The following is a 57,671-nucleotide window of genomic DNA, read 5'->3' on the forward strand; positions in this document are numbered from 1 at the left end:
GCGCTTGTAATGGAGACTGCCTTATGTAGAAAGCTGAAAGAGATTGGAAGTGCTTTCTCTTACGCAGAAATACTTGAAGACTTGACAGAGATAAGGGCAGTTGAGTTAACGGTAGAAGGCAAACGCTTTCTTGCAAGGACTGAAATGATGGGCAATGCTTACGACGCTTTCAAAGCACTCAAAATAAGACCCCCGGATCTACTCAAAGAGATTGCATAACAGACCACTGTGGTGGTACGTCTGTTTTTCTTTTCATTTTTCCCCTTGTTTAGCTGTTTTTAGATTATGCGCTGTTAAAGTTGAGTCATAGCAATAATGTTTCCGATTTACTATGCCTTCACTATGAGCACATTCAACGAGAAGGAAGCCTACTCATTCCCTCCTAAGTTCATCCCAAGCATTCACGCATTCGATAACTATTCGACGGCCTGGAAGACCGTCAACATGGGAAGATTGATCTTCAACAGCGCATTCATTTCGATTACCGTGGCATTTGCAAAGATATTTCTTTCGATGCTCGCTGCCTTTGCTTTCACGTATTTTGGGAACTTCAAAGGGAAGTATTTCTTCTTTGCGATAATTCTGATTACTCACATGCTTCCGCTACCGATAAGAATTGTACCGACTTATGAGCTGATGAGAACTTTTGGCTGGATTAATTCATATAGAGCTCTCACGATACCGTTTTTTGCCAGCGCGACTGGAACTCTGCTTTTCAGACAGCTATTCATGACTGTTCCACCTTCGCTTTCCGACGCTGCAAGGATCGATGGAGCCGGACCCATGAGATTTCTGTTCAGTGTGTTGATCCCGCTTTCAAAGACTAATGTCGGGGCGTTGTTTCTGATTGAATTCACATATATGTGGAACGAGTACCTGTGGCCTATGATAGTTACCAACAGCAATAACATGCGTGTTGTACAGATAGGAATAAAGATGCTTCTTGCAAGTGAAGCTCAAGCGGCCGAATGGAATATCATTATGGCCGGAGCCATAATCGCCATGATTCCTCCGTTGATCATGCTGCTGCTTTTCCAGAGAACTATCATGGAAGGGTTCAGTCTGAAAGAAGAGAAGTAGACCGTCAGATAAGTCTTCTATCTGTTTATGTTGTGGCATTCTCTATGGCTTTCAAAATAACCTTGCTGCTGTAAGTGGCGCCCGAGATTACAGACCTCGACAGATTGGTTCTCTATTTAGGAGGCGAAGATTGCCTCTGCCAATTTTCCTCTGCCGTGATTGTGTCTCACTATTTCAGTCGATTTGATTTCGTGTCCGGAGACCACGACGATTACTGTCGCCCTATATCCCTGCCGCGAAATTTCCATCATAGTCTCCATCGGTTAATTGAGAGAGATTTAGCGGTGCGAACTCAAGTGTGTCGAGCTTCTTCAGTCCCTCTTCAAGCCCTGGAAAGATAAGCACCATAACGATTACGTTCAGTGCTGCAACTGCAATCACTATCGATATCAGTACTCTGGTAAGGTACTTCAGTTTCATCGTCTTTGCTCCCGAAGAAGATGAATTTCAGTAACTTGTTGTGCGGCTGTATTATAGCAAAGCTGGCTAAGCCTCAAAGTTTTTGACAAACTTATCGATGTTGCTTGAAGCAATGTGGGGCTGAGGTTTGCCTTTCGAAGCTGTTTTCAGCATCATTCTTGAAAGAAAACCGAGTCTTTCTAGATTGAACTCGCCACCAAAAAAACCTTTTGTCTTGCAATTGTCAAGAAACTCCTTAGGGAAGTTCTGAGAGAGGTACTCTCCAAAGTTCTCTTCTCCCGAACCCATGCAGAGAAATACTCCGAGTTTCTTCGACTTAAGGTCTTCAAGGTTCCTTCTAACAAATTCCGTTATCTCCTTGTTTGCCTTGCCGATTCTGATCGATGCCCCAACGATCACGGCATCGAATTCTTTGAGTTTCGGAGATGGGTCTTTCTTGATGTTGATTATCTCTGGTTCCTCAGAGAGTTTCTTTGAGATTTCGCTTGCACACTTTTCCACAGTTCCGCTCCAAGTCGAGTAGATTATCGCGGTCTTCATAAGAGACGCCTCCTAAAGGTGAGGATTGGTACTTCATTGTTTAACAAATACAGTTTACATGATAAGAGACTGCGAAGCCTTAGCAGATGAATAGTTTGAGTTATCTCCGTTGCCTGTAGCGTATTTAGTGTACAAGTCATCGATCGGACTTGAAGAATTCGGGCATTGTGTTATAATTCTATGCGTTGAATTCCCGCTTTGCCGCAGAAGGCAAGGCCACAGACCAAGGGAGGAGGAAGTTAATGAGCAGGATCTACGAAACTATGTTCATAGTCTCGCCGAAGCTAGATGAAGAGAATCGGAATGCGATGGCTGAAAAGGTTAGAGACTATATTGTTGAACGAGTCGGAGGAACAATCGAGAAGTTCGACAGATGGGGTGTCAGGAAACTAGCTTACAGGGTTACAAAAGGCTTCAGCGAAGGCGACTACACGGTTATTCAGTTCAAGGCTGACCCCGAATCGGTTGATATCCTCGAGAGATTCTTTGGTATCACCCCTGAAGTTTTCAGATGGCAGACATTCAGGAGAGAAGATCTTGAAAAGGCGGAGAAAAAAGCTTTGCTGAAAAAAGACGAAGCGGCAGAACAGCCGGTGGTTGAAGAAAGCGTTCAGAATGCTGAGTCAGAAGAAACACCGGTTGAAGATACAGCAACTGAAGAAGCGGTCGCCGTTGAAGTAGAAACTACTGAAGAAGAAAAGCAGACGGAGGAGTAAGAAATGTCGATTAGCTACAATCATGTTGTCTTGATAGGTAGACTAACTCGCGATCCGGAGATCAAGTTCGCTGCCAGTGGCACTCAAATTGCAACGTTCACTCTTGCAGTTGACAGAAATGTCGCGTCATCCAATAACGACAGTACCGACTTCATAAGGATTGTGACCTTTGGAAAAACAGCGGAGTTCGTTGGCAACTATTTAACGAAAGGCAGACTTATACTTGTAGAGGGCTCTCTCAGAATTAACAAGTGGAAGACGCAGGACGGTGAATCGAGGTCAATGGCCGAGGTTGCCGCCTCCAACATACGATTCATGGAGACAAAGGCACAGGCTCAACAGAGTTCTGGAGGTTTTGAGAGATCGACTCAGGATAATGATTTGGTTGAGAGCACTGGAAACGATGACATTACTTTCTTTGGAAGCGACACGGGTGACTCCGGAAGCGACGATATCCCATTTTGAGGCAGGTGGAAGATTATGGTAAAAGATAATAGGCGAAGAGGAAGAAGCAGAAGAAAGTGCAGACTCTGCGGTACAAAGACAAAGTACATTGACTATAAGAACACTTCTTTGTTGCGCGACTATGTTACCGAAAAGGGCAAGATTATCCCAAAGAGGATTACAGGTAACTGCGCGAAACACCAGAGGATGGTGAAGGAAGCGATTCAGAGGGCGAGATTCATGGCGCTGCTTCCTTACACAAAAGAGTGATAGAGTCAGTCAGGGAGGCGAATAGCCTCCCTTTTTTAAAAGGAGGTTTCTTATGAAGGTGATTCTTCTGAAAGACGTAAACAACGTTGGAAAAGCCGGTGAAGTGAAGAACGTATCTGATGGTTACGGTAGAAACTTCCTTATTCCAAAGGGGTTTGCAGTTGAAGCCAATCAGAAAGAGATGGCAAAGCTCAAGCACATTCAGAAACAGCAGGAAGAAAAGGAAGAAAGAATAAAGAAGGCCAGTGAAGATCTGTTGCACGAGCTCCAGAAACACCACTTCGTGATAAAGGCTAAGTCCGGATCTAGCGGCAAGCTATTTGGAGCAGTCACCTCCGGAGATATTTCCAGCCACATCAAGAGTTTGCTTGGTCTTGTGGTCGATAAGAAGAACATAGAGCTAGAGGAACATATCAAACAGACTGGTGAATACAAGATAGATGTTAAGCTTCCGGGAAATGTTAAAGGAAAGATTGCATTGAAAGTGGAAGGGCTGGAGGAAGACTGATTTGGAGTTTCAGATTTTCTCGAAGGCTCTCTACTCAACATGGATTCTATATCGACCCGAAAGGATACTCTTCGATGTGGGAGAGGGTATATCCACTGTTCTTGGCAACAGCGTCTATGCGATAAAAGATATCTTCCTTACCCACGGTCATGTCGATCACATTTCCGGACTCTGGGGCCTGATAAATACCCGAAACACGGCAATGGGCGACCGGAACAAGCCTTTGAGAATTAGTTTCCCCTCGGGCAATCGAGCTATCGAAGCTTACCTCGATTTTATCATTGGAATGAATCCTCGATTAAGATATAACATGATAGTCAACCCGATAAACGTCGGAGATGAAGTGTATCTTAGAACTGCAGGCAGCTTCAGGAGACATGTTACTCCCTTCAGAGTGAAACATACAATCGGCGAGATCAGCTACGGTTACCATATCTATGAAGAGAGAAAGAAGCTAAAAGAGGAATACGCCGGTCTCTCATCAAAGGAGATTGCCGGTGTAGTCAGTGAGAAAGGTAGAGAAGAGATTACTGACACTTATCTTAAGAAGATCGTGACCATCAGTGGAGACACATTCGCACTTCCTCCCGAGGTTATTGCCGATTCGGAGACGTTGCTCCATGAGTGCACTTTTCTGGTCGGGAAGGATAGAAGGAATCAGAATCATTCCAGCATTGAGGAAGTAATCGACAGTGTGAGAAATAGCAAGGGTATAAAGAGATTGATATTGTATCATATATCGGGACGGTACACATCCAAGATGAAAAAATGGCATAATATAATTAAGAAGGAACTTGACGGTTCCGAACTTGAGGTGTTTCTTGTTCACCCGGAACATGTTTTTGAACTGTAAGGTTGTTCTGAGTACTCCGGGAGGAGGTAAAGAATGGGCTACATAGGCTGGATGATTTTCGGCGTTGTCTTACTCGTGGCAGAGATAATTACTCCTACGTTCTTCTTTCTGTGGTTTTCTATTGGTTCCTTTCTCGCAGGTCTGGCATCAATGTTTTCTTTCGGTTTCGGCTGGCAGGTACTTGTCTTTGCAGTAAGCAGCTCTTTGTTGGTGCTTCTAACAAGACCGATTGCCAGAAGGCTTTCAAAAGGTGATTCGCCGAGGAAGATGTACATAGACGGAATGGTGGGCTCTTTGGGACGTGTGATGGTCGAGATTAACCCGGTGCTGGAAAAAGGCAGGGTCAGGATAGAAGGAGAAGACTGGAGAGCCAACTCGATTAACGGTGAAGTAATACCGGTGGATACCGTGGTGAAAGTGGTGAGACTGGAAGGTACTCTGGTCTATGTCGAGAGAGTAAACGATAACACTCAGTGAATGATAGAAAGGGGGATCAGAAATGGTTTTTTGGTTGATACTTGCAGCAGTAATATTCATCATTGCAGCTTCAGGAATAAAGATTATCCGTCCGTTCGAGAAGGGACTGGTAGAGAGACTCGGAAAGTACAGAAGAGATGCAGAACCGGGTCTTCAGTTCATAATTCCGTTTATTGAAAGGATGGTAAAGGTCGATCTCAGAGAGACAGTTATCGACGTGCCACCTCAAGAGGTCATAACAAAGGATAACGTTGTCGTCACCGTTGACGCTATCATATACTTCCAGATAACCGATGCATTCAGGGTCGTATACAACGTCGCTAATTTCGAGATCGCAGCCATAAAGCTGGCTCAGACAAACCTAAGGAACGTTATCGGTGAGATGGAGCTGGACCAGACACTTACCTCAAGAGAGCGAATAAACGTTACTCTGAGAGAGGTACTTGACGAAGCCACGGACAAGTGGGGAGTCAAGGTCACTAGAGTTGAGATCAAGAAGATCGATCCACCTCAGGACATAATGGATGCCATGTCCAAGCAGATGAAGGCTGAGAGAACCAAGAGAGCCGTCATTCTGGAGGCCGAAGGTTATAAGCAGTCGGAGATAACGAAAGCCGAAGGCGATAAGATGTCCGCGATACTTCAGGCCGAAGGTCAGAGCGAATCAATAAAGAGAGTCGCAGAAGCCAACAAGTTCAAGCTGATAGCAGAGGCCGAGGGTCAGGCTAACGCTATAGTTAACGTCTTCAAGGCCATTCATGAGGGTGATCCGACGAAAGACGTTATTGCTATCAGATACCTGGAGTCCCTTAAGCAGATTGCAGATGGTAAGGCAAACAAGGTCTTCTTGCCTTATGAGAGCAGTGCAATGCTTAGCTCGATAGGTGCAATGGCGGAGATCTTCAGAGAAGGGAAAGACAGTTCAGACGGCAATGAGAAGGTAAGCAAGAAGTGATCTGATTGTTAGTCAGTGATATTGTTCACATTTTTCTGAGTTTCTTAATTATTACTGTGTTGGCCACCGTCCTTTCGGTGGCCTCAGTTTTTGCCTTTCAGCGTCAAATAAGAAAACCGACTTTCTTTCTTCTGTTTATGAACATTGCCTTTGCAAATGGATTCATCTTTCTAAGTACTATGCTATTCACGGATAATTACAGACTTCACAATCTAGTCCTCTTCCTGATCGCCTATCTCTATGTATATGGATCGTTAGGCAGACACATGTCGAGATACGATGACACATTTCGTATGTTGTTTCTTTCCATGGGGTATACGCGTCAGGAGTTCTTCAAGAAATACCTCATCGTACAGGGAAAATGGAAGTTGGCCGACTGCATCCTTACCTTTTCTGCGATCGCAACTGTCATAAGGTTCTTATCTGACCACCTAAAGTATTTCTATCCCGACGAATGGCTGCAGATAATGCTTCTATTCACAGTCATCTGCCTGACCGTTGGCGTAAGCAGATGGTTTGGCGACAGTTCTGTAAACAAGCTGTCAAAGGAAGAGTAACATACAGATGATATCATACCCCTATAGGGTATGCATAATACGGAATTCCAAGGAGGTATAGTTATGGCAAAGTTATTTCCGGACAATACAATAAAACAGGTTAAAGAGGTCTTTGGCAGCATGGAAGGTCCTGTAAAGGCACTTCTCTTCAAGAGTGACAAGAACTGCGATTACTGTTCCACTGCCGAACAGATGTTGAAAGAACTCTCGGAAATTGAAGGAAAGATAACCTTCGAAGTTCATAATCTTGAATCGGAAATGGCCGATAAGTATCGCATTGATCTAGCTCCTAGTATAGTTCTGCTCAATCCGGACGGAGATGACAAGGGAGTAAGGTTCCTCGGCATACCGGCCGGTCATGAGTTCGGCACGCTTTTGCAGGACATTGTCTCTTTTTCTAAGGGAGCACTTCCAGAGCTTTCTGAGGACTCGATCAAGAAGATTGAAGCGATAAGTTCGCCTGTAGACATAAAGGTCTTTGTGACCACTACTTGCCCGTACTGTCCCAGGGCCGTTATCACGGCTCACAATATTGCTATGGCAAACAAGAATATTACTGCATACATGGTTGAAGCGAATGAGTTCACGGAACTGTCAAAGAAGTACGGTGTCTCTTCTGTACCACAGATTGTGATTAACGACAAGGTGACTTTCGTTGGAGCTTATCCGGAAGGTCAGTACGTAGATCAGGTATTGAAGGCCGTATAAGGAGGAGCAGAATGTCATTCTTCGAACTTGGCAGCGCAAAGAAATCCGTTTTGAGAGACTCTTATGATGTAGTTATTATTGGAGGAGGTCCTAGCGGAATCACTGCGGGAATTTATGCCGTTCAGGCAGGACTGAGTCCTTTGATCATCGAGAAGGCGCTGGATGGCGGGCAGATGAACAATACCCGGGCAGTTGAGAACTGGACGGGTTTCACCAGTATCAGCGGAATGGAACTGAGTGAGAAGATGGCTGAACACGCGAGAGCTTTTGACGTGCCTTTCACATATAGTGAGGTTGTCGATCTAGAAATTGATGAAGAGGAGAAAGCGGTTGTCCTTGACAATGGAAAGAAGATAATGTCGAAGGTCATTATACTCGCCACAGGATCGAATCCGAGAAAGCTCGGCGTGAAAGGCGAAGAAGAATTCAAGGGAAGAGGAATAAGCTATTGCGCAACTTGTGACGGACACTTCTTTTCCGATAAACACATCGCTGTAATTGGCGGAGGGAACAGTGCTCTCGATGAATCGCTTTATCTGAGCAAAATGGTTAGCAAGATAACAGTGATTCAGAATCTCCCGAAGCTAACTGCCGACAAACTTCTGCAGAAAAAGCTGAACGACACAGGTAAGGTTGAGTATGTTTTCAGTTCAGTAGTAGATTCAGTTGAAGGCGATTCTCAGCTGAGAAGGTTGAACATCAGGAGTGTCGACACTGGCGAAATAACTCCGCTTGAGGTGGATGGAGTATTTGTTTTCATTGGGCTAATTCCGAACTCTCAGTTCTTGAAAGGAAAGGTGGAGCTCAACGAGTTCGGTTATGTCAAGACAAACGATTTCATGGAGACAAACAAGAAGGCCGTCTACGCAATTGGTGATGTAAGAGAAAAAGAGGTTAGACAGATAGTTACGGCAGCGGCCGATGGATCAATAGCGATTTACCACGCGGCAAGAAACTATTTCTACGATTGACTAGACTCCATAGTATAGAAAAAGAGCGCAGGACGCTCTTTTTCTATTTTATTCTTGCCTCGGGAACTGGAAGAATCTCGATTGTCCCCTTCTCCATGTCTATTTCCACCCACTGACCTACGGGAAGTACAACCTTTGGGAAGTCCCCGTGGTAACTTGGCAAACCGATCCAGACAGGAATCTCTTTGTCCAGAAAATAGTCGTGTATCACCCTCTTTATGTCGTCTAGATCGCCGTTCTTGATCTCCGTGAATCCCGCAAAAACAACACCTCTGAGTGACGAAAAGTCATCTAGATGTGCAATATTCCAAATCATTCTCTCAAGTGATTCTTTTGTCTCGCTTACATCCTCAAGCACCAGGATAGCGTCCTTCAGCGAGCCCAGATATTCAGTCCCCTGAAGGGTCTGAAACAAAGAAAGATTTGCCGGTATAAGCCTTCCGGCCATCTTGCCTTCAATTACTGGAATGGACTGGTAATTGAAACGAATAGTCCTCTCTCCGTTGAATATCGCTGCGATGTTTTGGACTGACTGGGTGTCCGATCCAAGCTCGACCGCAACCATAGGTCCGTGGAACGTCGTTAGACCTGTCTTGAAATAGATCGAAAGAAGCAGTGCGGTGATATCGCTGTAGCCAACCAGGGGCTTCGGGTTTGAAGCGATCAAGCCCCAATCGAGCCAGTCCAGAAGGTTATACGAGCCATAACCTCCTCTGGCAGTGATAATCGCATCATATTCTGGATTTGCGAAGGCTTCGTTCAGCTCATTAGCCTTTTCTCTAGACGAAAGCGATACCTGGCAGCTTCTTCCAACTACAACACGGTATCCAACACTTCTCAAAGCGTTAACGCCGCTCTCAAGCTTTGCTCTTTCGGGAAAGCTTGCAGGAGCGGTGACGAAAATCGTTTTGATCTCTCTCGAAATCAATACAGGCGAAGTCAAAAGAATACCAGTACATACCATGATTGTCAACCATACCCTTCTCATGAAATCCTCCAGCTTGATGTGTCTACTATAGTTTGCCATTCATGAGCTCCAAAATCAACATGCAAGAGGCAACTCCCGAAAAAAAAACATGCCGTTGACGAATGAGATCGAGATAAGACGAGAAAGTGCGTCGCCGAGCCGTTCGCTGCGCTCACGAAAAGACGAGAAGCGAAAATAGGGACTGACGAGCTCCTGACGTCTGTACTGTTTTTCGCGTCCTCTCGCCCTCTCTTTCTCTCTCTCTTCCTCCTCTTCCTCTCTCCTCTTCCCGCTCTTCCAACCTCTTCCCTCTGGCCTCTTACGTCTTTTTTTGCGAGAGATCACGGAAGAAACCCTCATTGCAGGAAAGTGCTATACAATTGCCGAAAGGTCTGTCAAGAACTCGGTTACATCGTCTGATTTCGACTCGAAGAATTCTTTCGGACAAGAATCGGCAGTTATCTCGCCGTCCTTCAAAAAGATTACGCGATTTGCTATATGCTTTGCAAATTCGGTCTCATGGGTGACGATTATCATCGTCCTCCCTTCTGAGGAGAGCCTTCTGATTACTCTCATTACTTCGCCTACAAGAGACGGGTCTAGGGCCGATGTGGGTTCATCTAGGAGAACAATGTCGGGATTCATGACGAGCGCTCTGGCTATCCCCACTCGCTGTTGCTGTCCACCGGAAAGCTGAGAAGGGTAACTTGTAAGTTTTTCGCCAAGATTCACCTGCCTGAGTTGAATTTCGGCGGCCTTTCTTGCATCTGCCCACTTCATACCGTTGACCTTCACGAGAGGCAGAGCAACGTTATCGACAATCCTCAAATGACTAATCAGATTGAACCTCTGAAATACGAATCCAACCTTTGATCTGAAAGATCTAATTGATTGTCTCGTTCTCTCTACCTGTCTCCCCTTAAAGAAGACCTCGCCTTCATCGGGGGTTATTAGGTTGTTAATGCATCGGAGTAGGGTCGTCTTTCCCGCACCAGAAGAACCCAGGACAGCTATCACATCGCCTTCTTTGACGTCGAACGAGACGTTTTTCAAGACAGACAGCCCATCGAATGATTTTGAGAGGTTCGAGAGCTTCAAAATTACGTTTCTTTCTGTCATGGAATGGCAAGCCTCCTTTCAAGTATCCTTCCTACCAGAGAGATCAGCGATGTCATAAACAGGTAACAGGCGGCAAGTAAGATATACGCTTCAAACACTGCCAAAGTCTGTGTTCCCACCTGTCTGGCGCGCATCGTGAGATCGCCAAGGGCTATGACCGACACCAACGAGCTGTCCTTGATGAGCGTTACGAGTTGTCCGATTAGAGGGGGAATTGAGATTCTAAAGGCTTGTGGAAAGACTATAGAGAACATTATCTGACTTCTGTAGAGTCCCATGGCCTCTCCGGCTTCCTTCTCTCCAGAAGGAACTGCGGCTATCCCCGCTCTAAAGATCTCGCCTACGTATGCTCCCTCAAATAAAGAAAGAGAGACAACTCCCGCCCAGAATCTATCGATGTTAACTGCAGAACCGAAGCCGTAGTAGACTAGAAGAATGACCACCAGTAACGGCATGTTTCTAAAGAACCAAACATAGAGAGTCCCCGCGTCACGCAGCAGATTGACTTTTGAATCTCGTGCAAGTGCTACCACAATTCCCACGATTACTGCAAGAGCAAGAGCGATGACGCTTAGCTGGAGAGTAGTGACGATCCCTTCGATGAAGAGTTTGTAATACCTGGCAAGCGATCTCCAGTTAAAAGGATACACAGCTGAGACTGATGAATAGGAGAACCAGAGCATTCCTGCGACTATTACTCCCAGAATGATTTTCGACATCGCTCTTGTCATAATTCTTTCCTTAGAACTCCGGCTGGTATTCCACGAACCAGTAGTTTTCAAGCTCTTCCAGTGTTCCAGTTGTCTTTACCCACTGAATAAAGGTGTTCAACCACTGAAGTGTTTCAAAGTCTCCGTTTGCAATTGCTACGCCAAAGTCCTCTCTTGTCAGTAGTTCTTCCGTCACATCGAGCTGATCGTATTTCTTTGCCATAAATCTTGCATAAATGGAGTCAAAGATCATTGCGTCGGCCCTTCCGGAAGCGACCTGGAAGGCAGCTTCGTCGATCGTCTCAAACATGAAGATCTGGGCATTGGAGAGGAGTCTGGTTGCTGCTTCTGCGCCCGTCGAACCAAGTTGTACAGCGATCTTGACATCGGGATTGTCCAGGTCTTCCTCGGTGGGTGGAACCGTGTACCTGTTTGTGTTGTAGAGAATTATCTGACCCACTGTCAGATAGGGATCAGAGAAGTTCACTCTCAGAGCCCTTTCCGGAGTTATAGTCATTGCAGACCAGATTATGTCGAATTTGTTTGACATCAGAGCAGGGATTATTCCATCCCAGTTCACAACTACGAATTCCAGTTTCACGCCAAGGATTTCGGCCATCCTCTCGAGGATCTCCACTTCCAAACCGATTCGTTCGCCATCGGGATTGGTTCCATAAAGGGGCATATAACCTGCGTCCTGCCCAACTCTCAGAACACCTCTTTGCCTAACGTCGTCGATCAGACTTCCAAATGCCATTGTCATACAGATCAAAACCGCAAGTACCAGGAACTTCTTCATTCCACACCTCCAATAAAAAAAGACCGGGCCATAAGCCCGGTCTGTTGATTTCCTTAAGAGAGCACGACTAGAAGGTGCCGCCTCCCTCAACCGGGCGCCACAGTCTGTGATGATGAAGCTTGTTTGTCATAAAGAATGAATTCGAACTAACTCTCACACAGATCACCTTCGTAGTGTTTTGATAATTGATAGTATCAACATCTTGTACAGAATGTCAAGTTACGATTTCTGCAAATCTGTTAAGGAATGAACAGCGCCTCTACAGGATTCTCTTTATTTCGCCTATGATTCTCTCTGTCTTCTCTGGATTAATGACGATATCAACAGATCTGGCATCTATCTTGTAGACCGGAGAAAGGTCGTATTCTTCAATCCATTGCGAGTACAACCTGTCGAGCTGCTCCCAGTAAGCTATTGGAACTGCAGTCTCCATCTGTCTTCCTCTCCGCCTTATCCTGGCAAGAATCGTATCGACGTCCGCATCGATATAGACCAGCAAGTCAGGCTTCTTCAAGTACTTTATCATTGAATCGAACATTGTCACATAAGCTGCGAATTCCCTTTGAGACATCTTCCCGGTCTCAAAAAGGTTGCGAGCAAAAATCTCTCTGTCTTCATATATCGAACGATCGAAGACGGTGTTGTCTTTCTCTTCAGCCTGTTTCAGAGAACAGTACCTGTGAAATAGAAAGTATGTTTGGAGATGATATGACCATCTCTTTTGATCGTAATAGAAATCCTCGAGGAAGGGATTGTCGGAAACGGATTCGTAGTGAATACTGAATCCAAGACCTTCTGCAATAGCGCTCGCTATAGTAGACTTACCCGCGCCAACATTCCCGGCCAAAACAATAATCTTGCCCAAGACAACACTCCTCCGCGATGAATGAATATGTCTAAGAAATTCTATCATCAATACACTTGATCGGCTACAAATTGAGATCCATTAGACCTTTCTTTTGCTTTAGTCCTCAGAGCTATTATATTTCTATACAGTGGTCCTAATGCTGATAACGGTCGGGTAATGTTGTATAATTGGTATGTACTTAGGTCGAGTTCGCGCGTTGCAAAGGAGGGATAGAAGTGAAGAAACTGTTGTTATTAGCTGTTGTTCTTGGTCTGGCTATCGCCGTTTTTTCCGAACCACTAATCGTTTGGCCCGATAAGGCTCATGGTAAGCCACTGGTAGCGGGTCTGCACTTTCCCGTCTATGGAGAGGCAAAGCTAGACGTTTTTGGAAACATAACGGGATGGACGGGTCCTAACCTGGGCTTGGGCTGGACATGGAAGACCTATTTTAGTCCACTCGAGCTTCAGAAGATTAATCTCTACTATGAATTTGGAACGAATGTTGTTATCTTCCCATACGTTGGAGTCGGCTTTGATTACGCACTGGTGCTTCAGAACAACCAGACACTTCTGGTCGGAGCAGGTGTTTCTGCTTCACCATTAACCGTTCTGGGCTTTTTCTTCGAGTCACCTTCAGCGATTCTATCGTCTGTCTTGAGTTCGGTGAGACTGAATGTCGCGGTAGTTTTTTGATTGACAGATATGTATAATTGACCCCGAAAGGGGTCTATTTTTTTGAGCGAACATGAGAAGAACGAAGAATCTGAAGAGCTTCAAGTAGAGAATCAACAAGACAGCGAGATCAAAGCCGTGTTGCAGAAATACACGATAGTCGCTGTGATAGTCCTGGCAGTGGTTATTATGCTGCTCTCTTCAAGAGGCCTGGTCGAAGAATTCGACCCCGAGATGGTTTATCCCGCTATAGAAGAGACCGCTATTTTGTTCGTCAACCAACACGTGCTTTCAGGAGAGGTGAAAGTTGACCACTTGGAGTTAGTAGCCGTTGAATACGCGGAAGTTGATTGGGGAGAGTACTCTTACGAGGCACAGATTGAGTTTTCCAGTTCCGGTTCAACTGAAAGTATTTTCACGTCATGGTATTACAGGATCAGGGATGACAATATCGACCTCGCCCGGTACTCATTCGATGGACTGGAGTGGTTTGAACCCTAACTGTTATCATCCTTGCTGTATGCTAAAAATTGCTTCTGGAGAATGAACATACGTTGACTTAATGAGGCCATTAAGTGTAAAATCAGTAAGTAGGATAGGTTCGATATCACTTAAAAGGGGGTAATTTGATGAAAAAAGTCCTTATTCTTGTGGCAGTTCTTCTGGTTGCATCTGTTTTTGTGGCCGCTCCGAAGAACTTCATTCTCGGCCAGGGCCTGTATGGAGATGTAGTGTATGATCTAGCAGGAAACATCACCGGCTACGAGGGAATGGATTTCTATCTATTCCAGTCAAGCACTTACTACGAAAAGCCGATGACACCAAATGAGCTAAACGCTTATACTTTCGATGGGAAGTTCCTATTCTTCATCCCTGTGTTCGGCAGAGGATGGGAATTCATTCTGAGGCCGGTTGATAATATAATTCTCAGTGCAGGACTTAGTTTGCTATACAACTTCCTCCCCGGGCCATATCTATACTTGACCATACTTCTCTGAGCCTTTCAGAGATGAGAAAAGACGGTGTGTATGCACCGTCTTTTTCTTTGATTTGTGCTTATATGTGCTGCAGACTATTCTCATTGTAGGCCGGCTGGTTTCCTGGAAAAAGTCTCCATCAAGCAACCAGTTTAGGTTCTAATCTATTTACTGCAACTGCTTAATACAAGTCAGAGGAGCGCAAGAATACCTGTTCATAACGATGAATTTTCTTAACTAGTATAGAATTGAATCAGACTAGCATTTCCACTATGGACAGATTCTTTTTCGGTGCTATTGAGGAGGATTGTTTTGAGAGAACTTAGAGAAGATGTGAAGTACATAATCGAGAAATCGATCGAAGCCGTTCAACCTGAGAGCTCGGTAAAAAAGGCGATCGAAAAGGCGGGGCTAACCGGTCCGGTATTTCTTCTTGCGATTGGAAAGGCAGCATGGAGAATGGCCAAGGCAGCAAAGGAGAAGCTCGGCGATGAAATCGAACGCGGTGTAGTCATTACTAGATATGGCTACAGTCAAGGAGAAATCGAAGGCATAGAGATATTTGAAGCGGGGCACCCGATTCTAGATAGGAAGACAGTCGAAGCTACCGATCATGCGCTGAAGTTAATTGAATCCGGCAAGCCCGATAAAATCCTCTTTCTTATATCGGGGGGAGGATCGGCACTGTTCGAAAAGCCTGCCGATGGCGTTGCTTTCGAAGATCTTGTGGAGGTTAACAACAAGCTTTTCCGCTCCGGTGCCAGTATCGTCGAGATCAACACAGTAAGAAAACGACTTTCTTCAGTGAAGGGCGGCCGTTTTGCAAGGCTCGTCGCTCCGTCACAGATATATACACTTGTTCTTTCAGACGTTCTTGGCGATCGCTTGGATTCGATAGCGTCCGGGCCGACCTATCCTGACAGCAGTACAAGCGAAGAAGCACTTGCCGTGATCGAGAAGTATGCGCTCAATCTCAGGCCCGAAGTTGTTGAAGCACTGAAGAAGGAGACCCCTGATAGACTTCACAACGTTCAGACCGAGATAATCGGAAGCATCACAAGAGCCTGCGAATCGGCAGCGACATTTGCTAGAGAGCTGGGCTACAACTCTTCAATAGTCACCACCTCACTAGATTGCGAAGCGAGAGATGCCGGAGTCTTCTTGGCCGCAATCGCAAGAGAAGAGCGCTTCAACAGACCTACAAAGAGACCTGCGGCGTTGATACTAGGTGGCGAAACGGTAGTGCATGTTCGGGGAGAAGGTCTCGGAGGCCGTTGTCAGGAGATGACTCTCGCCTTTGCAATCGCAGCAGATGGAATGCAGAACGTAACACTCGCATGTGTAGGTACAGACGGCATTGATGGTCCTACCGATGCGGCTGGAGCAATTGTCGATGGAAACTCTATGAGCAGAATGATCGATGCCGGAATAGATCCGCAACTGTTCCTTCTCGATAACGACTCCTACCACGCTCTGGACAAATCAGGGGATCTATTCAAGACGGGCCCGACGGGCACGAATGTCAACGACCTAATAGTGCTGCTGTGCGAATAGTGTCGATAGATGTAATAATACAAAGAGGGAATTGACCGTTCATCCAATTCCCTCATTTCATAGTATTCTATTTGATTGTCCATCCTACCATTCCCCTTACATAATATCTCTGCAAGAGGACGTAAATGAGAACGGGAACTGTCATGACGAGCAAAGACGCGGCCGAAAGCAGTCCCCAGTCAACATGGTAAACACCTCGCATCAGCGGGATTCGTTGAGTCGCGAGCAGCTTTTCCGGTGAGTAGATAAGGATGAGCGCAAGAAAGAAATCACTCCACACCCAGGTGAACTGCAGAGCAGATGCAGAAGCAATAGCGGGGAATGCGTTAGGGAGAACCACGCGGAAAAATATGCCGAAGTCGCCGGCTCCATCGATTCTTGCGGCCTCTTCCATGTCTGCAGGAAGAGTCTTGAAGTAGTTGCGCATGAAAAAAGTTATCCACGGAATTCCCCACGCAGTATGAAGCAATATGAGTCCAAAGAAGGTGTCCACCAACCCAAGGTTGCTCATGATTCTGAAAATGGGTATGGCTATCATCTGCTGAGGAAGAGCAAGCGTTAGCACCACTGTCAATATGAAGGTCTTTCTCAATGGGAATCCGTACCTCGAGATTCCGTAGCCGGCCAGTGTCGCAAGAAGCAGAGGAGCAATAGTAGCTGGAATCGCTATCATTAGCGAATTTATCATTCCCTTGTATAGAGCCGCTGTCCGGTGATTCAACGCTCCGGAGAAGTTCGAGAGAGTCGCATTGAAGGGCTCGAGCTTCCACCATCCATCGATTACCTCGCTGAAAGGCCTCAAGGCCGTCATAACAACACCCATAAGAGGCAGTATCCAGATTAGAGCAACTATCCAGGCTACAACAGTCTTCACAAGAGTCTCTCGTCTCGTTCTCTTCATTCTGCCTCATCCCCCGCCGACTTCATCATTGGTATCGCCGCTAGAAGAGTCGAACCTGCGATTAGCACTGCAACAACAGCTGACTTTCCAAAATCCCACTCTCTGAAGCCGTAGAGATACATCTGGAGCGCCAAGACGTTAGATGAGCCGCCTGGCCCACCCATCGTTGCAATGTAGACAATATCGAAGACCTTCAGCTCCCATAGAAGCGTCATTGTAAGTACTACAACAGTTATAGGTTTCAGCAGGGGGATAGTGATCTTGAAAAGCATCTTCGCCTTCGAAGCTCCATCTATCTGTGCTGCCTCATAGTATGTGCTTGGGATTGTCTCGAGTCCTGCAGAATAGAGAATCATGGAGAAACCTGTCCATAGCCACACCGAACCGAAGATCAGTGCAAACAAGGCCGTCTCTGGATATGCTGTCCAGGTTTTCGTTTCTAATCCAAGTATCTGAAGAACAAGGTTCACAACGCCCACGTTCTCTTCGAACATGAATCTTATCATTATTCCCCCAACGATCATAGGCATTACCATTCCGAGGAAGATCACGGACTTGACAATCCCTCCACCCTTCACACCTCTCAGAAGAACGGCAAGAAAAAGACCGACGATGGTCGTCAGCGGTAAATGAATGGCTATCCAGAGGATATTGTGGATCAACGAACCATAGGGAAAGCCTCTACTGAATCCTCGCGTATCCAGAATGTCCCTGCTGGAGAAAACCTCAATGTAGTTCGAAAGTGAGATCTTTCCGTCATCGTCCACGAAACTTAGAAAAACCGTATTCAGAGTTGGATACAGAACGAAAACAACCAGGAGGAACAAGGCAGGTAGAATGAAGTACAAGAAGTGTTTTAGCTTAGCCTTTCTTACAGCCAACTATCTCACCTCCGAAAAAAAAGTAGTGGGACCCTCAGGGCCCCACTACAGTTCACGAATTAATTAGGCATCTTCTCGTCAAGATCCATTAGAGCGTCATTGAGTCTTTCTGGGCGGACCCAGATGAGCTTCAGTTGATCCCAGAATGCGGTTTGCCATAGACCACCAATAGAGTCATCAAGATCGTTGAGAGTTTGAACTCCCTCAGTGAGTTTCGCGATTTCCATGTCGACGGCCGGGTAGTTATCCATAGCTACTTCGACCGTTGCTATATGGCCACCCTGTGCGACCTGAATGCTCTGCCCTTTTTCACCGGCAAGGAATTTCACGAGCTCGAGAGCTTCCGCCTTGTTTGTGGCGAATTCTGGAACGAAAGCGTAGTCGATACTGAAAACCATTCCTCGATTCCCCGGGAGGCTGAAAACAGCGAGATCATCGGCATCTTCTACCATTCCGGTTATCCATTGCCCCATGAAGTATAGGCCGTAATCTCCTTTCCACCACTGTTCCAGTATCGTTGTCCACTCAGTTGGTACACTGAAGAATCCTCTCTCGATCAGATAGACTAGCTTGCCCATGGCATTTCGAACGGCATGGCTTCTCCATGATGTATTCCCTTCGATAAGATCCTTCTGAAGTTCCGGCCCACCAAACGTTATCAAGAAGTGCTCTGTGACATCAGAAAGAGGCCATCCTACACCATTACCACTTGCAATGGCATTTTTCACTCCAGGCAACGAGTCGATTTTCTCAAGAAGTGCAACAAACTCCTCCCAGGAAGAAGGGACTTCCAAGTCGTGAGCCTCAAAGAAGGATTTTCTGTACCAGAAACCTGGTTTTACCTTTGCCGTGTAAGCTATTCCATAGACCTTTCCGTCTGCGGTTGTTACGTTGTCAAGTGCGCCCGGAATATAAGCATCTCTGTCAATTACATCGGTAAGCTCCGCTATGTTCTTCGTGTTGTTTGTTATGAAACTAGACCACATGAATATCACATCAGCGGGAGCCTTCCTTGCGGCAAACTGAGCAGGTAAGACATTTGCCAGATCCTCTGCCCTGTAAGTCTGATAAGTGTAATCAATTCCCGTTTCTGCCTTGAATGCCTCCAGGACCGGAATGAAAGCATCCATTTCGGAGCCGGACCAAGGTCCGATTACCGAGACGGTACCTGCAAATAGCGCAGTGGTAAGTACAACAAGAACTGCTACCAAAAGCTTCTTCATCAAAAATACCCCCTTTTTCAATGATCGATGTGCTTTTTAGTCAGCAATTCCCTCAAGACCGCATCCACAAAGAAAACCGGGCGCGAGCTTACATCTAAACCAGAAGGGCATACAACTCTTCGACTGTCCTTAAGAGAAGATTGTTCAACACCTATCAATATTATAGTAAGTTATACGTCTTACTGTACGTAACAGTCTTTCCAAGTTCGCCAGATATTCTTGCTACGAGGAAAGAAGCGGAATCGTATTCAATAAGATCGATCGAGACAAGACGAGAAGAATCATTTTGAGACGTTCGCTGCGCTCACGAGCAGACGAGGGAAAAGTTAGTCACTGCTGAAGTAAGACGCAATGCCGCCTTCGGCGGGACGCAAGGCGCCGAAGAGCATCGGCGGACGCAAGGCTGGCTTCGCCAGGTCGCAATGCCCGGAGAAGCATCCGGGGACGCAAGGCTGGCTTCGCCAGGAAGTGAGGCTCGCTGGCGCGAGGAAGTGATGCCCGGAGGAACGTCCGGGGAAGTGATGCGCCGAAAGATCACCGGCGGACGCAAGGCTGGCTTCGCCAGGAAGTGAGGCTCGCTGGCGCGAGGAAGTGATGCTGGAAAAATCATCCCAGGAAGTGATGCCGCTTTCAGCGGGAGGATTCAGAAGCCAGTCTTTGCTTTGCAGAGGTAAGTTCCGCTTCGTGGGCTAAGAGCCGCTGAACGCTGGAGAGAACCGCTAGACGCCAGAAGTTCGCTGTACGCTTAAGAACAAGGCCCAGCTGAACGCTCTAAAACATGGTTCGCCGTTGACCGTCCAAGAGCGAGGATCCGTTCACCGATAAGACCAATCGAGAAGGAGCATTGTCGAGAGGTTCGCTGCGCTCACGAGAAGACGAGAACTCTCTCCTCTGTCTCTTTCTCTCTCTTCAACTCGTACCTTCCCGCTCTTACTAACCAAGAACAAAGCTACTAGCTCCGGAACGAGGAACTTGGGCGCAACGCGCCGGAACCGATCTTCCGATACTATCGGAGAACGGCGAACCGATAACGGATAACCGTTCCTGCGACTTGCATCTTGGAACTTGCAACAGTTTCAAAGATCGAGATCCTGGCCTGAACATTGTCAGGATGACGTGAAGTAAGAAAAGACAGTCATCCCGTGATGCCTTTGCACGGGATCTCGCCCTGAAGATCCGCTATACGCTTAAGAAGAAGGCCCCGCTGAGCGCTGCTCAAAACAACGTTGTCCGTCAACGGTCCACCGTCCACCGGGAAGAGCGTTTCAAGAGACTTATAGAGTTTCTTGGCTTTTGCTCTACAACACGCAACTTGTCACTTGTAACTGTTTCAAAGATCGAGAATGACGACTGGCTACTCCCTCTACCCTCATTCTATACTCTCTCTACTTTCTCTCTTATGACAATACACGAGGATGACGTGAGAGGCTGTCATTCGAGAGCCTACACTTACGAGCCTGCGCTGGAATCCACTCACTTTCTCATCCCGTAGTGGTTCTGTACTGGATCTAATCTCGACTGTCTTGAGCTGCGTACGATGCGGCGTCGTACGATGTAAGAGGTTTGAGGCTTGAGGTCAGAAAGGCAAGATCTAATTGCACTTCTTACCTCTTACCTCTTGCCTCTTACGTCTTTTTCTTTTTTGCAATCTCGATCTTGCGAATTAGTGCACACCCTCCGCCACTACGTGGCCCTCCTTTCTCAAGGGAGGATTTAAGATATAGATTTTCAAGAGGCTAACACAGCACGTATTGTCAAGGGAGAAGAAGCATCACATGATTTCTCATAAACGCCGCGACTTATCGGTATGATGAATGTAGCAAGGGAGGACTTAGGATCAGGATATCAGCTTACAAACACAGCATTCGTGCAAGAGAGAAGAACCTGCATGTGAGTGACGCTAAAGAGCTGATTAAAATCTACTGATTAGTTTCCTCGGGCGGAAACCTGAGATCAAGATCATCGGGAGTTACATACAGAATTTGCGAAAACATAAGAGCTATCATATGATTGCCGATCTGCTCTCCTGCACATGAACAATGATAAGTAGCATGTAGAGAAGTCAAGTGTGGCCAAAGGTAGTTTCCTTCAACTCACCATGTCGAAGTATAACTTGTATGTGGTAGTCCGACTTACCTGCTCAATCTATCTTCAACACTGCCATCAGGCAGCACAAAATCGGTTGAATAACTAAAGATCTCATCTAGCTGAAACCGCGCACACTCTCTCCAGTTTCTCTCGCAATACATTCTTATCCATTCCCCGTCAATCTTTCCTTCCTCATAAGCTCTAACAACGGGGCACTCGTAATAGTTGCTACAACTTTCTCCTTCCACGAAAGCACCACCTTCCTTTGATCGATAAATATGTTACCACAATTGGGGAATATTGCAATGGCTATTGGTTGCACTTGACGGCTTTTATAATATTCTGTGCATCCGTTATACAATACTTAATGTAAGAAGTAATTTCGGGGGTGATCTAATGAAGAAGAAGTGGATTTTGGTGCTTGTTATGTCTCTAATCATAGTCTTCACTCTCTCCGGGTGTATCTTTCGCCGCTACTCGGTGGTCGTGAGCTGCACACCTTTGATTGAGAGGATTGAAGTCGGAAACAGAGAGAGAGAACTTCCTCATAGTTTTTCGGCCAGAAATGGACAAGTTGTCTCTGTTAAGGCTCCACTAGTTCCGGGCTACGATTTTGAGGGCTGGCTTGTCAACAATGAATTGATGGAAGCAGCACAGATCGAGATCAGTATCGAAGGCAATACGATAATCAAGGCGATCTACAGTCCGAGGCTTGTTCACGAGATTACTTATGGCGGAACCGGAGTGGAACAGGGAATGGGACTCGTTGTAGAGAGTTCGACAGAGATTGTGATTGGCGTTACTTCAAGTTCAACCCAGAGTAATCTGATACTTGGAAACAACGGAAAGAGCGATTTCTGGGTTCCTTCTCTAGAGTATCTGTCTAGCTCTTACGTCATAGAGCCTCAACTCTGTTATGGAGGAAGCGACGAGGAATTCCTTTCAGATGCAGTTAGAATTACGGGCGGTTACGTGGCTGTAGGCTGGACGGAATCAGATGATATTGAATACACTGGAAGCGGCTATCCGTATCATGGCGGTATAGACGGTTACGTAGTAATGATGAAAAACGACGGTTCGTTGAGGTGGCAGACTTACATTGGCGGTAGTGAAGACGATACAATTCATTCCGTGAACACCACTATAGGTGAGAAACTGTTTTTGACGGGTATGACCACTTCCTCTGACTCCAATTTTTCAGGAAGTGGATATCATGGAGGCAAGGATGGCTGGGTCGCGGTTATGAGCTCTTCCGGCGCGCTGATTGCCGATCTGATCAAAGCCTTTGGTGGCACTCAGGATGACGAGCTGCTTTATGGAATGCAGACCAAAGATGGCGGTTACATCGTGTGCGGATACTCGAAATCCTCTGACGGTGATCTTAAGACATTAAGCAGATCTACCGGAGAAGATCTGTGGATCATTAAGCTGGATCCGCAGCTGAATATCATCTGGCAGAAGCTTCTTGGGGGTCAGAACGATGAACGTGCAAACTCAGTGAAAGAGGTAAGCGACGGCTATGTTGTTGCCGGTTTCACCGAATCTTCCGGCGGAGTCATCAGAGACCAAAAAGGCGGCAGAGATCTATGGGTACTGAAGTTCTCGTTCGATGGTGAGCTTGAATGGAGCAGAACTTACGGAGGCAGCGATGATGATGAAGGATTCGACATTATTCAGACTGCCGATGGCGGATACGCTGTCTGCGGCTATACAGATTCTTCCGACGGAGACATAATGCATGAGAATAGAGGAATGCGTGATGTTTGGATCGTGAAGCTCGGAACCGACGGCTACCTAGAGTGGGAAGCCACTTTTGGGGGATCAAAGAACGACACCGCAGCAAAGATAAGAGAAACGGAGAAGCGCGAGCTGATTGTTATTGGAACGACTTCCTCTTCCGATCGAGATATCAAGCGCCAGATCCAGGGTCCTTCAGATGCCTGGCTATTGAGACTCGGTAGATAAGAAGAATCGTCAGGTGATGGCTTGAGGGCTGACAACGTACTTGAAAGCGAGGTAGTCACTCTTCTTGAGCAAGGTGACAACTGTCCTGTATGTCGCTCCATGGAGAAGTCGGTAGACGGGTGGGTGATAGGGGCCTTTTCGAATCTTCTTCATAATGAAAGCGCTCGAAAACAATTAAGAGAGAACGGGTTATGTAGAGAACACCTAAAAAGAATAGTTGAACTGGCAAGAGAGAAATCCGATGTCGGCTCTCTTGCCGTTTCGATTATCTTTCGGGAGCTTCTTGTTGAGCAGCTCCTGTGGCTGGAGGACAGCAAGGGATCGATTTTGAAGAAAAGAAGAAAACCTGTGGATGGAAGCTGCGTACTATGTTCTGTTGCCGCCCAGAGTGAAAAGATATACCTTTCCGCTTTCTGCAAGTTTCTTGACAGAGATGAAGTTCGTAGGTCGTACGAAGAGTCGTCAGCGGTTTTCTGTCTTGGCCACTCTAAGCATCTTGTGGAGAAGGTCTCGCGACAGACGAGAGAATGGCTGATTACTGTTCAGAAAAACAAGTATGGCGAGGTTGCGAAAGAGATAGACGACTTCGTTTCGAAGCACGACTATAGAAATGAATCACCCATTGGACCGGAACGTAATGCATGGGTAAAAGCCTCTAGAATAATAGGAGAGAAGCACTCTACTGAACAATGAATCAAACCACTTTGGCAGTCAACGGTTCACAGGCCTAGGAGAAGGACCGAGAAGACCCTTTGAGTTTGAGATGAAGCTTGGCGCTAAGAGCCGTTATTGGTGATACGTGGTTGGTAGTTGGCCAAGAACAAAGAGCTAAAGTTCCTATCAAGTAAAGAATAGCAAAATCCGGTTTGTCAAAACCAACTCAGTTTGTCGGCCTGACAATTTCCTGGTAACGGTATGCCATGCTCTGGCAATATGACCTTGACCAAGAACGAAGAACAGATCCTCGCTCCCAAGAACAGATCTTTCCTCTTGGACGGTCAACGGATTACGGCTCTACCCTGCGTACAGCCTTCAGCGGTTTTTGTGACCAGCAAAAACTGAGATCGACTCCTGCTCTTTCGCTTCATCCTGGGGCGCAAGCGCCAGCATCGCTTCCGCCGGTGATCTTTCGGCGCATCACTTCCCCGGACGTTCCTACGGGCATCACTTCCTCGCGCCAGCGAGCATCACTTCCTGGCGAAGCCAGCCTTGCGTCCGCCGATGCTCTTCGGCGCCTTGCGTCTAATTTCAGCAGTGACTGACTTTTCACTCGCCTTTTCGTGAGCGAAGCGAACCTCTCGACAAAGCTCCTTCTCGATTGGTCTTATCGGTGAACGGATCCTCTTGGACAGCCAACGGATTACGGCTCTACCCTGCGTACAGCCTTCAGCGGATCTTTGTGACCAGCAAAAACTGAGATCGACTCCTGCTCTTTCGCTTCATGCTGGGGCGCAAGCGCCAGCATCGCTTCCGCCGGTGATCTTTCGGCGCATCACTTCCCCGGACGTTCCTACGGGCATCACTTCCTCGCGCCAGCGAGCGTCACTTCCTGGCGAAGCCAGCCTTGCGTCCGCCGATGTTCTTTCGACGCCTTGCGTCTAATTTCAGCAGTGACTAACTTTTCACTCGCCTTCTCGTGAGCGCAGCGACCGTCTCTATCAGCTCTTTATCGATGCTTCTTATTGGTCTCGCAAGGCAGAAACTGGTCTGTGCGAACAGACAGGCTTCAAAATCGCCTCCTGCCGAAGGCAGCCTTGCGTCCCCGGATGCTCCTCCGGGCATCACTTCCTCGCGCCAGCGAGCATCACTTCCTGGCGAAGCCAGCCTTGCGTCCGCCGATGCTCTTCGGCGCCTTGCGTCTAATTTCAGCAGTGTCTTTTGAGAGGTTCTTCATGGAGCTTTGTAATCGTGGTATGTAACATATGTTACTGATGAAATCCGTTTCAGAGGATACGATGTATTTATAAGACATGGAGGTGAAGAAGTGAGCGAGCTCTTTAACAAAGAAGAATTCCTGAAAGGATTGATAAAGAGACTGCACGAAAATCCGGATAACATCGAGAGCATAAGGGGAGATTTCATGAAAGTTGTGAGGGAATTAACCCCCTTCGAAATCGCACAGGTAGAGCAGAAGCTCGTAGAAGAGGGGATGCCGCCCGAAAGTATACAGCTTATGTGCAACGTTCATCTCGACGTATTTAAGGAGGCGTTGGACGAAGACGATATCAATGTTGAGCCCTGGCATCCTCTCCACATTCTGATAGAAGAGCATAGAGACATCCTTAACAAGTCTAAGGCGCTGCGGGATGTCGCGTCCAAGATCGGCAGAGGGAAGTATGGAGAAGAAGAGGTCAAGCGACTATCTTCGCTGATTGATTATTTTGAACTTGTTGAATCGTATTTCTCTAAAGAAGAGAATGTCCTTTTCCCGTATCTTGAAAGACACGGCCTCGTTCAACCACCTGCGATAATGTGGAAGGAACACGATGAAGTGAGAGAACTGAGGAGGAAATTAGGAAATGCAATCAGGAATCTGAAGGATGTGCAAAGCAATACAAACGAATTGGCAATAGGTATTGCAGAGATCTTTTCAAACCATATCTATAAGGAACACAAGATACTCTTCCCCTCTTCGCTCAAACTGCTTTCCGAGAAAGAGTGGGAGGAAGTCAGAACTCAGTTCGACGAGATTGGATACTTCGCTTTCGAGCCAATGCCTTTTACTCCATCGGCGGTCGAACCTGAAGAGCAGAGTGTCGAAGGCCTTGTGAACCTGGGAAGCGGTTTCTTGAAAGTCGACCAGCTCAGGATACTTCTTAACAACCTTCCATTCGACATTACTTACGTTGACGAAGACGATGTAGTTCGATATTTCAGCGAAGGAAAGGAAAGAATATTCACAAGGACGAGAGCGATAATCGGCAGAAAGGTTCAGAACTGCCATCCTCAGAAGAGTGCCCATATTGTTGAGAAGATTCTTTCTGACTTCAAGAGTGGAACAAGAGACGTTGCTCAATTCTGGCTTAACCTCGAACCTAAAATGGTTCATATAAGATACTTTGCGTTGAGAGACAACGACGGGAAGTACGCGGGTACGCTCGAGGTCACTCAGGAGATATCTGAAATCAGGGCACTTGAAGGCGAGAAGAGGATCTACGATCCTCTGGACTAGCAAAGGCGAAATTCGAAAACCAGGCGCAGATATTGTAGAATAGAGTGTACCTACAGTAATCTTCAATTTTCTTTCGGAGGTAACGCGATGATTCGCAGAGAGATTGGAAATACGGGAGAGAAAGTATCTGCCCTGGGATTCGGTTGTATGAGACTCCCAACGCTCGACGAGCAGTCTATAGATGTTGAGGAAGCTACGAGAATGCTTAGGTTCGCTGTCGACAATGGTGTTGATTATGTCGACACCGCCTGGGGATATCATAATGGCCAGAGCGAACCCTTTGTCGGACAAGCTCTTCAAAATGGCTACAGAGAGAAGGTTAATCTTGCAACCAAACTTCCGAGTTGGTTGATCAAGAGCAGGGAAGACATGGACTACTATCTCAATGAACAGTTGAAGCGTTTGAGAACTGACGTGATCGACTTCTACCTAATACATTCCCTAAACAAGAGATTCTGGAAGAATCTCACCGAACACGATATCTTCGATTTCATGGATTCCTCCCTTTCCAGCGGAAGAATCAAACATATCGGGTTCTCTTTTCACGACACTATAGATGTTTTCAAGGAGATCATCGATTCCTACGATTGGGAGTTTTGTCAGATTCAGTACAACTTCCTGGATACAGAGCATCAGGCGGGCTTTGAAGGCCTGAAATATGCGGCCGGTAAGGGGATAGGAATCGTTGTTATGGAACCTCTTCGTGGAGGGAAGCTCGCATCAAATGTACGGGAGGATATCCTTTCAATTTGGCGGTCTACAGGGATTGAGAGATCGCCTGCCGCCTGGGCGCTTAGATGGGTCTGGAATGATCCTGCCGTTGGTGTTGTGCTCAGCGGGATGTCGAACATGGATCAGGTTAAGGAGAATATCGCAACGGCCAGAGAGGCTCTTCCCGATTCCTTGTCTGCTTCAGAACTTGCTATCGTCGAAAGGGTCAGCGAAGAATACAAAAAGAGTATAAGAGTGAACTGTACCGGCTGCAATTATTGCATGCCATGCCCTAACGGTGTGGCGATTCCAAGTTGTCTGGAGTTCTTCAATGATGCATACATGTTTGACAGCATCGAGGACCACAAGAATGCCTATTTGAGATTAATCAAGGAAGAGAGTAGAGCCTCGAACTGCATCGAGTGTGGACGTTGCGAAGAGCTCTGTCCTCAGGGAATTCCGATAATCGAGAGTCTCAAGGAAGTTGCTGCGCTCTTCGAATAGAGTTTCCGTTAGAAAAGCCATCTGTTTCTTATAGAGCTGCTATTTTCCTTACGGGTGCTATATAATTGTGCCGTATTCATACATCCAATAGAGACCTCTCGGGGAGGTAGTTGTTTATGACTGGAATAGTACTTGCTGCTGGTCAGGGAAAGAGAATGAAGTCAAGACTTCCAAAAGTTATTCACAGGATCATCGATAGACCTATGATCAATTGGGTTGCCGCTTCCCTGAGAAGGGCAGGCGTAGACAGGATAGTTGTCGTAACGGGTTTTGAAGCGGATAGAGTAGAAGCTGTCCTCGATGAAGATGTTCTCTCTGTCAGGCAGATCCCTCAGCTCGGCACCGGGCATGCGGTTATGACGGCGGCCGAATACCTCGATGACGAAGAGGTCGTCGTTTTAGCTGGAGACGAACCTTTGGTGAGAGTTTCCACTCTGGAAAAGCTAATTTTGACTAGAAGAAATGGTGATTATGATGTTGTCTTTCTCACTATGAAACCTGCAGATCCCACCGGCTATGGAAGAGTCGTGAAAACCGGAGACAAGATCAGAATAGTTGAACACAGGGACGCCGATCAAGAGACGAGAAAGATAGATGAAGTGAACACGGCAATTTACGCGTTTAAGGGAAGCTTTCTCAGAGATGCAGTTAAAAGATTGTCTAATGACAATGATCAGAAGGAGTACTATCTTACCGATACGGTGGCGATGGCTGAAAGGGCAGATACTATCGTTGTAGAAGATACGGATGAAGTTCTTGGCGTAAACGACAGAATTCAGTTGGCCGAAATAACCAGAATAGCTAAGAAAAGAATAAACGAAGAACACATGAGAAACGGAGTGACGATGGTTGATCCGGAGACGTGTTATATTGGTCCGGACGTTGAAATCGGTATTGACTCGGTAATTGAGCCTATGGTCTTCATAACCGGAAAGACCCGTATCGGCGATAACTGCTTGATAGGTCCGATGACAAGAATTGAGAATGCGATCGTTGAAGACGACGTAGAGATAATTCGCTCCGAAGTAGACTCCGCAGAGATCCGTTCTGGAGCTAGAGTCGGTCCCTTTTCAAGGTTGAGGCCGGGAGCCGTTGTGATGAACAATGCTCATGTAGGTAATTACGTCGAGCTCAAGAAGACGGTTCTCGGGAAAGGGTCGAAGGCCCAGCATTTGACCTATCTAGGCGACACGAATGTAGGAGAGAATGTCAATATTGGCGCAGGTACGATCACCTGTAACTATGACGGAAAGAACAAGTATAAGACGGAGATTTGTAACGGCGCCTTCATAGGCAGCAACACATCTCTGGTCGCCCCGGTGAAGATAGGCGAACGCTCTGTAACCGCTGCCGGCTCAGCTATTACTGAAGATGTTCCACCTGACTCGCTTGCGTTCGGCAGAGCCAGACAAGTCGTGAAAGAAGGAAGATATCCAAAAAATAGAGGGCAGGAGGAGAAAAACTGATGCCGTACCAGACGAACGAGATGAAGGTTTTCGCCGGTTCTGCGAGTCTTCCGCTAGCCGAAAAAATCGCGAAACACCTTGGAGTCAGGCTTGGAGATTGCAGAACAAAGAGGTTCTCCGACGGGGAGATTAATCTGAAGATCGATGAGACGGTTAGAGGTCATGACATCTTCATTATCCAGTCAACCAGTAGTCCGGCCAACGAGAACCTTATGGAACTCCTTATTATGATCGATGCTTTTAGACGTGCTTCGGCCCATTCAATTGCCGCTGTGATTCCTTACTATGGTTACGCACGACAGGACAGAAAGGCGAGGGGCCGAGACCCGATAACAGCAAAACTTGTCGCGAATCTTCTCACAACGTCTGGGGCGGGAAGACTGATAACTATAGACTTGCATGCAGAGCAGATACAGGGTTTTTTCGATATTCCCGTGGACAATCTCTGGTCATTTCCTGCATTTCTGAAGTTCTTCAGTGAAGGTGCGTTTAATAGAGACGAAATGGCAGTGATCTCGCCTGATATCGGCGGAGTCAAACGTGCCAGCAAGTTCGCTGCGAAACTTGGCGTTCCTATGGCGATTCTCGACAAGAGAAGACCGAGGGACAATGAGGCCGAAATGGTTCACATAATCGGCGATGTCGAGGGAAAGACAGCAATAATCTTTGATGATATAATTGACACCGGTCGTTCACTGGTAGAGGCAGCCAAGATGCTAAAATCCAACGGTGCGGGCAAGATATATGCTTGTGCGACTCACGGAGTTTTCTCCGGCGATGCGAAGAACATAATTGCAGACTCGGAGATCGAGAAGGTCTTCATCACAGATACGATATTCCACGACGATCTTCCCGAAAACATATTGATGCTGTCGATTGCACCGCTTCTGGCAGAAGCGTTGACCCGAGTCAGAAAGAATCTGTCGGTGAGTATTTTGTTCAGATAGAGGAGGGAAACAAATGCACGAAATTAATCTCGTTGCTGAACCCCGCAACGGTGAAGTGAAAGCAAAGAACCTGCTTATTGAGGGCAAGATTCCTGGAGTGATTTACGGGGCAGAAATGGAGACTATTTCCATTAGCCTGGATAAGGTTGAGGTTTTGAGAATCATGAAAAGAGTAGCGGAGACATCTTCGATCGTTCTTACTCTGGATGGAAAGGAATACCATGCCTTCCTGAAGGGAGTGCAGAGAGACAAGGTTACTGACTCGGTTATTCATCTCGACTTCTTTGTTCCTTCCAGCGGTCATAAGATGGAGCTCCGTATTCCGATCAGGTTGGTAGGCACACCGATGGGAGTAGAAAAGGGAGGAATAGTTGATCATATCGTCAACGAGCTTCCGGTTTCCGTTCTTCCGAAAGATATCGTGGAAGAGATTGTCGTTGATGTGAGTTCATTAGACGTTGGTCATGTTCTAAGAGTAAAGGATCTGGACATCCCTGAGGGAATAAAGCCCTTGCTTGACGACGAAGATGCAATTATGCTGATAGCGCTTCCAAGAGTTGCAAAGGAAGTTGAAGAAGAGGAAGCAGAAGAGCTTGAGGAAGGCGTTGAGCCCGAAGTAATCAACAAGGGAAAGAAAGAAGAGGGAAAAGAGGAATAAAGAGTGTTTCTCTTTGTTGGACTGGGAAATCCTGGCCCACGTTATGCGCTCACGAGACATAACGTGGGTTTTCTATTCGTTGATCAAATGATCAAACAAGGGCTTAGAAAGACTATTCAGAAGAGACTCTACGATGCTTATCTTCTTGAGGGGCAGACGAAGGTATATGTAGCGAAACCTCTCACCTTCATGAACCTAAGCGGTGTCGCTGTAAGATTACTCATGAAGGATATCAACTTCAGCGAAGGCGACGCGTTGACTCTTGTGTATGACGATGTGTGGATTCCTCTTGGAAGAATAAGAATTAGAGAGAACGGCTCAGATGGCGGCCACAACGGCGTGAAGTCTGTCATTTCGGAAATTGGGACAAAGGAATTCCCGAGAATCAGAATCGGTGTTGGGCCGCTTCCGGAACATGGAGACATGGTCGACTATGTTCTCGGGAAATTCAGCGATGAAGAGTACGCCAAAGCCAGCAAGGCTGTAGATCTTGCGGTTTCTGCTGCGAAAGACTTGATCGCTGGCGACATACGAAAAGCAATGTCGTACTACAATGGCTTGGAAGCTACTTGACATTAGCAGACACATCATAACCCACATCATCTTTTCTTGAGTTCGATCATCTCATTCCTTAGTTCCAGAATCAGTCATCATTACCAAATTGACTCGATTTAATGCACGTCTGCGTACTTGATCTTTAGTCCCCGCTTGGGCATCGAGGAGTATGCTCTTGCGAGAATAGACACTGACCGGTTCCGTATGAACCGCTGAACGCCTTGAGGAAACGTCCTCCGTAAGCCGTCCAAGAGCGAGGATCCGTTCACCGATAAGACCAATGGAGAAAGAGCATTGTCGAGAGGTTCGCTGCGCTCACGAGAAGGCGAGAGAAAAGTTAGTAACTGCTGAAATTAGACGCAAGGCGCCGAGGAACACCGGCGGACGCAAGGCTGGCTTCGCCAGGTCGCAATGCCCGGAGAAGCATCCGGGGACGCAATGCTGCCTTCGGCAGGAGGGGAGGCCGACTTCGTCGGGAAGTGAGGCTCGCTGGCGCGAGGAAGTGATGCTGGAAAAATCATCCCAGGAAGTGATGCCGCTTTCAGCGGGAGGATTCAGAAGCCAGTGTTTGCTTTGCAGAGGTAAGTTCCGCTTCGTGGGCTAAGAGCCGCTGTATGCTGGAGAGAACCGCTGTACGCCAGAAGTTCGCTGTACGCTTAAGAACAAGGACCCGATGAACGCTCTAAAACATGGTTCGCCGTTGACCGTTCATCATGAACCCGTTCACCGATAAGACCAATGGAGAAAGAGCATTGTCGAGAGGTTCGCTGCGCTCACGAGAAGGCGAGAACTCTCTCCTCTGTCCCTTTCTCTCTCTTCAACTCGTACCTTCCCGCTCTTACTAACCAAGAACAAAGCTCCTAGCTCCGGAACGAGGAACTTGGGCGCAACGCGCCGGAACCGATCTTCCGATACTATCGGAGAACGGCGAACCGATAACGGATAACCGTTTCTTATTCAACTCGCAACTTGTCTCTTGCAACTGTTTCAAAGATCGAGATCCTGGCCTGAACATTGCCAGGATGACGTGAAGTAAGAAAAGACTGTCATCCCCTAGATCCCGCCCTGAAGATCCGCTATACGCTTAAGAACAAGGACCCGATGAGCGCTGGAAAGAACCGCTTGTAAAAAAACGCTGATCGCTGTGGAGAACCGTCCTTCGTGACTCGTCCCAGATCATGGACCCGTCCTTCGCTGAGACCCAAGCCCAGATCCTTAACAGGAGCACTTCAGGATGACGTGAAGGACTGTCATCCCGATATGAAACTGATCGGGATCTCGAATGTAAGAACCGCTGCACGCTTAAGAACGAGAACCCGCTGAGCGCTGATGAACACTACGTTTAAGGTCAACGGTCCGCCGTCCACCGAGAAGAGCTTTTCAAGAGACTTATAGAGTTTATGACTTTTGCTCTACAAGTCGCTACTTGTACTTGAATTGTTTCAAAGAACGAATAGCCTTCCCTGGAATCCACTCACTTTCTCATCCCGTAGTGGTTCTGTTCGGGATCTAATCTCGACCGTCTTGAGCTGCGTCGTCGTCTTCTTACCTCTTACCTCTTGCCTCTTACGTCTTTTTTTTGCGATCTCGATCTTGCGAATTAGTGCACACCCTCCGCCACTTCGTGGCCCTCCTCCTTCAAGGAGGAAATTATACCTAGATAATCAGGATTTAGCTACAGCGTATTTGCTCAAGGGAGAAGAAGCGTCATATGATCTCTTATTATCACCCTGATTTATCGGTAAAGATAAATGTAGCAGGGGAGGATTTAAGATCAGATTCATCAAGAGCCAAACACAGCGTATCTTTCTTGGGAGAAGGAATATCATATCACTTCTCATCAACTCGCTAACTTAAGGGCATGATGAGTTAGAACATGGTCAGATCCTCTGCTTGTTTTTCTTCAGGCTGTGCATCTCATCTCTCAATATGGCTGCGTCTTCAAACCTGAGCTCTCCAGCGGCCCTAATCATCTCCTCGTTCAGAAGAGCGACGTAATCATCGTAATCAAGAGACTCCTTTAGAGCCAGAACACCCTCCAGATAAGTTGCCCTTGCCTTTTCTTCTCTCTCTTTATTCAGATCCTCACCGGCGAACTCTTCAAAGATGTTTTTATAGAGGGGTTTCACTATGCTTTCGGGAGTGATGTTATTCTCTTTGTTGTACACAAGCTGCTTGAGTCTTCTTCTGTTTGTTTCATCTATCGCCCTCTTCATTGAACCGGTGATCGTATCGGCATAAAGAATTACCTGACCGTTCACATTCCTCGCCGCTCTTCCGATGGTCTGAATCAGAGTTGTCTCGGAACGGAGGAAGCCTTCCTTATCTGCATCCATTATCGCGACCAGGGAGACTTCGGGAAGATCGAGTCCTTCCCTCAACAGGTTGACACCTACCACGACCTCTACTGTGCCATCTCGAAGCTTTCTTAAGACCTCGACCCGCTCAATCGCGTCAAGCTCGGAGTGAAGATACTCCGCTCTTATACCGACTTCATTGAGATAGTCTGAAAGCATTTCGGCAGCCTTCTTAGTCAGAACCGTGACCAGAGCTCGTTCACTTCTCTTCTTGACGGTTCTCATCCTCTCGATAAAGTCATCTACCTGACTCTCGGTTGGATGCACAATGACTTCGGGATCTATTAGTCCCGTCGGCCTGATAACCTGATCGACGACTCTGGTAGAGTGTTCGGCCTCGAAATTACCCGGCGTCGCAGAGACAAAGATTATCTGTCCTACAGTCTTGAGGAACTCCTCGAACCTTAGAGGTCTGTTGTCGAAGGCCGCAGGTAATCTGAAGCCGTAGTCGACAAGGTTCTTCTTTCTTGAATAGTCTCCCCTGTACATTGCTCCAAGCTGGGGGACCCCGATATGCGACTCGTCTATGAATGTTATGAACTTCTCCTTATCAAAGTAGTCGAGCAGAGTGTACGGTTTCTCTCCCGGATGACGGCCGTCGAAGAAGCGGGAGTAGTTTTCTATTCCAGAGCAGTATCCAACACTTGAAAGCATCTCCATGTCGTAAGTGGTTCGCTGTCGAAGCCTTTGCGACTCTAGATACTTTCCCTCTCTTTCGAGATGTTTCACTCTCTCCTCAAGCTCTTCTTCTATGTTTCGCATCGCGCCGAGAATCTTCTCCTGAGTCGTGACGAATTCCTTGGCAGGGTAGATGGTGACCATATCCAGCTCTTCGATTGTCTTTCTGTTTATAGGATCGAATGACACGATTCTCTCAATTTCATCATCGAAGAAGTACAACCGAATTCCGTGATCCTCATAAGGAGGAAAGACTTCAAATATCTCTCCCTTCACGTGAAATACGCCCCCTGCAGAGATATCCTCCGAACGGTTATACTGAATGCCTGCGAGCTTCAGGGCAAGCTCCCTTCTGTTGACCGTCTCTCCGCGCTCCAGATGAATGTTCATACTGGCGAAATCTCTCGGATCTCCGCTTGCATAGATCGCAGAAACACTTGCGAGTACGACTGTATCGTTCCTCGTCAGGACGGATTTCAGAGCGGAAATCCTCATCCTCTCCAGTGTTTCGTTTATCTGAGCTTCCTTTTCGATATACAGATCCTTCGATGGAATGTACGATTCAGGCATGTAATAATCGTAGTAACTTATGAAGAGCTCTACTTTATTCTTCGGAAAGAAGGTCTTGAACTCTCTGTATAGCTGTGCCACAAGGGTCTTGTTAGGCGAAATCACTATGGCCGGTCTCTGAAGTGCGGTTATTACGTTCGCCATGGTGAAAGTCTTTCCCGAACCCGTTACCCCTAGAAGGGTCTGGAATCTATCTCCACTCTCAAGTCCTTCGATCAACTTCTCTATAGCCTGCGGTTGGTCTCCCTGAGGATTGTAAGAAGAATCAAGTTCGAAGAGCACCAGATCAACTCCTTTCGATGCTAACTGGTAAACAATTCTACACCATGCGAAGAACAGTTTTCAATGGCCCGCTCTTCTTCGCGTGCATCGATAGAAACAGTCTCACTTACTGGAAACTCTTTCGGGAGAGTAGAGAGGTTAGCAGGAGAAGGTTATTCGTCAAAATGAAGGCCGCGGTTCATTTGAATGATAGGTTTCGTTCGGGTTTCTCTCGATCTTGCAGAACCGCCGGAAGGTGAGCACTAACTCTCTACCCTCTTTCACGGAAGAGTGTTCGAATCTTATGCCGTTTGTTCTACTTACGCATCTCCTTTAGAGCGCCTTTGATCAACTCATGCATGTCGACGTCGGGGCTGTTTCTGAGAATCTTGACGACCGTTCTTCTGGCCTGAGACTCATCGAAACCGAGAGAGGCGAGCGCAACTATGGCCTCTTCGCCTACAGATCGCCGTACATCGGGCATCGTTTCTTCGCTTTCAACGAAAGACGAGTCTATCAAAGATGAAAGCTCCACGATCATTCGCTCTGCAGTCTTCTTCCCGATTCCCGGCAGCGAAGAAAGCTCGGCAACGTTCTTTGAAGAGATTATCTGCTTTATTCTTGAAGGAGAGGCAGACGAGAGAATTTTCATAGCCGATTTCGGACCGATCTTGCTCGCTTTGAGCAAGATGTTGAACAATTCCTCCTCTTCCCTGTCCAAGAATCCATAGAGTTCCGGGGGTCTGTCCTGCGAGTAAGAGACATACGTTAGGAAGAAGAATTCTCTGTCGCCGGAGAGTTTGGCGATTGTGTTAGGCGTGCAATTCAGCCTGAAGAAAAGCCCTCCAACCTTTACGACAACTTCAGACTCTCTAATCTCTCTTACTAGCCCTTCAATGCCTTCCAGCATATTCCTTCACTCCAGTCAATATGTTTCTCGTCTCGCTGACCAGATACAGCGACCCGCAGACAAGAATCTTCTCGGAAGTCTGCAGCACTGTCTCCAAAGCGGCTTCATGAGAATCGACAAAACTAACTTGATCACAGTACCTCCTCCAGGTATTGGCGACTTCTTCCGGATGGAGACTCCTGTGATTCGGAACTCTGCAGACCACTACCCTGTCTGTTATCGATGAAAGCGTTCTTATGTTGCTTTCGTAGTCCTTGTCGTCGAGGCTGCCGAAAAGCAGAGTGAGCTTCTCGCCGGCAAAATACCGTTCGACTGTCTTTCTCAGAATCCTCGAGGCATCGGGATTGTGCGCGCCGTCAAGAATCACTGTCTTTGAGAGCACGGAAAAGACCTCAAATCTTCCGGGCCAAATAACGTTCTTCAAAGCCTTTCTCAAGCGGTTTTCATCTACTGATTTGCCAACCCTATCGAAGGCTGTTTCAACTGTTTTTAGCGCCACTGCTGCATTTGCTACTTGATGCTCGCCGTTGAGGTTGGTGATGAGATCGTAATACACATTCGTTCCTTCATAGTCGAAAACATTGCTGTCTAGCTTGTATTCTCTGCCGTATGCGTTGAAGTCCTTCCCTATGAAGAAAGTCGGAGAACCCATGCTCTTAGCAGTTTCAGAGACAACCCTTCTGATGGCAGGTCTTGTGATTCCCGAAACCACCGGGCTGTTCACCTTGATTATTCCGCACTTCTCTACGGCTATCTTCTCTTCGGAATCGCCGAGAATACCTGTATGATCAAGTCCAATACTTGTTATCACCGAGACTAGAGAAGAGCTGATTACGTTGCTCGCATCGAACCTGCCTCCAAGACCAACTTCAAGAACGACAATATCGCAAGCCAGTTCCTTGAAATACAGGAAGCTCATCGCGGTGACCACCTCAAAGAAGCTTGGAGCATACTCTTCGCCCTTCTCATCCATCTTCTTCAGCGCAGTCTCCATCGACTCCAGGATTCTGCAGACAGCGTCCTCCGAAATGTACTCTCCATCAACCTGGATTCGTTCCCTGAACGTCGTTATGTGAGGCGAGATATTCAGCCCGGCCTTCAAACCGTGAGAAGTGAACAGGGTTCTTACTATAGAAGCTACGCTGCCTTTCCCGTTTGTACCCGTTATATGGACAATAGGGTAGGATTCCTGTGGGTTGCCAAGACGCTCCAGAAGCTCTCTAATCCGGAAGAGACCGTACTTTATCTTTCCATATGGTCTTGAGTTGTAAAGATAGTGGATGGCCTCGGAGTAAGTCTTCATTTCAGGTCTTCAATAATCTTCTCGATCCTGCGGATGTTGTCCTGACTAATGATCAGCCTTTCCTTATTCTCGTTTACTACCTCTTCAGGGGCGTTGTCGACGAAGCTCTTATTCTCGAGTTTCGACTTAGTTCTGGCAAGGTCGCTTCTTTCCTTCTCCAGCTTCCCTTCCAATCTTTCAATTTCAGCAATCGTGTCGATCTCGCCCAGCACTACATACAGAGTGTTTCCTGAATCTCCCCAGGCAGATACGCTTCCCGATGCCTTTTCGCTCCTGGCAATCAGTTCACCCGAATTCGAAAGATTTGAGACGAGTTTGAGAATCTCGGTGTCAATTCTCTCTCCGAGATAATAGACGTCTGTACGTGAAGAGGGAGGTATATTCATTTCTGCCTTCACGTTTCTGATTCCCCTTACCATTTCCATGATCTTTGAGAATTCATTTTCGGAAGAAACATCGAAATCGGATTCATCAAATTCCGGCCATTCGGAGGCGATCAAAAGACCTTTCGAATCGGGCAGTCTCTGCCAGAGTTCTTCCGTGATATACGGCATAAAGGGATGAAGCATTCTCAACGATGAGTCAAGGATTCTTACAAGTACATTCTGCGCTATCGTTCTGTCTCTTCCGCCGCCGTTCAGTCTTGGCTTTATACTCTCTATATACCAGTCACAAAACTCGTTCCAGAAGAAGGAGTAGATCGTCTTTGCCGCGCTGGGGAAGTCATAAGAGTCAATGGACTCTTCCACAGTCTTGACGGATCTTGCCAATCGGGAAAGGATCCACCTATCCTCAATTGCCAGCTTTTCTTTGCGCAGATCGATCTCTTCGAAGCCTTCCATGTTCAGCAGTGCAAATCTGGCTGCATTCCAGATCTTGTTTGCGAATTTCTTGTAAGTGTCAAAGAACTTGACGTCAAGTTTTATGTCGTGATTTTGCGCAGCTAGAATGGCCAATGTGAAGCGCATAGCGTCTGTTCCGTGTTCCTTGATGACATCCAGAGGGTCTATGCCGTTTCCGAGAGACTTCGACATCTTCCTGCCGTTCTTGTCTCTTATCAGCCTGGTTATGTAAACGTGATCGAACGGTCTGTCCCCAATGAAATGGTATCCGGCCATTATCATTCGGGCTACCCAGAAAAAGATGATATCGAAGGCCGTGACCAGTACACTTGTAGGATAGAAAGTCTCTAGATCGGGTGTCGTTTCCGGCCATCCAAGGGTAGTGAAGGGCCATAACTGCGAGGAGAACCATGTGTCAAGAACGTCTTCGTCCTGTCTCAGTTTCCTGGAGCCGCACTTCGGACAAACCGAAGGATCGTTTTCTTCGACAATGACTTCGTTACAGTCATCGCAGTACCATACAGGTACCCTGTGACCCCACCATAGCTGGCGAGAAATGCACCAATCGCGAATCTCCCGCATCCAGTTAAGATATACTTTCTTCCAAGTCTCAGGGAAGAAGACGACTTCACCATTCTCTACGGTAGCGATCGCTCTTTCCGCGAGCGGACCAACCTTGACGTACCATTGATCGGAAAGGGACGGCTCAACAACCGTGTCGCAGCGATAACACCTGCCCACCGCATGAACCATAGGCTCTACCTTGATTAGAAACCCCTGTTCCTCGAGGTCCTTGACTACTTGCTTCCTCGCTTCGTATCTATCTAGACCGCGATACTTCCCCCCGTTCTCGTTAATCTTCGCATCTTTGTCTATGACTTCGATTACCTCCAGACCATGTCTCAACCCTATCTGAAAATCGTTGGGATCATGGGCGGGCGTGACCTTCAGAGCACCTGTGCCAAAGGACGGATCGACATACCTATCCTGAATGATCGGTATCTCCCTTTCCATAAGCGGCAGTATTACAGTCTTACCCGTTAGATCGGAATACCTTTCATCGGAGGGATAGACGGCAACCGCGGTATCGGCGAGCATCGTCTCAGGTCTGGTTGTTGCAATTACTACGAACTCTTCTCCACCCTTGATCGGGTATTTTATATGGTAAAAGGCTCCCTTTTCGTCTTCATGCTCTACTTCCTCATCTGAAAGAACCGTGGAACACCTCGGGCACCAGTTAACAATGTACTTGCCTCTATAGATAAGCCCTTCCTTGTAGAGATCGACGAAGGCCTTTCTCACCGCTTCGCTTAGCCCGTCGTCCATAGTGAATCTCTCTCTTGACCAGTCCACCGAACAACCCATAGCTTCAATCTGCTCGCGAATCCGCTGCCTGTATTCCTTTGCCCAGTCCCATGTTGTTTCAAGGAACTTCTCTCGCCCCATCTCTTTGCGGTTCGTGCCCTTCTTGGCGAGATCCTTCTCAACTGCGTTTTGGGTCGCTATGCCGGCGTGGTCCTCGCCAGGGACCCATAACGCTCTGAATCCTTTCATGCGCTTGAAGCGAATTATGAAATCTTGAATTACTAGATTTAGTGCGTGGCCCATATGGAGAGGCGCAGTAATATTAGGAGGCGGGATCATTATTGTGAATGGTTCACCCGTGCCTCTCGGTTCGAAGTAACCGCCTTCTTTCCAGCGAGAATACCACTTCTTCTCAAGCTCGGAAGGACTGTACCTGGTGCTCAGTTCCTCCATTTTGACTACCTCCTCGTGGTGCCGTCGGCATTTAAATCGAATTATAGCACGAAGTAAAAGGCGGTAATGGGAGATGCCGTTAATATGTAGATCAGCTCCTCATATAGTACAATTCACTCGGTGAGAATATGGATGATGAAAACACTTCAACCTATAAGAAAATCTACTCGATGGTTCGACAAATCCCACGTGGGAAAGTCGCAACTTACGGTCAGATAGCATCTCTTGTTGGCGGTTGTTCCGCAAGGATGGTGGGGTACGCCATGGCCGGTATCTCCGATGCGACCATACCCTGGCAGAGAGTAATCAATGCACGAGGAAGAATAAGCATTAGAGACCCAAATGGCTATTCGCTTCAAAAGGCGATTCTCGAAAGAGAGGGAGTTGTCTTCGACGAAAGCGATACAATCGATCTCGAGGTCTTCGGTTGGCAACCCTAGTGTACATTGCTAAGACCCGCTTGCTAAACAACGATGATCACTGCTCAAAACAACGTTGTCCGTCAACGGTCCAGAGAGAGGCCGCTGTACGCTTAAAAGCGGTGAACCCGCTGAGCGCTGTGGAGAACCGTCCTTCGTGACTCGTCCCAGATCATGGACCCGTCCTTGGGCTTGGGTTGGGAAGAGCTTGAGGTCAGAGGCAAGAGGTCGGAAGAGCGAAGAGATATTGATCTTCTTACCTCTAGCCTCATTCCCCTTACCTCTGATCCGCCTCGTCCCTCTGACCCCCAAAGGTTGGACGCGAAGTGTCGCAACAAGGAAGCGCTTCTCAAAATGCTATAATTCCATATGAGGTGATTTAATGAAAGAACCCCGCATGATTGTCAATGAAGATGGGAAACCAGTTAGCGTGATTCTTAGTATTTCTACATATAAGAAGATTCTCGATGAGTTGGAAGAATTGGAAGAGATTCGAGCATACGACAAAGCTAAGAAGTCAACCGACAAGATTCTTCCGTTTGAAGAAGCTCTAGACAAATTCAAGCGTGAAGATGTCTGACTCATACAAACTTCTTATTCTCAGCAAAGCCGCAAGAGAGCTTCAGTCACTTCGAGAGCCGAACTATAGCAGAATCAAGCAAAGGATATTGTTGCTCGCGTCGAATCCGCGTCCAAGAGGTTCTAGTAAGTTGACCGGAAGAGAGGGATGGCGGATAAGAGCTGGTGACTATCGGATTATCTATGAGATTAGTGATCAAGATAAGTCAGTTACTATTCTGCATATCGGCCATCGTAGAAATGTATACAAGAATCTTTGAGACATATTCTTGATGTTGTAATCAGATAGAAGGAACACCATCTTCTCAAAAGTCGACTTCTGATTGCGCTCCTGAGCTTAAGAATAAAGAACCGCTCTTCCAAGAACGGGGCCGTGCTCTTCTCGGAGAACAGTGGACCGATAACGGATAACCGTTTCTTTTTCAACCTGCATCTTGTCACTTGCAACTGTTTGCGTTTTTCGCACCCAAAAAGAACGAGATCCTGGCCTGAACATTGCCAGGATGACCTGAAGCAAGAAAAGACAGTCATCCCGTGATGCCTTTGCACGGGATCTCGCCCTGAAGATCCGTTATACGCCAGAAGTTCCGCTGAACGCTTAAGAGCAAGGACCCGCTGAACGCTGACGAAGACAACGTTGTCCGTCAACGGTCCACCGTCCACCGATAAGAGAGCAGCTCTACGCTGGAAGAGCGGTCCTCCGTCAGCCGTCCAAGAACAAGTACCCGTTCACTGATAAGACCGTCGAGAAAGAGCACTGTCGAGACGTTCGCTGCGCTCACGAGAAGACGAGAAGCGGTGCCCTTCGACCCGTCAACCTGTAATGCTTTTGCACGGGATCTCGCCCTGAAGATCCGTTATACGCTTAAGAACAAGGACCCGCTGAACGCTGACGAAGACAACGTTGTCCGTCAACGGTCCGCCGTCCTCCGACCAAGAAGAGCATTTCAAGAGACTTATAGAGTTTATTGGCTCTTGTTCTTATAACTCACAACTTGCATCTTGGAACTTGCAACTGTTTCAAAGATCGAGATCCTGGCCTGAACATTGCCAGGATGACCTGAAGCAAGAAAAGACAGTCATCCCGTGATGCACCTGCACGGGATCTTGCCCTTAAGATCCGCTGAACGCTTAAAAACGGTGAACCCGCTGATCGCTGGAAGTTCCGCTGTACGCTTAAAAGCGGAGAACCCGCTGTACGCTGGCGAAGACAACGTTGTCCGTCCACGGTCCGCCGTCTACCGAGAAGAGCGTTTCAAGAGACTTAGAGAGTTTCTTAACTCTTGTTCTTATAACTCACAACTTGCATCTTGGAACTTGCAACTCTCGGTCTTGGAGAATGGAGAACCGATAACGGATAACCGTTCCTGCGACTCACAACTTGCATCTTGGAACTTGCAACTGATGCGATTCTCGGAGGACGGTGGATCGTTAATGGTTGACCGTTGTCCAAGTCGCACACAAGCAGAGAGATCAATGAATTTTCTGATGAAAGAACATGCCACTGCATAACCATCTGAGTTGCTCCATGTCTTCACCGATACCTTAATGAATCTGAAAACCTCTTCATCCAAGTTATCAGTTCATTAGGAGGGCGAACAGCCGTTCGCCCCTACAAGCGGCTCTTCGATCTTTGCCAGCGGGTCCATGCTCTACCCAGCGTCCAGCCCTCAGCGGCTCTTTTGCCCGGCGCAGCCGGAACTGGCCTCGCCGAAGGCAGCAATCCGCAGAAACTTCTATCACTCGCCAACTACATGAATCGTGAGTGTGTGGACCTTTTCGATCGTCTTTTCGCCAAATTCGCCGAAGAATCTGAAGGGAATCTCATAGTCGCCCACTTCTTGTGGAGTCCAGCGGAAGATGCAGTGATCGTGCTTGTCGAGGAGAGTGCCTGCTTCTGACTGAAGCTCGACTCCGTTCGTCGATCTCCAGATCCATGCGTGATCGGAGAAGGACCATTTGTCATATCCCACAAATCGCCACTCTGCGATCAGTGCATTTACCCTAAACTCAATCAATTCACCAACAGGAGATGTGATTTCCGGCACGGGAATGGTTCTCGAGAACTGCTCAAATGAGTTTAAGTAAAACAAGTCTTCCCATAATGGAACGATGTTTCTTCCTGCACTTTCGTAGGCCTTTTCAACTAAGCCGACGCATGAATAGATATCTCGTTTTGTGAGGGGAAGATTCAAGTAGCCAGACCAGGCGAGGCCTACAGACCACATTGCCCCATGGTAGGCCTCCTCAAATATGTATCTGGATATTTGTCTCCGTTCGAGCGGGGTTATATCTCCGGAGTATCTCATCGCCCCTGTAAAACCGGAAGACCAGTATTTAAGCCATCGCGATTCGTACGTGTCGTAGTTGAAGAGATTCACATAAGAGTGGTTTTCAATATCGTTGGGGAAGACAAAGACACCCTCCTCGACGAGATTGTATCCGTGTGTCAAAAACGGGTAGGATTCTCCAAATGTCTTTCCGTCGTTTTGACCCAGACCTTCATCTGTCATTGCCGTGGCATAGTCGACACCGAGATATACTGCCGAGTGTGAAGGGATCCAGTTTGGTCCGATATGATAGAGTAGATCGCCTTCGAGCAGGTACTTTCCGGGCAGATGTTGTGCTGTGTAGAGGGCATCTGCCTTTGATATCAACAGGCAGTACGGCAGTTTTGTGAATCGAACGAACGTGGAGAAGGAATCTATGCTGCACTGTACCTGAAACTCCTCTCCTACTGGGGCGAAGGAAGTCGCGCTCAGGAGCGGCTGCATCATCAAGATCTGATCATCGTGCAGGTCGAATTCGTCGTGAGAAAGTTCGAATACCGGCCCGGGAATTGAGCCGCTGCTTTCGTGGAAGACAACCAGGATCGTTCGTTCCGATACGCTCTGCACTTCGTATACGATGGTTTCCTTCTCACTGACTCCATTGAAGAATACTGTCACTCCTCTGGAGACGATGAAGGAGTTGTCGCCAGGATGCAGCAACAAAACCTTATGCCCAGGCTTGGTGGGAATCAGCCTGGTACATCCCACTGTGAACAAGATACACAAAGCGACTAAAAGAACCAATCTCCGAATTTGGATACTCATCATTAAGTTTACCATCTCAGAAAGGAAAGACAGATAACACCTATGGTAAATTATACAGTGTAAGACAGGAGGCATGATGAGAAGAATTCCCAGGTCAACATCGGTTGCCGTAGGCACTATAGCGATCCTTACCTTTTCTATTATCTCGAAGGGCATGGGTTTTTTCAGGGAAATGCTTGTCGCCGGTCTCTTCGGGACGTCCGCAAATCTCGATGCGGTCTTTGTTGCAATGACGCCTGCAACGACCCTTTCAGGGATAATTGCCGGAGCTTTTGCCGCCATCTTCGTGCCTGTATACCACTCTATAAGGAATGAAGACCCCGAGAGATCAAAGAGATACGCCGGAGCGGTTCTTATATCGGGTTCTCTGGTCTTTCTCTCTATGGGGATAGTCTTTCTGGTGATTCCGGACCTCGTTATAAGACTTTTCGCTCCGGGTTTTTCGGGTGAAGTCGTCGCTTATGCCGCAAGAAAGTTGAGATATCTATCAATATACCCGTTGATCGGCGGACTAGAAAGCATACTAGGCGCCGTGCTGAAGTCAAACAGGAGGTTCATCCAGTTCGGCTTCTCGCAGCTCTTTTTCAACATTATCGCGATTCCAGTGATATTCTTGACCGCTCCCTTTCTCTCGGAAGCCTCCTACATACTGGCCTGGATTCTCGGCAACACCTTCACCGTGATAGCGTATCTGGTCCAATCAAGAGACCTGTTCTCTCTGAGAATCGGAAAGGGAACGTCTATAGTAGAGACGCTATACCTGAGTTTGCCTCTGATCTTTTCGGGGAGTCTCGGAGTCATCAACAACATGGTTGACAAAGCCTTTGTTTCGCTCCTTCCGCCCGGACGTGTCGCTTCGCTGCAATATGCTCACACTCTTCTGGGCCTGATTACTTTCATGATCGCTGCCTTCCAGATGACAGCCTATACGGAGCTTTCTGAATTTGTCGTTTCCGGTGACAAGAAGAAGGTGCAGGAACGATTGAGAAAGACAGTCACAACGTCATTGAACATCTCGCTGCCTCTGGCGGCATGGATCATCATGATGGCGGAACCCCTAGTGAGGATAATCTATCAGCGCGGACAGTTCGACGCCGACTCGACGAGTCTTGTAAGCATGGCGCTTATCGGATATGGGGCTTTGATAATCCTCTCACCGATTTCGCATACGTGCACAAGTTATTTCACTGCAAGAAAGAGACTGAAGGCTATAACGATCGTATCCGTCTTTTCGATCTTTCTGAACGCGTTGTTTGACTGGCTTATGCTCAGGCCGCTTGAACATGCGGGAATAGCAGCGAGTACATCTCTCGTCGTACTCAACGCTACTATAATATATGTTTGGCTAATAGGAAGAGAGGGCGTTAAATTCATGCCGGTGAAGAGGATACTGAGGCTATTGGGCCTTTCGGCGGGTGTTTTCATTGTCGTCGCCTTTCTCAGGCTGAATACCAGTACCTTGATCTGGCTGGTTTTCGGAAACCTGCTCTTCTCCTGCCTGTTCTTTTTCAGTGCCAGGAGCGAACTTAAGGCGATATATACGAGAATGAAGATGCTTTTTAAGAGAAGGTGATCTGCAGTATTTCTCGAAATGGGTTTCGATTTTGAGATAGGGCTGCTTGCATAGCGGGAGGAAATCTCATGAGAGATATTGTGATAGTAGGAGCCGGTCCTGCCGGACTCTTCACGGCCATAAACTGCACAACAATGGGTAGAAATGTAACGGTGATTGAGAAAACGAATACCCCCGGAAAGAAGCTGCTGATTTCCGGCGGAGGTCAATGCAATCTTACTAACGTCGAGCCGACAAGGGCAATGCTAGACAGATACTTTGGCTCGGGAAGATTTCTTAAACCGGCATTGATGTCCTTTGACTCGAGCAAGCTGATGAACTTCTTTGAAGAGAGAGGACTTAAGCTGTTTGTAAGTGAGGATGGCAAGGTCTTTCCCTCAACTTACTCTGCAAGAGATGTTCTGGAAGTGTTGCTTGCCGAGTGTGAGAAGCAAGGGATCCGGATACTTTACAATTGCCGCGTCAAAGGAATAGCTCGACGAACAACGGGCGGATTTGTTGTCTCTTCTCACAAAGGAGAGATAGGTGCCGATTATCTGGTGCTTGCTACTGGAGGCAGAAGCTACGAGGGCACAGGCTCATCGGGGGATGGATACTCTATCGCCTCGGCGCTCGGTCATAGCATAGTCGAGCCAAGGCCTGCATTGACATCAGTTTCTATAAAGGATTTCGAGTTTGGTGACCTTGCCGGCGTCTCTCTGAAAGCGGTCGATGTTTCCCTGTGGAGGGATTCAAAGAAAACGACTAGCCGGACTGAGGACTTGTTGATCACTCACGAAGGGCTTTCTGGACCTGCCATTCTCCACCTTTCCAGAGAAGCCGGGCGAGGAGATGAAATTCGAGTCAACTTCAGTGGAATGACCCGCGAGGAGCTTGAAAGGAGAATCATAAAATTGACAGCTGAAGAGGGCAAGAAGCTCTTGAAGACATCGCTCCATGACCTGGGTCTTCCCGAAAGATTGCTGGATAAGATCCTGGAGATGAATGGAATAACCGAGCGATTGTGTTCCGAATTGAAGAAAGAGGAAAGAAAGAAGCTGATATCCAGTCTCTTTGAAATGAGTTTTGAGATCGAAAGCGTAGGCGGGTTTTCGCAGGCCATGGTCACAAGGGGGGGCGTTCAGTTATCCGAAGTGAACCCGAAGACAATGGAGTCAAGAATCGTTCCGAATCTCTTCTTTGCGGGAGAAATTCTCGACTTCGATGGAGAGACGGGAGGTTACAATCTCCAGGCCGCCTTCTCGACCGGTTACGTAGCGGGAACCACAATAAACAAAAGAACATCACGAGAAGACCAGTAGTTTTGAGTATTATTCTAGTTATTTTCTAAGAGGAACTATATGTTAATATGATAAGAGAACGATTGATAAGACATTTGTGATCCATTCAGAGCTCGATTCAAGATAGACGATCTCTTGGAATTGGAACCTTCGAGCAATTCTCTTTGAGCAATCTGCTGATAGTTTTTTGTAGCACGGAGGAGGTGCTCCTTGGAGGTAAAGAAACCAAAGTGGTTTGACGACTGGGTCGAGATCGACGAGAATTATCTGCAAGAAGCTGGAACCAGCTGGAAGCTCAAGGCTAATGCACCCAAGAGAGTTAGAAAGGAGTACGAGAAACTGATGGATCAGATTACGGCGAAGGGTCCGTACTCATACTCGTGGAAGCATGAACGCTAGATCGAGCTCAGTTGAAGGTGCTTCATAGAGGCATAGGCTCAAGAACGTTGTCTTGAAATGGAGGTTTGTGAGTTGAGTATAAGCACTGGAAGAGGTGATGGAGGAGAAACAAGCCTCTGGAGCGGCGAGAGAATAGAGAAAGATAGTCACCGCGTCGAAGCATACGGAACAATAGATGAACTCAGTTCCTTTCTAGGCGAAGCGAAACACCATGTCAGCGAAGAGGTTGCTGACCAAATCGTTTCGATTCAAAGATTCCTCTTTAGAGTTACCGGTCAATTGGCTTCAATAGATGTCAAATATGTTGAGCCCGTTGAAGAGAGTGATGTTCAGAAACTCACCGAAATGATTCACAAATATGAATCAGTGGTGAGACTTGATGGTTTCGTTATCCCCGGAAGCACCATTGCGTCATCCAAACTGGACATCTGCAGGACTGTGGCAAGAAGGGCCGAAAGAAGAATACTGACGCTTTCTAAAAACGAGCATGTTGACAGCGTGATTGTGAAGTACGTTAACAGGCTTTCAGATCTTCTTTTCATTCTTGCGAGATATGAGGAGTATAGGGCAGGGAAGATAGTTTACAAGCGAGACGTAGAGTAAAACGATCTACCGATAGCTGATTTTCGCTACTCCGTCCTTCATACAGGAGCCGAAGCTGTACGCTACGGAGTTCGTATCCATCCCGGGCAAGTAGAAGACAGTAATCATCTCGTCGACATCCTGCCCCGAAGACTCCCACATATCGCGAGTGATGCTTTCTAGCTCCATCTTGCTAACCACAGATTTCTTAAGCAGAATCCTCGCAGTGCGTCTTCGCCAGGCCTTTCCGAAATCCCTGACGGTCACCACCGAATATGTGCCTTCAACATTCGACGCCAATCCCTAACTCTCCCCTCTGATAGATAAATCATTATACATCATGTTACGGATAAATGCCAACTGATGCAAACACCTTTGTCAGAAATAAAGTTTATACAATACGCAAACTAAACTATCAGAGATTGTTTCGCAAAACGGAATAATAGATACATTAAATCCAGATTATAAATCTGGCGCCGATTTCTATGTAGACAAATCTCCGGAAGGGCCTTCTTAGAAATTCCTGGCGATTCAAAGAGCAAGAGAACTCTCTTCTAGAAGGTTTTTCTCTTCCGCCTGCTTCTTCAGAGCCCGGCCATCAAAAGTACTAGCCGATGTTGCTTCTTCCTATGCCCAAGACCTTGTGGCAGTAAGGACAGAAATAGACCGCAGTCTTACTCAACAAGAGTCCAGATCCCTTTTGTTTGAAGAATTTCTCAGGAAGTTCCTATTCGCAGTGGGGACACTTCGGGTTCAACTCTTCCTTTCTTACTGATCTCAATCTAAGCTCAATTTGCTCAGCTCCTTTTCTCAAGATGAACTATCTCGGTAATCAATATGTCTTCATTCAGTGAACTTTTGGTGTGGTGAACTCTAGCCGATCAGCAGTGTCAGATAACCCTTTGTTCTTATAAGAATTTCCTGAGCTAGATCCCTGAAGAGTACACCTGCCGTAATTGTTTCCGCTCTTACAAGTTCAACTAGTATCGACTCCACTTCACCACAGAGGTCTCTAACTTCCTCAATCGTTTCAAAAGTAATGTCGGCAGAGAAGATCAGTCTTCTCGAGGAGATCAGTTCAGCAATCTTTCCCATCAGTCTTCCCCAAAGAGAGAACTCCTTCAGCCATGGGCCGACCTCTCTAGACAACTCTTCTGAAAGCTTCTCTTTCAAGGTCTCTGCAGATTGAGTGATCATTTCGGCTTCATCTGAAAGAAGCTCTTGAACTTCGGCCCATCTCTTTTCACCGACTAGTCGATTCAGTGCTTGGTGAAGCTCTACGATTCTTCCGGAATGACCTCTGTGTATCGGACTGAAAAGATTGTACTCGCAGAACAGCTCCATCTCCTTCGAACATTCAGGGGCGACTTCCGAAATGGCGCTAACCCAAGCCCTTTCCACATCGTATTCATTGGAATTATTGAGGAATTCTGCAGCAGATGCAAGCGCGATTTTCGATGCAATAGGTTGATTCATCGGGTTTAAGACGATCCCTTCTGAGTGTTCAACGATGCCGGGGTCTCTTCCCTCATAGGGCCCCACATGCAGTTCGGGGACCATAGAGGCGTCGTTCACAGGGTAGTTGTCCCAGTATAATGGTTTTCTCTGGAAGGCCTCTTCGGCAAGCATGGAATCTTCAAGCGAGAGTCTCTCCGAACACACCTCGGGACCGGTCCACATAATAGATATGTCGCCATCCAGAGCTTCTCCAAGAATCTTCATGTAATCTGTTACCTTGCGCCCTTGATATTGAGTAGGACAGACAATGAACCTTGAGAGACCTTCGACTTTCGCCTTAAGGATAGAGTAGACTGTGTTTGCGAAATGAACCTGAGCTTCAGCAAGAGAACCGAATGCCTCTTCATCTTCTTCGTGTACGAGGGTTTCCGGAATATCGTCGTAGAAGATTGCGAATGATCTAACTCCTGTGCCTGCTATATCTTCCAGTTTTGCGACCAAGGTTTCGATGTCTGAATCGCTGGAATACCTCACTCCAAGACCGGGACTGATAGAAAAGACAACCGAAACACCGCATGACAGCCCCTCGGCAACCAACTCCGCAAAGTCTTTCTTGAACTCCTCGCTGTATTGCTCTCGCCACCTTCTTCTATGGAGTTCATCGTCTTTTGGAGCGTAAATGTATAAATTGTAACGATGCTCTCCTAGAAACCTCAGCATCGCCTTTCTCGCCTTCATAGACCAAGGAACACCATAGAATCCTTCTACCACGCCTCTGATCTCGAATTTTGACATGTTGAACTCCCTTCATCAAATCATTTTCAATCAGTTTATCATAATCCAAACTCTCGCGCGAATTACTTCGTTTCCCGTTTACTTGGCAAATGTTACGGTTGCTTCATGCGGAATCTAACGTTTAGTCCTATTGACTTACGATTTCCGTAATGCATCATAACTAAATCTACTCAAGAGATTTCTCGCCAGGTTTAGTCAGAAAAGCTATAATTGTAGCATAACCCGGTAAAGGAGGTTGGCTATATGAAAATAGGTTTGGTAACCGACAACACCTGCAACTTGTCAGATGAAGACATCAAGGCACTAGACGTTAGAATCGTGTCTCTTTATATCAACAGAAGCGGGAAATACACAAAAGCGACTGATCTGAACCTTGAGGAGTATTACGAGGAGTTAGGATCGGCTGCGGAGTTGCCGAGTACCTCTCAGCCTTCTCCGCAAGACTTCATTGTTGCTTTCGAAGACGCTCTCAAGACATACGACGCTTTGATTGTACCTGTTCTGTCCGGGAAGCTTAGCGGAACGAGCGTCTCGGCGAATATCGCTGCAAGGGACTTCGATCAGCCGATTCACGTAATTGATTCCCTGTTGGTTGCGGATGGCCCTGGAATGCTGGTGAAGAACCTGGGGGACATGATAAAGAACGGAGCATCGATCCAGGAGCTGGTCGAATATGCTTCTTACTTTCACAAGAAGACGAGAACCTTCTTTTCGACAGATGATCTGAGTTATTTGCAGAAAGGCGGACGAATAGGGAAAGCGAAGGCTCTAGTGGGCAATCTGCTTAAGATGAAGCCTGTAATCAAGCTGGACGAAGGCGAACTCAAGCCCGTCGAAAACGTCAGGGGGAACAAGAAACTGCTTGAAAGTTTGGTTAGTTACACCTTCAAGGAGATCCAGCCCGAGAATCTCCGAAGAGCGAGAGTGCTGACGATCTGGAGAAAGGAAGATGCCGCAACTTTGGAGAAGATGCTCCGTGTCGAGGCTCCCGAAGCAGAAATCGAAAGTAGAATTATTGAGCCGATAATCGGTACTCATCTGGGACCTCAGGGAATTGGCATAATCAGCGAAATGAAGTAAAGACGTTCACCGACCTTTTCGGGACTAGAAAGGGGCGTCTTAGGATAAAAGGTCATCTAAGATTCATCTTCTGGGGGGTAAAAAGGCTTTGAATGCGCTTGAGAGAGTCAAGACACGTTTCGGAAGGGCCTTTGATTTCTTGCCGAGCATATATCGTCTAATAAATAACGAGAGACTGGCAAAGCACTTTGCGGAACTGCGTCCGGGCTATCGCCCTGTGGGAGAGCTTGTCGAATTGCTAAGGACTACCAAGAAGAAGCTGCCGGAGACGATTTTCGAGAAGATGAGTCTTTACTTTGATTGGAAAGCTCCTCTTGAAATGCAAATTAGCCCAGTAATGCCCGATGACAGCACGAAAACTTGGACGTTCTTATCGAGAGGATAGCCTCGCTTTCTCCAAGAGAGATGCTAAGGGACTTCCTTCTGATCGGGTTTGGTCCAAGGTCTGCCGGATACATGAGTCGATAATGGGCAGAATTCTGGGCGATCAACTGGGGGCGCTCGTCTTTCTTGCAGATTAGGCCGTCCTGAGTTCTCAACAGAAGGCAGTTATGCTCGACTTCATTTCTAGTCCGGAGTCTATGAAAGACGACTTCCTGCACCTTCTTTTGTGGTAAGGAGAACACGTTTACTCATCTATCCAATGCGAAGATGAATTAGTAGCGGAAAGCAGAAGATCTCTCGAGAAGAATCTCTCTACCTTCGGAAACGATTATCTCTTGAAACTGACAGACAACATGCACAATGAAGAATTTGAAGAGGAAAGGAAGATGGTTCTCGTTCTCTCCTACTTTATAGAGAACGCGCAGAGAGGAATCCTTCACCCCCGTGCTAAGAACGATGTCTTTTTGATCGGTTACAATTCTGTGAGTTCCCTTCTCGAGAGTGATCCGGTTGCCAATGCTTCGAGAAGATACGGGCCCCTTTCAAACTCCAATCGAATAAGATTGCTGAACTCTCTCTTCGGGGAACGCCTCACAGGCTACGAGCTTTCTCGCAAGATGAAACTCTCGAACGCCGAGTTGACGGAGACCTTTTCTGCTCTGGTTGCATGTGGTGTCGTCAAGACTGTACGAGAGACGATTGGATAATCTTTACAGCCGGCAGAGATGAAGTAATCGATATGCTCACAGGCGAAATCAAGGGAAAAAAGTAAGTGTGCTCGATTCTACTGATGTGATAAGGTTCAAATTTCTTGGTTGATTAAGAAACTCGAGCAAATAACGAAAAAAAGCCCGGAAAATATCCGGGCCGGGTGGTAGAGAAGAAGTCTTGTTCGTATTGTTATGACAGAAATTCTCTATTGTGAGTTCACTTCTATTGTCGATTTCGACGAGCTTTTTTCTGTGTTTCATTTATCTAAAATAGATGATCCCCTAAAGTGAGAATGGTGCAAGAAGTCGGGAATCGGGTAAGTGCGTAGTAACATGGAATCGGGGGTGTGATTATGGAGTATCGAAGACTTGGCAAGACAGATTTACAGATCTCCCTTCTGGGGTTGGGAGGCTTCCATCTTCTCGAGATTGAACTGAAAGAAGTGAGAAAGATAGTGGATCGCTATCTCGAGGCCGGAGGAAATTACTTCGAAACAGCAAGATCGTACGGCGATGGGGTCTCCGAGCGCAAGCTATCGGAAGCATTGCCCAAGGACGGGGTGATCGTGGCTTCCAAGACGGGCGGCAGAGATGAGGAGTCTTCAAGAAGCGATCTTCTTGCGACACTCAAAGCTCTTGGAAGGGATCATATAGATATCCTGTTTCTTCACGCAGTAACGAAAAGCGGCGACTGGGAGGCGATCACTTCGCCGAACGGCGCACTCAAGACCGTGGAGTGGGCAAAGAGCGAAGGGCTTGTGCGGTACGCAGGAATTACGAGCCACGGTTACGGCGGTACGCTTTTGAAGGCACTAAAAGAATATCCTTTCGATCTATTCATGACTCAAATGAACTACTACGATAGGTTCAACTTTCCCGAGATTGAAACGAAGGTAATCCCTTTCTCCGTTTGCAACAATATAGGAATAATCGCGATGAAGGCGCTGGCCGACGGGTATCTCTGGAAAAGCGTTGAGGACGCCTTCAGGTACACAATGACGCTCCCCGTTTCTTGCATTGTGAGCGGAATCAACACCCTCGAGCAGCTGGAAGAGGATCTCACGCTGATTGAGAAAAGGCCGTTCACTGCAGCCGAACTCGACCATCTCTTTGCAGAGGCGCCCGAACTCGGCAATTACGTTTGTAGACAGTGCATGAAGTGTCTGCCCTGCCCTGAGGGGATCAACATTCCCGGGTTCTTCCTCGCCGAAGGACGTTACGATAGACAGATGCTGGATGGCAAGATCATAAGTGCAGCGGATTACGCTTTGAGAGACAGACTAGCCCACTGGTTTGGAAGCGAGGAGCAGGGGATCGCTGAGTATAAGTCTCTCGTTCCCGGCGTTGACAGTTGCAACGATTGCGGCATCTGTGTCGAGCGTTGTCCATATGGAATAGATATTCCCAGGAAACTCAGGATTGCCAGATCGAAGATAAGGGAGGGCTATGTCTGGTAGTCGATTAAAGAGGTGATTCAAGTGGGCAGAATCAGCTTTTTTCCTTTGGAAGTACTGGGTTTCTTCTTCGTATTCTTTTTTGGGGTGCTTCTCCATATGGTCTACGGATGGAGCGGAGGTAATGCAATCGTAGGCTTAATCTCTCCGGTTAATGAGAGCATTTGGGAACACCTGAAAATGGTCTTCATTCCGGGGCTTATTCTGCTGGCAGTGGAGTTGTTCTTTTGCAAGGAGGTGCCAATACCCGTGCTGATTGTGGGAAAGACTCTCGGCATCTACGTGATGTGCGCCACAATTCTCGGGGGTTTCTACTTCTACACGCTCTTCATCCACCACAATCTCATTGTTGATATACTATTAATGGCCCTTGCTGTGGCTCTCGGTCAGATCATATCATATAACGTAGTCTCAAAGTTCAATGTAAGCAGGGTTGCAGAGTGGATTCCTCTGGTCATACTGATTTTCTTAGGTGCTGCCTTTGTGCTGTTCACATTTATACCGGCGCGTTGGGAGCCTTTCAGAGACTCAATCACTGGGGAATACGGAACCAATTAGCGTGTAGAAGTGATGATCGAGAAGTGAGCAACTGAATACATGAAGAGAAGGAGGTTTCATTGTGCTTTCCGGAAGAGACATCTACGAATCAATGGAAATCAAACTAGATGAGACTTTGCCGCCCGATCCAGTCTTCCAGCCTGGGATCAGGAGAGCGCCCAAGAGAGAGCTGAACCTCTCGCTGAACGAGATCGAACTGGCCCTGAGAAACGCGCTGCGTTACATTCCAACAAGACTTCACGAAAGGCTTGCGCCCGAGTTCCTCGAAGAGCTGCGCTCAACGGGGAGGATTTACGGATACAGGTATCGGCCTCAAGGCGAAATAAAAGGCAGACCGATCTACCAATACAGAGGAAAGTGCATTGAAGGAAGGGCCTTTCAGGTAATGATCGACAACAACCTCGACTTCGATGTGGCCCTCTATCCCTACGAGTTGGTGACTTACGGGGAGACCGGACAGGTATGCCAGAACTGGATGCAGTACAGGCTCATAAAGAGATATCTAGAAGAGTTAAGCGACGAACAGACACTCGTCGTTATGTCCGGCCATCCACTTGGTCTATTCGGGTCAAAGAAGACCAGTCCCAGGGTGATAATCACCAATGCGCTCATGATCGGGATGTTTGACGACCAGGAGCAGTGGATAAGAGCCCAGGCGCTGGGTGTAGCTAACTATGGACAGATGACGGCTGGAGGCTGGATGTACATAGGGCCACAGGGAATAGTTCACGGAACCTTCAATACAATCCTTAACGCTGGAAGGCAGAAGCTTGGTATCCCGGATGACGGCGATCTCCGCGGACACCTTTTCGTCTCCTCGGGGCTCGGCGGAATGAGCGGTGCTCAGGGAAAGGCAGTGAAGATAGCCGGCGGAGTGGGAATAATCGCCGAAGTAGATCGATCGAGGATTCAGACTAGACTTGATCAGGGCTGGATCGACGAAATAGTCGATGATCCATCGAGCGCCTTCGCCCTGGCAAAGGAAAAGGCGGAGAAGAAAGAGAGCCTTGCGATCGCCTTCTTCGGAAACATCGTTGATCTGCTTGAATATGCGGTCAAGAACAACATTCACATAGAATTGCTTTCCGATCAGACGTCCTGCCACGCTCCGTACGATGGGGGTTACTGCCCCCAGGGTCTGACCTTTGAAGAGAGGACAGAGCTACTCAGTAACGACAAGAAGAGATTCGCGGAGCTGGTCGACAAATCACTGATTAGGCATTTTGATTACATAAAGCTGCTCGTCGAAAGGGGAACGTACTTCTTCGATTACGGCAACTCGTTCATGAAGGCAGTATACGATGCCGGAGCCAAAGAGATTTCTAGGAACGGTAACGATACCTCGGAGGGATTCATCTTCCCCTCCTACGTTGAGGATATAATGGGACCCATGCTTTTCGACTACGGATACGGCCCGTTCCGATGGGTCTGCCTGAGCGGAAAGAAAGAGGATCTGCTAAAGACCGATGCGGCCGCAATGAGCTGCATAGATCCAGATCGTCGTGGTCAGGACAGAGACAATTACATCTGGATTAGAGATGCCGACAGAAACAAGCTGGTCGTCGGTACTCAGGCAAGAATACTTTATCAAGATGCCAATGGCAGACGCGATATCGCTTTGAAGTTCAATGAAATGGTAAGGGGCGGAGAGATAGGACCGGTAATGATAGGCAGAGACCACCACGACACCGGAGGGACAGACTCCCCGTTCAGAGAGACATCGAATATCAAAGACGGAAGCAATATAATGGCGGATATGGCTACCCAATGCTTCGCAGGAAACGCCGCAAGAGGCATGAGTCTGGTCGCACTTCACAACGGAGGTGGAGTGGGAATTGGAAAGGCCATAAACGGAGGATTCGGACTCGTTCTCGACGGAAGCGAGAGAGTGGACGAAATTATTAAGACGTCGATACCCTGGGATGTGATGAGCGGAGTTGCCAGAAGAGCCTGGGCGAGAAACGAAAACGCTCTTTCCGTGGCTGCGGATTTCAACAGAGAGAGAGTGGGGAATGAGCAGATCACTCTCCCCTATCTAGTAGATGACGAGATCATTCGCAGGGCCGTGAAAACAGTGATAAAGGAGTGATACACCCTTGACAATGTATTTCGCAAAGAGTGACGAAGAGACGACAAGAAAGCTTCTCAAAAGGATTTTCGAGCGATCGGCAGAAGGTGGCATAAAGGACGTTATTCTGCCGTCGACCAGCGGGCGGGTTGCAAAGCTGGCTTATGAGACCGTCCCCGATTCCATCAAGCTGACAATTGTTACTCATAGCGTCGGTTTTAGAGAACCGGATGGAGACGAATTCGACCAAAAAGTAAAAAAACTGTATACCGGAACGAGGCACTCTATTCTGACCGCTACCCACCTTTTCAGAGGGATCGACGGAGTATTCGTGAAGTCTGCAGGAGGTGCCTATCCGCCTCAAGTATTTGCTACTGCGCTCCGCCTTTTCGGCCAGGGAACGAAGGTCGCAGTTGAGATAGCGATCATGGCTGCAGATGCGGGAATGATCAGAACCGACCAGTGGGTAGTCACAGCCGGAGGAACGAACCATGGAATCGATACGGCCTACATAATCAAGGCATGCCACTCAAATGATCTTAGCCTCTTCAAGTTCGGCGAGCTCATAGCTATTCCGTCGAGCCTGTAAGCAGCTAACACAAAATGCACAGCGCGTTGATTCTCTCGAAATCAATCGCTCATCAGAAGTGAAACTGCTCGAGCGTGAGTTCCGAAGGTTCGGAATCTCCTAATTTGACTTAGGCTCTCGGTTTTTAGCCAGTTGTTGCGGAGAGTATGGGTGTTCATGACTTGGAGGGGAATAGTAGGGGCTTTGTGAACCTTGCGTAGCCCTTTTTGTCTTCCCGACTGATTGAATTCCTGGATGATTCAGGCTATAATCATTCTTATGTGGGGCCGTAGCACAGCTGGGAGCGCGCCGCCTTCGCAAGGCGGAGGCCGGGGGTTCGAATCCCCTCGGCTCCACCAGAGGGGAGATTACTCCCCTTTTTTCTTTGCTGTTCAGCTTCATACTTCCTAAGAAGCAGTCCCAAGTTTCACATTGTCAGTTGCAAGCAGAAGAAATAGTTGTTCGTTGTTCAAAACAACGTTGTCCGTCAACGGTCCACCGTCCACCGAGAAGACCGTTTCAAGAGACTTAGAGAGTTTCTTGGCTCTTGCTCTACAACCCGACTTGTCACTTGCAACTGTTTCAAAGAACGAGATCCTGGCTTGAACCACGCCAGCTACGTGAAGTAAGAAAAGACAGTCATCCCGTAGAGCCTGCCCTGATGTGCACCTGTTCAGGGTACCTGCACGGGATCTCGCCCTGAAGATCCGCTATACGCCAGAAGTTCCGCTGTACGCTTAAAAGCGGTGAACCCGCTGATCGCTGTACGCTGG

General features: G+C 47.4%; 58 protein-coding genes, 1 tRNA gene and 1 pseudogene. 39 read left to right on the plus strand and 21 right to left on the minus strand.

The window, feature by feature from the left end:
* Together RJ60_RS04675 and RJ60_RS04680 are read left to right on the plus strand one after the other, a co-directional pair.
* Positions 1-219, plus strand: a pseudogene (locus RJ60_RS04675) (IS1634 family transposase); the annotation flags it as partial.
* A gap of 96 nt (positions 220-315) precedes the next feature.
* Entirely contained in the window at positions 316-1,080 is a 765-nt protein-coding gene (locus RJ60_RS04680) for a carbohydrate ABC transporter permease (RefSeq protein ID WP_258006182.1), read from the plus strand.
* Positions 1,081-1,105: 25 nt separating this feature from the next.
* Here RJ60_RS04680 and RJ60_RS16485 read toward each other — a convergent pair whose 3' ends face one another.
* The 3 genes from RJ60_RS16485 to RJ60_RS04690 form a co-directional block, all read right to left on the minus strand.
* On the minus strand, positions 1,106-1,183 hold the full coding sequence (locus tag RJ60_RS16485; RefSeq protein ID WP_374704103.1) for an FMN-binding protein: 78 nt from the start codon (positions 1,181-1,183) through the stop codon (positions 1,106-1,108).
* 119 nt (positions 1,184-1,302) lie between these two features.
* Entirely contained in the window at positions 1,303-1,500 is a 198-nt protein-coding gene (locus tag RJ60_RS15990; RefSeq protein WP_146028896.1) for a hypothetical protein, read from the minus strand.
* A 66-nt stretch (positions 1,501-1,566) separates the two neighbouring features.
* Positions 1,567-2,040, minus strand: a complete 474-nt coding sequence (locus RJ60_RS04690) for a flavodoxin domain-containing protein (protein WP_103134169.1) — start codon at positions 2,038-2,040, stop codon at positions 1,567-1,569.
* Between the two features lie 242 nt (positions 2,041-2,282).
* Between RJ60_RS04690 and rpsF the strand changes: the two genes are divergently transcribed.
* The 10 genes from rpsF to RJ60_RS04740 all read left to right on the plus strand — a co-directional run bounded on the left by rpsF (position 2,283) and on the right by RJ60_RS04740 (position 8,499).
* Entirely contained in the window at positions 2,283-2,756 is a 474-nt protein-coding gene (gene rpsF, locus RJ60_RS04695) for a 30S ribosomal protein S6 (protein WP_099829383.1), read from the plus strand.
* A 3-nt stretch (positions 2,757-2,759) separates the two neighbouring features.
* Positions 2,760-3,221 (plus strand): single-stranded DNA-binding protein, encoded by a 462-nt coding sequence (locus RJ60_RS04700; RefSeq protein ID WP_099829384.1) that lies wholly within the window; start codon positions 2,760-2,762, stop codon positions 3,219-3,221.
* 15 nt (positions 3,222-3,236) lie between these two features.
* Entirely contained in the window at positions 3,237-3,470 is a 234-nt protein-coding gene (gene rpsR / locus RJ60_RS04705) for a 30S ribosomal protein S18 (protein WP_099829385.1), read from the plus strand.
* A 52-nt stretch (positions 3,471-3,522) separates the two neighbouring features.
* Positions 3,523-3,978 carry a 50S ribosomal protein L9 gene (gene rplI / locus RJ60_RS04710; RefSeq protein ID WP_099829386.1) on the plus strand — a complete coding sequence of 152 codons (456 nt, stop codon included), beginning with the start codon at positions 3,523-3,525 and terminating at the stop codon, positions 3,976-3,978.
* A gap of 1 nt (position 3,979) precedes the next feature.
* On the plus strand, positions 3,980-4,831 hold the full coding sequence (locus RJ60_RS04715; protein ID WP_099829387.1) for an MBL fold metallo-hydrolase: 852 nt from the start codon (positions 3,980-3,982) through the stop codon (positions 4,829-4,831).
* A 33-nt stretch (positions 4,832-4,864) separates the two neighbouring features.
* Positions 4,865-5,308 (plus strand): NfeD family protein, encoded by a 444-nt coding sequence (locus RJ60_RS04720; RefSeq protein WP_099829388.1) that lies wholly within the window; start codon positions 4,865-4,867, stop codon positions 5,306-5,308.
* A 22-nt stretch (positions 5,309-5,330) separates the two neighbouring features.
* On the plus strand, positions 5,331-6,263 hold the full coding sequence (locus tag RJ60_RS04725) for an SPFH domain-containing protein (protein WP_099829389.1): 933 nt from the start codon (positions 5,331-5,333) through the stop codon (positions 6,261-6,263).
* Positions 6,264-6,268: 5 nt separating this feature from the next.
* Positions 6,269-6,820: a hypothetical protein gene (locus RJ60_RS04730; protein WP_099829390.1), complete on the plus strand. Its 552-nt coding sequence runs from the start codon at positions 6,269-6,271 to the stop codon at positions 6,818-6,820.
* A gap of 63 nt (positions 6,821-6,883) precedes the next feature.
* The gene (locus RJ60_RS04735) at positions 6,884-7,528 is read left to right on the plus strand and encodes a thioredoxin family protein (RefSeq protein ID WP_099829391.1); all 645 of its coding nucleotides are present in this window, start codon (positions 6,884-6,886) and stop codon (positions 7,526-7,528) included.
* Between the two features lie 11 nt (positions 7,529-7,539).
* Positions 7,540-8,499, plus strand: coding sequence for an NAD(P)/FAD-dependent oxidoreductase (locus tag RJ60_RS04740; RefSeq protein ID WP_099829392.1), 960 nt, complete (start codon positions 7,540-7,542; stop codon positions 8,497-8,499).
* A gap of 43 nt (positions 8,500-8,542) precedes the next feature.
* On the opposite strand, the gene RJ60_RS04745 is transcribed toward RJ60_RS04740, so the two are convergent.
* The 5 genes from RJ60_RS04745 to RJ60_RS04770 all read right to left on the minus strand — a co-directional run bounded on the left by RJ60_RS04745 (position 8,543) and on the right by RJ60_RS04770 (position 12,959).
* Positions 8,543-9,526, minus strand: a complete 984-nt coding sequence (locus tag RJ60_RS04745) for an LD-carboxypeptidase (protein ID WP_243392261.1) — start codon at positions 9,524-9,526, stop codon at positions 8,543-8,545.
* A 312-nt stretch (positions 9,527-9,838) separates the two neighbouring features.
* Positions 9,839-10,585: an amino acid ABC transporter ATP-binding protein gene (locus tag RJ60_RS04755; RefSeq protein ID WP_099829393.1), complete on the minus strand. Its 747-nt coding sequence runs from the start codon at positions 10,583-10,585 to the stop codon at positions 9,839-9,841.
* Entirely contained in the window at positions 10,582-11,316 is a 735-nt protein-coding gene (locus RJ60_RS04760; protein ID WP_099829394.1) for an amino acid ABC transporter permease, read from the minus strand. Before RJ60_RS04760 ends, RJ60_RS04755 begins: the two co-directional genes overlap by 4 nt.
* Positions 11,317-11,326: 10 nt before the next feature.
* A complete protein-coding gene (locus RJ60_RS04765; RefSeq protein WP_099829395.1) occupies positions 11,327-12,094 on the minus strand; it encodes a transporter substrate-binding domain-containing protein in 768 nt (255 codons plus the stop codon).
* 259 nt (positions 12,095-12,353) lie between these two features.
* A complete protein-coding gene (locus RJ60_RS04770) occupies positions 12,354-12,959 on the minus strand; it encodes a deoxynucleoside kinase (RefSeq protein WP_099829396.1) in 606 nt (201 codons plus the stop codon).
* 218 nt (positions 12,960-13,177) lie between these two features.
* On the opposite strand from RJ60_RS04770, the gene RJ60_RS04775 reads away from it, so the two are divergent.
* From RJ60_RS04775 to RJ60_RS04790, 4 genes are all read left to right on the plus strand, one after another.
* Positions 13,178-13,636 (plus strand): hypothetical protein, encoded by a 459-nt coding sequence (locus tag RJ60_RS04775; RefSeq protein ID WP_099829397.1) that lies wholly within the window; start codon positions 13,178-13,180, stop codon positions 13,634-13,636.
* Between the two features lie 42 nt (positions 13,637-13,678).
* Entirely contained in the window at positions 13,679-14,116 is a 438-nt protein-coding gene (locus tag RJ60_RS04780; RefSeq protein ID WP_099829398.1) for a hypothetical protein, read from the plus strand.
* A gap of 128 nt (positions 14,117-14,244) precedes the next feature.
* Complete coding sequence (locus RJ60_RS04785; protein ID WP_099829399.1) at positions 14,245-14,613, plus strand: hypothetical protein; 369 nt, start codon at positions 14,245-14,247, stop codon at positions 14,611-14,613.
* A 291-nt stretch (positions 14,614-14,904) separates the two neighbouring features.
* The gene (locus tag RJ60_RS04790; RefSeq protein WP_099829400.1) at positions 14,905-16,146 is read left to right on the plus strand and encodes a glycerate kinase; all 1,242 of its coding nucleotides are present in this window, start codon (positions 14,905-14,907) and stop codon (positions 16,144-16,146) included.
* 67 nt (positions 16,147-16,213) lie between these two features.
* On the opposite strand, the gene RJ60_RS04795 is transcribed toward RJ60_RS04790, so the two are convergent.
* The 4 genes from RJ60_RS04795 to RJ60_RS04810 form a co-directional block, all read right to left on the minus strand.
* Positions 16,214-17,047, minus strand: a complete 834-nt coding sequence (locus tag RJ60_RS04795; protein ID WP_099829401.1) for a carbohydrate ABC transporter permease — start codon at positions 17,045-17,047, stop codon at positions 16,214-16,216.
* Positions 17,044-17,928, minus strand: a complete 885-nt coding sequence (locus RJ60_RS04800) for a carbohydrate ABC transporter permease (protein ID WP_099829402.1) — start codon at positions 17,926-17,928, stop codon at positions 17,044-17,046. The genes RJ60_RS04795 and RJ60_RS04800 overlap by 4 nt, the downstream gene beginning before the upstream one ends.
* Before the next feature lie 59 nt (positions 17,929-17,987).
* Entirely contained in the window at positions 17,988-19,151 is a 1,164-nt protein-coding gene (locus tag RJ60_RS04805) for an ABC transporter substrate-binding protein (RefSeq protein WP_099829403.1), read from the minus strand.
* 2,132 nt (positions 19,152-21,283) lie between these two features.
* Positions 21,284-21,487, minus strand: a complete 204-nt coding sequence (locus RJ60_RS04810) for a hypothetical protein (RefSeq protein WP_099829404.1) — start codon at positions 21,485-21,487, stop codon at positions 21,284-21,286.
* Positions 21,488-21,635: 148 nt separating this feature from the next.
* Here RJ60_RS04810 and RJ60_RS04815 point away from each other — a divergent pair, with 148 nt between their 5' ends.
* Both RJ60_RS04815 and RJ60_RS04820 read left to right on the plus strand, forming a co-directional pair.
* Positions 21,636-23,204, plus strand: coding sequence for a hypothetical protein (locus tag RJ60_RS04815; protein ID WP_099829405.1), 1,569 nt, complete (start codon positions 21,636-21,638; stop codon positions 23,202-23,204).
* A gap of 21 nt (positions 23,205-23,225) precedes the next feature.
* Positions 23,226-23,897: a DUF6062 family protein gene (locus RJ60_RS04820; RefSeq protein ID WP_099829406.1), complete on the plus strand. Its 672-nt coding sequence runs from the start codon at positions 23,226-23,228 to the stop codon at positions 23,895-23,897.
* Between the two features lie 921 nt (positions 23,898-24,818).
* On the opposite strand, the gene RJ60_RS15510 is transcribed toward RJ60_RS04820, so the two are convergent.
* Positions 24,819-24,986, minus strand: coding sequence for a hypothetical protein (locus RJ60_RS15510; protein ID WP_165775345.1), 168 nt, complete (start codon positions 24,984-24,986; stop codon positions 24,819-24,821).
* A gap of 202 nt (positions 24,987-25,188) precedes the next feature.
* Between RJ60_RS15510 and RJ60_RS04830 the strand changes: the two genes are divergently transcribed.
* From RJ60_RS04830 to pth, 6 genes are all read left to right on the plus strand, one after another.
* A complete protein-coding gene (locus RJ60_RS04830; RefSeq protein ID WP_099829408.1) occupies positions 25,189-26,376 on the plus strand; it encodes a DUF438 domain-containing protein in 1,188 nt (395 codons plus the stop codon).
* 87 nt (positions 26,377-26,463) lie between these two features.
* The gene (locus tag RJ60_RS04835) at positions 26,464-27,591 is read left to right on the plus strand and encodes an aldo/keto reductase (RefSeq protein WP_099829409.1); all 1,128 of its coding nucleotides are present in this window, start codon (positions 26,464-26,466) and stop codon (positions 27,589-27,591) included.
* 116 nt (positions 27,592-27,707) lie between these two features.
* Positions 27,708-29,057, plus strand: coding sequence for a bifunctional UDP-N-acetylglucosamine diphosphorylase/glucosamine-1-phosphate N-acetyltransferase GlmU (gene glmU, locus RJ60_RS04840; protein WP_103134170.1), 1,350 nt, complete (start codon positions 27,708-27,710; stop codon positions 29,055-29,057).
* Positions 29,057-30,004, plus strand: coding sequence for a ribose-phosphate pyrophosphokinase (locus RJ60_RS04845; RefSeq protein WP_099829411.1), 948 nt, complete (start codon positions 29,057-29,059; stop codon positions 30,002-30,004). Before glmU ends, RJ60_RS04845 begins: the two co-directional genes overlap by 1 nt.
* Positions 30,005-30,017: 13 nt before the next feature.
* Positions 30,018-30,662 carry a 50S ribosomal protein L25 gene (locus tag RJ60_RS04850; protein ID WP_099829412.1) on the plus strand — a complete coding sequence of 215 codons (645 nt, stop codon included), beginning with the start codon at positions 30,018-30,020 and terminating at the stop codon, positions 30,660-30,662.
* Between the two features lie 3 nt (positions 30,663-30,665).
* Complete coding sequence (pth, locus tag RJ60_RS04855; protein WP_099829413.1) at positions 30,666-31,235, plus strand: aminoacyl-tRNA hydrolase; 570 nt, start codon at positions 30,666-30,668, stop codon at positions 31,233-31,235.
* Between the two features lie 1,862 nt (positions 31,236-33,097).
* Here the strand turns inward: pth and uvrB are convergent.
* From uvrB to RJ60_RS04875, 4 genes are all read right to left on the minus strand, one after another.
* Positions 33,098-35,104, minus strand: a complete 2,007-nt coding sequence (gene uvrB, locus RJ60_RS04860) for an excinuclease ABC subunit UvrB (RefSeq protein ID WP_099829414.1) — start codon at positions 35,102-35,104, stop codon at positions 33,098-33,100.
* A 295-nt stretch (positions 35,105-35,399) separates the two neighbouring features.
* Positions 35,400-35,993, minus strand: a complete 594-nt coding sequence (ruvA, locus tag RJ60_RS04865; protein ID WP_099829415.1) for a Holliday junction branch migration protein RuvA — start codon at positions 35,991-35,993, stop codon at positions 35,400-35,402.
* The gene (locus tag RJ60_RS04870) at positions 35,977-37,296 is read right to left on the minus strand and encodes a folylpolyglutamate synthase/dihydrofolate synthase family protein (protein WP_099829416.1); all 1,320 of its coding nucleotides are present in this window, start codon (positions 37,294-37,296) and stop codon (positions 35,977-35,979) included. The genes ruvA and RJ60_RS04870 overlap by 17 nt, the downstream gene beginning before the upstream one ends.
* Complete coding sequence (locus tag RJ60_RS04875; protein ID WP_099829417.1) at positions 37,293-39,896, minus strand: valine--tRNA ligase; 2,604 nt, start codon at positions 39,894-39,896, stop codon at positions 37,293-37,295. The genes RJ60_RS04870 and RJ60_RS04875 overlap by 4 nt, the downstream gene beginning before the upstream one ends.
* 128 nt (positions 39,897-40,024) lie before the next feature.
* Here RJ60_RS04875 and RJ60_RS04880 point away from each other — a divergent pair, with 128 nt between their 5' ends.
* The 3 genes from RJ60_RS04880 (at position 40,025) to RJ60_RS16490 (ending at position 41,154) form a co-directional block, all read left to right on the plus strand.
* Positions 40,025-40,336 carry an MGMT family protein gene (locus RJ60_RS04880; protein WP_099829418.1) on the plus strand — a complete coding sequence of 104 codons (312 nt, stop codon included), beginning with the start codon at positions 40,025-40,027 and terminating at the stop codon, positions 40,334-40,336.
* A 361-nt stretch (positions 40,337-40,697) separates the two neighbouring features.
* Complete coding sequence (locus tag RJ60_RS04885) at positions 40,698-40,895, plus strand: hypothetical protein (RefSeq protein WP_099829420.1); 198 nt, start codon at positions 40,698-40,700, stop codon at positions 40,893-40,895.
* Complete coding sequence (locus RJ60_RS16490; protein ID WP_099829421.1) at positions 40,888-41,154, plus strand: type II toxin-antitoxin system RelE/ParE family toxin; 267 nt, start codon at positions 40,888-40,890, stop codon at positions 41,152-41,154. The genes RJ60_RS04885 and RJ60_RS16490 overlap by 8 nt, the downstream gene beginning before the upstream one ends.
* A gap of 1,479 nt (positions 41,155-42,633) precedes the next feature.
* Here RJ60_RS16490 and RJ60_RS04905 read toward each other — a convergent pair.
* Entirely contained in the window at positions 42,634-43,884 is a 1,251-nt protein-coding gene (locus tag RJ60_RS04905) for a hypothetical protein (protein WP_258006183.1), read from the minus strand.
* A 178-nt stretch (positions 43,885-44,062) separates the two neighbouring features.
* Between RJ60_RS04905 and murJ the strand changes: the two genes are divergently transcribed.
* The 4 genes from murJ to RJ60_RS04925 all read left to right on the plus strand — a co-directional run bounded on the left by murJ (position 44,063) and on the right by RJ60_RS04925 (position 47,844).
* Entirely contained in the window at positions 44,063-45,562 is a 1,500-nt protein-coding gene (gene murJ / locus RJ60_RS04910) for a murein biosynthesis integral membrane protein MurJ (protein WP_258006184.1), read from the plus strand.
* A 68-nt stretch (positions 45,563-45,630) separates the two neighbouring features.
* Complete coding sequence (locus RJ60_RS04915; protein WP_102819086.1) at positions 45,631-46,863, plus strand: NAD(P)/FAD-dependent oxidoreductase; 1,233 nt, start codon at positions 45,631-45,633, stop codon at positions 46,861-46,863.
* Between the two features lie 189 nt (positions 46,864-47,052).
* Entirely contained in the window at positions 47,053-47,241 is a 189-nt protein-coding gene (locus RJ60_RS04920) for a hypothetical protein (RefSeq protein ID WP_102819085.1), read from the plus strand.
* Positions 47,242-47,313: 72 nt separating this feature from the next.
* The gene (locus tag RJ60_RS04925; protein WP_102819084.1) at positions 47,314-47,844 is read left to right on the plus strand and encodes a cob(I)yrinic acid a,c-diamide adenosyltransferase; all 531 of its coding nucleotides are present in this window, start codon (positions 47,314-47,316) and stop codon (positions 47,842-47,844) included.
* 6 nt (positions 47,845-47,850) lie between these two features.
* Here the strand turns inward: RJ60_RS04925 and RJ60_RS04930 are convergent, their stop codons facing one another.
* Together RJ60_RS04930 and RJ60_RS04935 are read right to left on the minus strand one after the other, a co-directional pair.
* Entirely contained in the window at positions 47,851-48,123 is a 273-nt protein-coding gene (locus RJ60_RS04930) for a hypothetical protein (protein WP_102819083.1), read from the minus strand.
* Positions 48,124-48,696: 573 nt separating this feature from the next.
* Entirely contained in the window at positions 48,697-50,076 is a 1,380-nt protein-coding gene (locus tag RJ60_RS04935; RefSeq protein WP_102819082.1) for a protein O-GlcNAcase, read from the minus strand.
* 243 nt (positions 50,077-50,319) lie between these two features.
* Here RJ60_RS04935 and RJ60_RS04940 point away from each other — a divergent pair, with 243 nt between their 5' ends.
* The 8 genes from RJ60_RS04940 (at position 50,320) to RJ60_RS04975 (ending at position 57,257) form a co-directional block, all read left to right on the plus strand.
* Positions 50,320-51,156 (plus strand): DegV family protein, encoded by an 837-nt coding sequence (locus tag RJ60_RS04940; protein ID WP_102819081.1) that lies wholly within the window; start codon positions 50,320-50,322, stop codon positions 51,154-51,156.
* 88 nt (positions 51,157-51,244) lie between these two features.
* Positions 51,245-51,541 (plus strand): hypothetical protein, encoded by a 297-nt coding sequence (locus tag RJ60_RS04945; protein WP_102819080.1) that lies wholly within the window; start codon positions 51,245-51,247, stop codon positions 51,539-51,541.
* A 385-nt stretch (positions 51,542-51,926) separates the two neighbouring features.
* Complete coding sequence (locus tag RJ60_RS04950) at positions 51,927-52,247, plus strand: hypothetical protein (protein ID WP_114794125.1); 321 nt, start codon at positions 51,927-51,929, stop codon at positions 52,245-52,247.
* 356 nt (positions 52,248-52,603) lie between these two features.
* A complete protein-coding gene (locus RJ60_RS04955; RefSeq protein ID WP_102819078.1) occupies positions 52,604-53,707 on the plus strand; it encodes an aldo/keto reductase in 1,104 nt (367 codons plus the stop codon).
* 21 nt (positions 53,708-53,728) lie between these two features.
* Positions 53,729-54,262 carry a DUF6512 family protein gene (locus RJ60_RS04960; RefSeq protein ID WP_102819077.1) on the plus strand — a complete coding sequence of 178 codons (534 nt, stop codon included), beginning with the start codon at positions 53,729-53,731 and terminating at the stop codon, positions 54,260-54,262.
* A 91-nt stretch (positions 54,263-54,353) separates the two neighbouring features.
* Complete coding sequence (locus tag RJ60_RS04965; RefSeq protein WP_374704104.1) at positions 54,354-56,351, plus strand: urocanate hydratase; 1,998 nt, start codon at positions 54,354-54,356, stop codon at positions 56,349-56,351.
* Positions 56,352-56,364: 13 nt separating this feature from the next.
* Positions 56,365-56,919 (plus strand): pyruvate kinase alpha/beta domain-containing protein, encoded by a 555-nt coding sequence (locus tag RJ60_RS04970; RefSeq protein ID WP_258001919.1) that lies wholly within the window; start codon positions 56,365-56,367, stop codon positions 56,917-56,919.
* 262 nt (positions 56,920-57,181) lie between these two features.
* A tRNA-Ala gene (locus RJ60_RS04975) sits at positions 57,182-57,257 on the plus strand.
* A gap of 48 nt (positions 57,258-57,305) precedes the next feature.
* Here RJ60_RS04975 and RJ60_RS04980 read toward each other — a convergent pair.
* Complete coding sequence (locus RJ60_RS04980) at positions 57,306-57,509, minus strand: hypothetical protein (protein WP_103134171.1); 204 nt, start codon at positions 57,507-57,509, stop codon at positions 57,306-57,308.
* Positions 57,510-57,671 lie beyond the last annotated feature (162 nt).

The sequence above is a fragment of the Mesotoga sp. B105.6.4 genome (assembly GCF_002896535.1).
Lineage (GTDB): Bacteria > Thermotogota > Thermotogae > Petrotogales > Kosmotogaceae > Mesotoga.

Excerpts from the sequence above, each read along its gene's own strand:
- RJ60_RS04805 (WP_099829403.1), bottom strand. The coding sequence starts at position 19,151 with ATGAAGAAGCTTTTGGTAGCAGTTCTTGTTGTACTTACCACTGCGCTA.
- RJ60_RS04970 (WP_258001919.1), top strand. The coding sequence starts at position 56,365 with ATGTATTTCGCAAAGAGTGACGAAGAGACGACAAGAAAGCTTCTCAAA.
- RJ60_RS15510 (WP_165775345.1), bottom strand. The coding sequence starts at position 24,986 with ATGCCCGGAGGAGCATCCGGGGACGCAAGGCTGCCTTCGGCAGGAGGC.
- RJ60_RS15990 (WP_146028896.1), bottom strand. The coding sequence starts at position 1,500 with ATGAAACTGAAGTACCTTACCAGAGTACTGATATCGATAGTGATTGCA.
- RJ60_RS04740 (WP_099829392.1), top strand. The coding sequence starts at position 7,540 with ATGTCATTCTTCGAACTTGGCAGCGCAAAGAAATCCGTTTTGAGAGAC.
- RJ60_RS04815 (WP_099829405.1), top strand. The coding sequence starts at position 21,636 with ATGAAGAAGAAGTGGATTTTGGTGCTTGTTATGTCTCTAATCATAGTC.
- RJ60_RS04725 (WP_099829389.1), top strand. The coding sequence starts at position 5,331 with ATGGTTTTTTGGTTGATACTTGCAGCAGTAATATTCATCATTGCAGCT.
- RJ60_RS04955 (WP_102819078.1), top strand. The coding sequence starts at position 52,604 with ATGGAGTATCGAAGACTTGGCAAGACAGATTTACAGATCTCCCTTCTG.
- RJ60_RS04935 (WP_102819082.1), bottom strand. The coding sequence starts at position 50,076 with ATGTCAAAATTCGAGATCAGAGGCGTGGTAGAAGGATTCTATGGTGTT.
- RJ60_RS04870 (WP_099829416.1), bottom strand. The coding sequence starts at position 37,296 with ATGAAGACTTACTCCGAGGCCATCCACTATCTTTACAACTCAAGACCA.
- RJ60_RS04760 (WP_099829394.1), bottom strand. The coding sequence starts at position 11,316 with ATGACAAGAGCGATGTCGAAAATCATTCTGGGAGTAATAGTCGCAGGA.
- RJ60_RS16490 (WP_099829421.1), top strand. The coding sequence starts at position 40,888 with ATGTCTGACTCATACAAACTTCTTATTCTCAGCAAAGCCGCAAGAGAG.
- RJ60_RS04845 (WP_099829411.1), top strand. The coding sequence starts at position 29,057 with ATGCCGTACCAGACGAACGAGATGAAGGTTTTCGCCGGTTCTGCGAGT.
- RJ60_RS04765 (WP_099829395.1), bottom strand. The coding sequence starts at position 12,094 with ATGAAGAAGTTCCTGGTACTTGCGGTTTTGATCTGTATGACAATGGCA.
- rplI (WP_099829386.1), top strand. The coding sequence starts at position 3,523 with ATGAAGGTGATTCTTCTGAAAGACGTAAACAACGTTGGAAAAGCCGGT.
- rpsR (WP_099829385.1), top strand. The coding sequence starts at position 3,237 with ATGGTAAAAGATAATAGGCGAAGAGGAAGAAGCAGAAGAAAGTGCAGA.
- RJ60_RS04745 (WP_243392261.1), bottom strand. The coding sequence starts at position 9,526 with ATGGCAAACTATAGTAGACACATCAAGCTGGAGGATTTCATGAGAAGG.
- RJ60_RS04680 (WP_258006182.1), top strand. The coding sequence starts at position 316 with ATGTTTCCGATTTACTATGCCTTCACTATGAGCACATTCAACGAGAAG.
- RJ60_RS04915 (WP_102819086.1), top strand. The coding sequence starts at position 45,631 with ATGAGAGATATTGTGATAGTAGGAGCCGGTCCTGCCGGACTCTTCACG.
- RJ60_RS04950 (WP_114794125.1), top strand. The coding sequence starts at position 51,927 with ATGGTTCTCGTTCTCTCCTACTTTATAGAGAACGCGCAGAGAGGAATC.
- RJ60_RS04965 (WP_374704104.1), top strand. The coding sequence starts at position 54,354 with ATGGAAATCAAACTAGATGAGACTTTGCCGCCCGATCCAGTCTTCCAG.
- RJ60_RS04690 (WP_103134169.1), bottom strand. The coding sequence starts at position 2,040 with ATGAAGACCGCGATAATCTACTCGACTTGGAGCGGAACTGTGGAAAAG.
- RJ60_RS04720 (WP_099829388.1), top strand. The coding sequence starts at position 4,865 with ATGGGCTACATAGGCTGGATGATTTTCGGCGTTGTCTTACTCGTGGCA.
- RJ60_RS04795 (WP_099829401.1), bottom strand. The coding sequence starts at position 17,047 with ATGAAGAGAACGAGACGAGAGACTCTTGTGAAGACTGTTGTAGCCTGG.
- RJ60_RS04755 (WP_099829393.1), bottom strand. The coding sequence starts at position 10,585 with ATGACAGAAAGAAACGTAATTTTGAAGCTCTCGAACCTCTCAAAATCA.
- RJ60_RS04850 (WP_099829412.1), top strand. The coding sequence starts at position 30,018 with ATGCACGAAATTAATCTCGTTGCTGAACCCCGCAACGGTGAAGTGAAA.
- RJ60_RS04940 (WP_102819081.1), top strand. The coding sequence starts at position 50,320 with ATGAAAATAGGTTTGGTAACCGACAACACCTGCAACTTGTCAGATGAA.
- glmU (WP_103134170.1), top strand. The coding sequence starts at position 27,708 with ATGACTGGAATAGTACTTGCTGCTGGTCAGGGAAAGAGAATGAAGTCA.
- RJ60_RS04735 (WP_099829391.1), top strand. The coding sequence starts at position 6,884 with ATGGCAAAGTTATTTCCGGACAATACAATAAAACAGGTTAAAGAGGTC.
- RJ60_RS04835 (WP_099829409.1), top strand. The coding sequence starts at position 26,464 with ATGATTCGCAGAGAGATTGGAAATACGGGAGAGAAAGTATCTGCCCTG.
- rpsF (WP_099829383.1), top strand. The coding sequence starts at position 2,283 with ATGAGCAGGATCTACGAAACTATGTTCATAGTCTCGCCGAAGCTAGAT.
- RJ60_RS04785 (WP_099829399.1), top strand. The coding sequence starts at position 14,245 with ATGAAAAAAGTCCTTATTCTTGTGGCAGTTCTTCTGGTTGCATCTGTT.
- RJ60_RS04875 (WP_099829417.1), bottom strand. The coding sequence starts at position 39,896 with ATGGAGGAACTGAGCACCAGGTACAGTCCTTCCGAGCTTGAGAAGAAG.
- RJ60_RS04880 (WP_099829418.1), top strand. The coding sequence starts at position 40,025 with ATGGATGATGAAAACACTTCAACCTATAAGAAAATCTACTCGATGGTT.
- RJ60_RS04885 (WP_099829420.1), top strand. The coding sequence starts at position 40,698 with ATGAAAGAACCCCGCATGATTGTCAATGAAGATGGGAAACCAGTTAGC.
- murJ (WP_258006184.1), top strand. The coding sequence starts at position 44,063 with ATGATGAGAAGAATTCCCAGGTCAACATCGGTTGCCGTAGGCACTATA.
- ruvA (WP_099829415.1), bottom strand. The coding sequence starts at position 35,993 with ATGCTGGAAGGCATTGAAGGGCTAGTAAGAGAGATTAGAGAGTCTGAA.
- RJ60_RS04700 (WP_099829384.1), top strand. The coding sequence starts at position 2,760 with ATGTCGATTAGCTACAATCATGTTGTCTTGATAGGTAGACTAACTCGC.